This window comes from Micromonospora sp. CNZ296, assembly GCF_007827635.1.
Window position 1 is genome coordinate 55729 of sequence record NZ_VISW01000021.1, and the last position, 57633, is coordinate 113361.

General features: G+C 72.8%; 48 protein-coding genes (1 of these 48 only partly in view). 22 read left to right on the top strand and 26 right to left on the bottom strand.

What is annotated here, in order from left to right; translation table 11 throughout:
- Together FB455_RS27980 and FB455_RS27985 are read right to left on the bottom strand one after the other, a co-directional pair.
- Positions 1–33 carry the beginning of a DUF305 domain-containing protein gene (locus FB455_RS27980; RefSeq protein WP_145755347.1) on the bottom strand. It extends 600 nt beyond the left edge of the window, so only the first 33 of its 633 coding nucleotides appear in the window; the start codon lies at positions 31–33; its stop codon lies off the left edge, out of view.
- Positions 18–761 (bottom strand): lytic polysaccharide monooxygenase, encoded by a 744-nt coding sequence (locus FB455_RS27985; protein ID WP_145755348.1) that lies wholly within the window; start codon positions 759–761, stop codon positions 18–20. Before FB455_RS27985 ends, FB455_RS27980 begins: the two co-directional genes overlap by 16 nt.
- Before the next feature lie 241 nt (positions 762–1002).
- On the opposite strand from FB455_RS27985, the gene FB455_RS27990 reads away from it, so the two are divergent.
- Complete coding sequence (locus FB455_RS27990; protein ID WP_145755349.1) at positions 1003–3060, top strand: cellulose binding domain-containing protein; 2058 nt, start codon at positions 1003–1005, stop codon at positions 3058–3060.
- A gap of 7 nt (positions 3061–3067) precedes the next feature.
- Here the strand turns inward: FB455_RS27990 and FB455_RS27995 are convergent, their stop codons facing one another.
- Positions 3068–3910: a phosphatase PAP2 family protein gene (locus tag FB455_RS27995; RefSeq protein WP_030272471.1), complete on the bottom strand. Its 843-nt coding sequence runs from the start codon at positions 3908–3910 to the stop codon at positions 3068–3070.
- 74 nt (positions 3911–3984) lie between these two features.
- On the bottom strand, positions 3985–5625 hold the full coding sequence (locus FB455_RS28000) for an MDR family MFS transporter (RefSeq protein ID WP_013286163.1): 1641 nt from the start codon (positions 5623–5625) through the stop codon (positions 3985–3987).
- Positions 5626–5746: 121 nt separating this feature from the next.
- On the opposite strand from FB455_RS28000, the gene FB455_RS28005 reads away from it, so the two are divergent.
- From FB455_RS28005 to FB455_RS28025, 5 genes are all read left to right on the top strand, one after another.
- Positions 5747–6337, top strand: a complete 591-nt coding sequence (locus tag FB455_RS28005) for a TetR/AcrR family transcriptional regulator (RefSeq protein WP_030272473.1) — start codon at positions 5747–5749, stop codon at positions 6335–6337.
- A gap of 80 nt (positions 6338–6417) precedes the next feature.
- Entirely contained in the window at positions 6418–7749 is a 1332-nt protein-coding gene (locus tag FB455_RS28010) for a low temperature requirement protein A (protein WP_013286161.1), read from the top strand.
- 21 nt (positions 7750–7770) lie between these two features.
- On the top strand, positions 7771–8835 hold the full coding sequence (locus FB455_RS28015; RefSeq protein WP_030272475.1) for an SRPBCC domain-containing protein: 1065 nt from the start codon (positions 7771–7773) through the stop codon (positions 8833–8835).
- Between the two features lie 289 nt (positions 8836–9124).
- Positions 9125–10534: a non-reducing end alpha-L-arabinofuranosidase family hydrolase gene (locus tag FB455_RS28020; RefSeq protein WP_145755350.1), complete on the top strand. Its 1410-nt coding sequence runs from the start codon at positions 9125–9127 to the stop codon at positions 10532–10534.
- A gap of 28 nt (positions 10535–10562) precedes the next feature.
- Positions 10563–12287 carry a cellulose binding domain-containing protein gene (locus tag FB455_RS28025; protein ID WP_145755351.1) on the top strand — a complete coding sequence of 575 codons (1725 nt, stop codon included), beginning with the start codon at positions 10563–10565 and terminating at the stop codon, positions 12285–12287.
- A gap of 60 nt (positions 12288–12347) precedes the next feature.
- Here FB455_RS28025 and FB455_RS28030 read toward each other — a convergent pair whose 3' ends face one another.
- Positions 12348–13928 (bottom strand): pectate lyase family protein, encoded by a 1581-nt coding sequence (locus FB455_RS28030; RefSeq protein WP_145755352.1) that lies wholly within the window; start codon positions 13926–13928, stop codon positions 12348–12350.
- 332 nt (positions 13929–14260) lie between these two features.
- Here FB455_RS28030 and FB455_RS28035 point away from each other — a divergent pair, with 332 nt between their 5' ends.
- Positions 14261–15475, top strand: coding sequence for a hypothetical protein (locus FB455_RS28035; RefSeq protein WP_145755353.1), 1215 nt, complete (start codon positions 14261–14263; stop codon positions 15473–15475).
- Here FB455_RS28035 and FB455_RS28040 read toward each other — a convergent pair.
- A complete protein-coding gene (locus FB455_RS28040; RefSeq protein WP_145755354.1) occupies positions 15413–16408 on the bottom strand; it encodes a DMT family transporter in 996 nt (331 codons plus the stop codon). The two genes, FB455_RS28035 and FB455_RS28040, sit on opposite strands and share 63 nt — an antisense overlap.
- Positions 16409–16448: 40 nt before the next feature.
- On the opposite strand from FB455_RS28040, the gene FB455_RS28045 reads away from it, so the two are divergent.
- On the top strand, positions 16449–17840 hold the full coding sequence (locus tag FB455_RS28045; RefSeq protein ID WP_145755355.1) for an aminotransferase-like domain-containing protein: 1392 nt from the start codon (positions 16449–16451) through the stop codon (positions 17838–17840).
- Positions 17841–18042: 202 nt separating this feature from the next.
- Here FB455_RS28045 and FB455_RS28050 read toward each other — a convergent pair whose 3' ends face one another.
- The 7 genes from FB455_RS28050 to FB455_RS28080 form a co-directional block, all read right to left on the bottom strand.
- Positions 18043–22329, bottom strand: coding sequence for a discoidin domain-containing protein (locus FB455_RS28050; RefSeq protein ID WP_145755356.1), 4287 nt, complete (start codon positions 22327–22329; stop codon positions 18043–18045).
- A gap of 97 nt (positions 22330–22426) precedes the next feature.
- The gene (locus FB455_RS28055) at positions 22427–25321 is read right to left on the bottom strand and encodes a discoidin domain-containing protein (RefSeq protein ID WP_145755357.1); all 2895 of its coding nucleotides are present in this window, start codon (positions 25319–25321) and stop codon (positions 22427–22429) included.
- Positions 25322–25469: 148 nt separating this feature from the next.
- A complete protein-coding gene (locus FB455_RS28060; protein WP_030275160.1) occupies positions 25470–27095 on the bottom strand; it encodes a glycoside hydrolase family 13 protein in 1626 nt (541 codons plus the stop codon).
- Between the two features lie 77 nt (positions 27096–27172).
- Entirely contained in the window at positions 27173–28060 is an 888-nt protein-coding gene (locus FB455_RS28065; protein WP_030275158.1) for a carbohydrate ABC transporter permease, read from the bottom strand.
- Between the two features lie 3 nt (positions 28061–28063).
- A complete protein-coding gene (locus FB455_RS28070; protein WP_013286149.1) occupies positions 28064–29023 on the bottom strand; it encodes a carbohydrate ABC transporter permease in 960 nt (319 codons plus the stop codon).
- Between the two features lie 60 nt (positions 29024–29083).
- Positions 29084–30460: an ABC transporter substrate-binding protein gene (locus FB455_RS28075; protein ID WP_030275156.1), complete on the bottom strand. Its 1377-nt coding sequence runs from the start codon at positions 30458–30460 to the stop codon at positions 29084–29086.
- A 346-nt stretch (positions 30461–30806) separates the two neighbouring features.
- Positions 30807–31808 (bottom strand): LacI family DNA-binding transcriptional regulator, encoded by a 1002-nt coding sequence (locus FB455_RS28080; protein ID WP_013286147.1) that lies wholly within the window; start codon positions 31806–31808, stop codon positions 30807–30809.
- A gap of 201 nt (positions 31809–32009) precedes the next feature.
- Between FB455_RS28080 and FB455_RS28085 the strand changes: the two genes are divergently transcribed.
- Positions 32010–34010 carry a glycosyl hydrolase family 28-related protein gene (locus FB455_RS28085; RefSeq protein WP_030275154.1) on the top strand — a complete coding sequence of 667 codons (2001 nt, stop codon included), beginning with the start codon at positions 32010–32012 and terminating at the stop codon, positions 34008–34010.
- Between the two features lie 51 nt (positions 34011–34061).
- On the opposite strand, the gene FB455_RS28090 is transcribed toward FB455_RS28085, so the two are convergent.
- The 4 genes from FB455_RS28090 to FB455_RS28105 all read right to left on the bottom strand — a co-directional run bounded on the left by FB455_RS28090 (position 34062) and on the right by FB455_RS28105 (position 37593).
- Entirely contained in the window at positions 34062–34871 is an 810-nt protein-coding gene (locus FB455_RS28090; RefSeq protein WP_013286145.1) for a SigB/SigF/SigG family RNA polymerase sigma factor, read from the bottom strand.
- 141 nt (positions 34872–35012) lie between these two features.
- Complete coding sequence (locus FB455_RS28095; RefSeq protein WP_013286144.1) at positions 35013–35576, bottom strand: GerMN domain-containing protein; 564 nt, start codon at positions 35574–35576, stop codon at positions 35013–35015.
- Positions 35573–36922 (bottom strand): sensor histidine kinase, encoded by a 1350-nt coding sequence (locus FB455_RS28100; protein ID WP_030273968.1) that lies wholly within the window; start codon positions 36920–36922, stop codon positions 35573–35575. Before FB455_RS28100 ends, FB455_RS28095 begins: the two co-directional genes overlap by 4 nt.
- Complete coding sequence (locus FB455_RS28105) at positions 36919–37593, bottom strand: response regulator transcription factor (protein WP_013286142.1); 675 nt, start codon at positions 37591–37593, stop codon at positions 36919–36921. The genes FB455_RS28100 and FB455_RS28105 overlap by 4 nt, the downstream gene beginning before the upstream one ends.
- 149 nt (positions 37594–37742) lie before the next feature.
- Here FB455_RS28105 and FB455_RS28110 point away from each other — a divergent pair, with 149 nt between their 5' ends.
- From FB455_RS28110 to FB455_RS28130, 5 genes are all read left to right on the top strand, one after another.
- Complete coding sequence (locus FB455_RS28110; protein WP_013476930.1) at positions 37743–38108, top strand: STAS domain-containing protein; 366 nt, start codon at positions 37743–37745, stop codon at positions 38106–38108.
- 9 nt (positions 38109–38117) lie between these two features.
- Positions 38118–38432 carry a GlsB/YeaQ/YmgE family stress response membrane protein gene (locus FB455_RS28115; protein WP_013286140.1) on the top strand — a complete coding sequence of 105 codons (315 nt, stop codon included), beginning with the start codon at positions 38118–38120 and terminating at the stop codon, positions 38430–38432.
- Positions 38429–38995, top strand: coding sequence for an STAS domain-containing protein (locus FB455_RS28120; RefSeq protein WP_071095191.1), 567 nt, complete (start codon positions 38429–38431; stop codon positions 38993–38995). The genes FB455_RS28115 and FB455_RS28120 overlap by 4 nt, the downstream gene beginning before the upstream one ends.
- Positions 38989–39279 carry a BON domain-containing protein gene (locus tag FB455_RS28125; RefSeq protein WP_013476931.1) on the top strand — a complete coding sequence of 97 codons (291 nt, stop codon included), beginning with the start codon at positions 38989–38991 and terminating at the stop codon, positions 39277–39279. Before FB455_RS28120 ends, FB455_RS28125 begins: the two co-directional genes overlap by 7 nt.
- 139 nt (positions 39280–39418) lie before the next feature.
- A complete protein-coding gene (locus FB455_RS28130; protein WP_143025387.1) occupies positions 39419–40885 on the top strand; it encodes a cellulase family glycosylhydrolase in 1467 nt (488 codons plus the stop codon).
- A 44-nt stretch (positions 40886–40929) separates the two neighbouring features.
- On the opposite strand, the gene FB455_RS28135 is transcribed toward FB455_RS28130, so the two are convergent.
- Positions 40930–41820, bottom strand: coding sequence for an AurF N-oxygenase family protein (locus FB455_RS28135; RefSeq protein ID WP_013286136.1), 891 nt, complete (start codon positions 41818–41820; stop codon positions 40930–40932).
- Between the two features lie 48 nt (positions 41821–41868).
- Here FB455_RS28135 and FB455_RS28140 point away from each other — a divergent pair, with 48 nt between their 5' ends.
- The 4 genes from FB455_RS28140 (at position 41869) to FB455_RS28155 (ending at position 44356) form a co-directional block, all read left to right on the top strand.
- The gene (locus tag FB455_RS28140; RefSeq protein ID WP_013286135.1) at positions 41869–42585 is read left to right on the top strand and encodes a TetR family transcriptional regulator; all 717 of its coding nucleotides are present in this window, start codon (positions 41869–41871) and stop codon (positions 42583–42585) included.
- Positions 42582–42851, top strand: a complete 270-nt coding sequence (locus FB455_RS28145; protein ID WP_013286134.1) for a DUF4873 domain-containing protein — start codon at positions 42582–42584, stop codon at positions 42849–42851. The genes FB455_RS28140 and FB455_RS28145 overlap by 4 nt, the downstream gene beginning before the upstream one ends.
- Before the next feature lie 21 nt (positions 42852–42872).
- A complete protein-coding gene (locus tag FB455_RS28150; RefSeq protein WP_013286133.1) occupies positions 42873–43511 on the top strand; it encodes a YdcF family protein in 639 nt (212 codons plus the stop codon).
- A gap of 83 nt (positions 43512–43594) precedes the next feature.
- Positions 43595–44356 (top strand): glycosyltransferase family 2 protein, encoded by a 762-nt coding sequence (locus FB455_RS28155; protein ID WP_071095194.1) that lies wholly within the window; start codon positions 43595–43597, stop codon positions 44354–44356.
- 24 nt (positions 44357–44380) lie between these two features.
- On the opposite strand, the gene FB455_RS28160 is transcribed toward FB455_RS28155, so the two are convergent.
- From FB455_RS28160 to FB455_RS28170, 3 genes are all read right to left on the bottom strand, one after another.
- Positions 44381–44503, bottom strand: coding sequence for a 50S ribosomal protein L36 (locus FB455_RS28160; RefSeq protein ID WP_013286131.1), 123 nt, complete (start codon positions 44501–44503; stop codon positions 44381–44383).
- Positions 44504–44631: 128 nt separating this feature from the next.
- On the bottom strand, positions 44632–45999 hold the full coding sequence (locus FB455_RS28165; RefSeq protein WP_071095196.1) for an extracellular catalytic domain type 1 short-chain-length polyhydroxyalkanoate depolymerase: 1368 nt from the start codon (positions 45997–45999) through the stop codon (positions 44632–44634).
- A gap of 128 nt (positions 46000–46127) precedes the next feature.
- A complete protein-coding gene (locus FB455_RS28170) occupies positions 46128–47213 on the bottom strand; it encodes a DUF4037 domain-containing protein (RefSeq protein WP_145755358.1) in 1086 nt (361 codons plus the stop codon).
- Between the two features lie 99 nt (positions 47214–47312).
- On the opposite strand from FB455_RS28170, the gene FB455_RS28175 reads away from it, so the two are divergent.
- A complete protein-coding gene (locus FB455_RS28175; protein WP_013286128.1) occupies positions 47313–48236 on the top strand; it encodes a 5'-3' exonuclease in 924 nt (307 codons plus the stop codon).
- An 8-nt stretch (positions 48237–48244) separates the two neighbouring features.
- Here the strand turns inward: FB455_RS28175 and FB455_RS28180 are convergent, their stop codons facing one another.
- Complete coding sequence (locus FB455_RS28180; RefSeq protein WP_013476939.1) at positions 48245–49135, bottom strand: MHYT domain-containing protein; 891 nt, start codon at positions 49133–49135, stop codon at positions 48245–48247.
- A gap of 165 nt (positions 49136–49300) precedes the next feature.
- Positions 49301–52081 (bottom strand): DEAD/DEAH box helicase, encoded by a 2781-nt coding sequence (locus FB455_RS28185; RefSeq protein WP_030273983.1) that lies wholly within the window; start codon positions 52079–52081, stop codon positions 49301–49303.
- Between the two features lie 85 nt (positions 52082–52166).
- Between FB455_RS28185 and FB455_RS28190 the strand changes: the two genes are divergently transcribed.
- Both FB455_RS28190 and FB455_RS28195 read left to right on the top strand, forming a co-directional pair.
- The gene (locus FB455_RS28190) at positions 52167–52931 is read left to right on the top strand and encodes an HAD family hydrolase (protein WP_030273984.1); all 765 of its coding nucleotides are present in this window, start codon (positions 52167–52169) and stop codon (positions 52929–52931) included.
- A 57-nt stretch (positions 52932–52988) separates the two neighbouring features.
- Positions 52989–53951 (top strand): EamA family transporter, encoded by a 963-nt coding sequence (locus FB455_RS28195; protein WP_036311534.1) that lies wholly within the window; start codon positions 52989–52991, stop codon positions 53949–53951.
- Here FB455_RS28195 and FB455_RS28200 read toward each other — a convergent pair.
- The 3 genes from FB455_RS28200 to FB455_RS28210 form a co-directional block, all read right to left on the bottom strand.
- Positions 53914–54840 carry a diacylglycerol kinase family protein gene (locus FB455_RS28200; RefSeq protein WP_036311536.1) on the bottom strand — a complete coding sequence of 309 codons (927 nt, stop codon included), beginning with the start codon at positions 54838–54840 and terminating at the stop codon, positions 53914–53916. The two genes, FB455_RS28195 and FB455_RS28200, sit on opposite strands and share 38 nt — an antisense overlap.
- A 107-nt stretch (positions 54841–54947) precedes the next feature.
- Positions 54948–55598 (bottom strand): fasciclin domain-containing protein, encoded by a 651-nt coding sequence (locus tag FB455_RS28205; RefSeq protein WP_030273987.1) that lies wholly within the window; start codon positions 55596–55598, stop codon positions 54948–54950.
- A gap of 119 nt (positions 55599–55717) precedes the next feature.
- Positions 55718–56416, bottom strand: coding sequence for a hypothetical protein (locus FB455_RS28210; RefSeq protein ID WP_013286121.1), 699 nt, complete (start codon positions 56414–56416; stop codon positions 55718–55720).
- Positions 56417–56603: 187 nt separating this feature from the next.
- Here FB455_RS28210 and FB455_RS28215 point away from each other — a divergent pair, with 187 nt between their 5' ends.
- The gene (locus FB455_RS28215) at positions 56604–57488 is read left to right on the top strand and encodes an ABC transporter substrate-binding protein (RefSeq protein ID WP_036311557.1); all 885 of its coding nucleotides are present in this window, start codon (positions 56604–56606) and stop codon (positions 57486–57488) included.
- Positions 57489–57633 lie beyond the last annotated feature (145 nt).

Here is a 57633-nt window from a genome sequence, read left to right on the forward strand (position 1 = left end):
CGCGCGGGTACGCGGGCTCAGATCTGCTGCCACAGCGCCGGTACGTTCGGCGGTTCCCAGCCGGCGATGGCGGTGTGCGCCTGGCGGCAGCGGTAGCTACGGCCGTCGTAGGTGACCGTGTCACCGACCTGGTACGCCCGCCCGGCGGTCCACGTGCCGCCCGGTGCCGGGGTGCTGGTCCGGGTGGGCGAGGGCGCGGGCGTGGTGGGCGCAGCGGTCGGGGTGGGCGGCGGGGTCGGGTTGCCGCCTCCGCCGCCGATCTGGAGGTCGACGCAGGAGTAGAACGCGTTGGCGGTGTCGGAGATGTTCCAGATGGCGAGCAGCTTCTGCCGGCCGGAGAAGCCGCCGAGGTTGACGGTGTGCGACACGGTCGCGCCGGGCTGGCGGCCGCCGCCGTCGACCACGGCGACCCGGGTGCCGCCGATCCAGTACTCCCAGTTGGCGGTGGCGTGCCGGGCGGTGTTGACCCAGGTGAACGTGACGGTGCTGCCGACCGAGGTGGCCGGCCAGTTGCGGCTGTCGTCGTTGAGCACCGCGAACTGGGCGATGCCGGCGTGGCAGCTGCGCAGGCCCTTGGGGCCCTCGACGCTCTGCGGCTCGTACTTGATCTGACCGCAGTCGGGCACCCGGTTCTGCGCGCAGAGCGCCTGCCTGCTGGGCGGCGAGGAGACGTAGCCGTGGGCCTGCGCGGGCGCGGCGAGCGCCAGCGTCCCGGTGACGGCACCGGCGGTGAGCAGCGGGAGGGTGATTCTTCGGCGCATGGTGGCAACTCCTTCGGGGGGAACGGAAGGTGCCCCGAACATAAATTAAACATTGTTAACAGTAAAGACTCCTGTCTATAAATTAAGCCCTGCACTCCCCCGCGCCGGGCGTATGATCCTCATCGATGGCTCGCCGCGCGGAGCCGATCGTCGTTCGTGGGCACCCGTCGCCGTCACGGCTCCGGGAGGACGACGCAGACCGGGCATCGCCTCGTCGTCCCACTCCGAAGGACACCCCCGCATGAGGAGAACCACCGCGTTCGCGGCCAGCCTGCTGCTGCTCGCCACCGCGCTCAGCACCGTCGGCGGGCCGGTCGCCGCCGCCGACCCCACCGACCCGGTCACCGTCACCGTCAACACCCGCGCCGGGCTGGCCACCGTCCCGGCCACCGCGCTCGGCGTCAACCACGCCATCTGGGACTCGCAGCTCGGCAGCGCCGAGACGTCCGACCTGCTCAAGGCCGCGGGCGTGAAGATGCTGCGCTACCCCGGCGGCTCGTACGCCGACATCTACCACTGGGAGACGCACACCGCGCCCGGCGGCTACGTCGCACCGAACACCGACTTCGACACGTTCATGGCCGGCGCCCGCCGCGTCGGTGCCGAGCCGATGATCATCGCGAACTACGGCACCGGCACGCCCGCCGAGGCGGCGGCGTGGGTCCGCTACGCCAACGTCACCAAGGGCTACGGCGCCAAGTGGTGGACCGTCGGCAACGAGAACTACGGCAACGGCCACTACGGCTCGGCCTGGGAGGCCGACGACCACCCGGACAAGAGCGCCTCCCAGTACGCGCGGCTGGTGGTCGAGTACGCCGACGCGATGAAGGCGGTCGACCCGAGCATCAAGGTCGGCGCGGTGCTCACCATGCCCGGCAACTGGCCGGACGGCATCACCGCCGGATCGGATCCGGGGCCGTGGAACCAGACCGTGCTGTCCATCGCCGGCCCGAAGATCGACTTCGTGGACGTGCACTGGTACCCGGGCGGCAGCGCCGCCGACTCACTGGCCCGCACCAACCACCTGCCCGACGCGGTCTGGCTGCTGCGCCAGCAGATCGCCCGGTACGCCGGCCCCGGCGCGGACCGGATCGAGATCAGCTTCACCGAGCTGAACGTGGACGCCGGCCGCACCACCGCGCCGGGCGCGCTGTTCCTGGCCGACGCCTACAGCGGCCTGCTGGAGCAGGGCGTGTTCACGGTGCAGTGGTGGAACGTGCACAACGGCATCGGCACCGTCTCCGAGGTGGCCGGGCAGACCGACTACGGCGACTTCGGGCTGCTCTCCAGCGGCAACTGCACCAGCGACGGCGAGGTGTGCCAGCCGGCGTTCAACACCCCGTTCGCGCCGTACCACGCGTTGTCGATGATGAACCTGTTCGTCCGGCCCGGTGACCAGCTCGTCCGCGCCGGGACCGACCAGCCGCTGGTCGCCGCGCACGCGGTCCGCCGGCCGGACGGCAGCGTCGCGGTCCTGCTGCTCAACAAGGACCCGGAGAACGCCCACCCGGTGACGCTCGACTACGCCGGGTTCACCCCGGCCGACGAGGCGCCGACGGTGCACACGCTCGCCAACGGCGCGACCGGGATCAGCACCGGCCGCTCGGGCGGCGCGACAGCGCGTACGCTGCCGCCGTACTCGCTGACCACGCTCGTGCTGCGACCGGCCGGCAGCTCGGCCGGGCGGCCCGGCGCCCCGGGCCGGCCGACGGCGAGCGCGGTGACCGACCGCGCGGCGACCATCTCCTGGCCGGCGGCCACGCCCGGCGGATCCCCGATCGCCAAGTACGAGGTGCACCGCCAGTACGGCGCGGTGAGCGAGCAGCTCGGCGAGACCGCCGGCACGTCGCTCACGGTGGGCAACCTCGAACCGGGCGCCCGCTACACGGTCAACGTGCTGGCACGGGACACCGCCGGGCGGGTCTCGTGGTCGTCACCGCCGCTGACGTTCGCCACCGGCAGCCCCGCCGAGAGCTCCTGCGCGGTGCGGTTCGACGACGACAACGACTGGGGCAACGGGTACGTGGCGAACGTCGAGGTCATCAACACGGGTGCGAAGGCCGTCGACGGCTGGACGCTCACCTGGACCTGGCCGACCGCCTGGCAGCAGGTGAGCAGCGGGTGGAGCGCCACCTGGGACCAGCAGGGCCGCGACGTCCGGGTGACGCCCACCGCCGACAACCGGCGGCTCGCCGCCGACGGCGGGAGCACGACTGTGGGCTTCGTCGGCGCGTACAGCGGACCGAACGTGCCGGTGGGTGCGTTCCGCCTCAACGGCACGGTCTGCACGCTGCGCTGAGCGGCGGTCAGCCCCGGCCGGGTGGCCGCAGCCGCACGTCGGCCGCCGCCGGGACCTTCGGGTTCCGGCGGCGGCCGGCCCGGCGCGGCGCCGGCACCACGTGCGGGCGCAGCGGTCCGGGCGGGAGCGTGGGCAGGTCCGGTGCGGGTGTCGGCAGCACGGCCAGGATCACCACGAGAAGCACCACCGCGACGACGCCGTCGAGCCAGTAGTGGTTGCCGGTGACCACCACCACGAGCGCGGTCACCAGCGGATGAAGCAGCCAGAGCCGGCGGCGGCGTCCGGTGGTGACCGCCATCAGCGCCACCGCGATCGCCAGCGCCCAGCCCACGTGCAGCGACGGCATGGCCGCGTACTGGTTGCTCAGCTGGTCGGTGTCGGGAGGTCCGTAGACGCTCGGCCCGAACCGGGTGCCGGTGTCGACCAGCCCGGTGAGCGCGGTCAGCCGTGGCGGCGCGAGCGGGACGCAGACGTGCAGCACCAGCGCGACCGCGGTGAGCGCTGCCAGGGCCCGCCGCAGCCGCACGTAGTGGGCCGGGCGGCGCAGCCAGAGCCAGACGAGGCAGAGCACTGTGGCCGGGAAGTGCACGTAGGCGTAGTAGGAGTTCGCCACCCGCACCAGCAGATCGTGCGCCAGCAGCGGTCCCTGCACGAGCGTCTCGTCGGGCAGGCGCAGCAGCCGCTCCAGCCGCCATACCCACTCGCCGTTGGCCAGGGCCACCTCGGCGTGCCCGGCCACCACCTGCCGGCCCGCCTTGTAGGCCAGGAAGAGCACAGCGACGAGCGCCAGCTCGCGCGCGGCCCGCTGCCATGCGGCGAGGCGGGCGGGCGCGGTCCGCGTGACGTCCACGGCTCCTCCTTCGGTTCGTCCCCGCATGGACCAGGGCCGCCGCCGGGGTCGGCGACGGCCCTGGGGGTACGGGCTCAGCGGCGGGCGCGTTCCTCCCGGCCGGCCGAGTCCACGCTCACCTCGTCGAAGGCGGGCGCGCCGTCGACGGCGTCCGCTCCCACCGCCACCGAACGGCCGGTGTCCGGCAGGTCGAGGCTGGAACGCAGGGTGACCGGGCGCAGCAGCAGCGCCGCAACGATACCCACCACCGCGATGGCGGCCGAGATCAGGAAGATGTGCCCCGTTGCGTCCCCGTACGCGGCCCGCACGATCTGCCGGACCGGCTCGGGCAGCGCGTCGAGGTTGAGCGTGCTGCCACCGCCCCCGCCGGAGGTGGGGATGCCGGCCGCGGCGAGGTCGTGTGTGATCCGGTCGCTGACCCGGCGGGCGAGCACCGCGCCGAGCACGGACACGCCGATGGTGCCGCCGAGCGAGCGGAAGAACGCGACGCTGGCGCTGGCCGCGCCGATGTCCTTGAGCGCGACGGTGTTCTGCACGGCGAGCACCAGGTTCTGCATGGTCATGCCGACGCCGACGCCGACGATGAACATCGCGAGGCCGACGAAGACCAGCGAGGTCTCGTGGTCGATGGTGCCGAGCATGGCGAACCCGATGACCAGCACGACCGCCCCGAACACGATGTACGGCTTGATCTTCCCGGTCGCGGTGATCATCCGGCCGGCCACGATCGAGGAGATCAGCACACCGGCCATCATCGGGATGGTGAGCAGGCCGGCCTCGGTCGGGCTGTAGCCGCGGCCGATCTGGAAGTACTGGCCGAGGAAGACCGCGCCGCCGAACATGGCCATGCCGACCGCGAGGCTGCCGAGGATCGCCAGGGCCGTGGTGCGCTCGCGGACGATGTGCAGCGGCACCACCGGCTCGGCAGCCCGCGCCTCCACCCAGACGGCGAGCGCGAGCAGCAGCACCGAGCCGCCGACCATGGCGCCGGTCTGCCAGGAGACCCAGGCGAAGGAGTCGTCGACGAACGAGATCCAGATCAGCAGCACGCTGACGCCGGCGGCGATGAGCGTCGCGCCCAGGTAGTCGATCTTGACGTTGTCCCGGCGCACGGTGGGCAGGTTCAGGGTGATCTGCAGCAGGAACAGCGCGGCGGCCGCGACCGGTACGCCGACGAAGAAGCACCAGCGCCAGCCGAGCCAGGAGGTGTCCACGATCAGGCCGCCCAGCAGCGGGCCGCCGACGGTGGCCAGCGCCATGACGCCGCCCAGGTAGCCGTTGTAGCGGCCCCGCTCACGCGGCGGGATCATGGCCGCGATGGCGACCTGCACGAGCGCCTGGAGGCCGCCGACGCCGATGCCCTGGAACGCGCGGGCGGCGATGAGCTGCCCGGCGCTCTGCGCGAAGCCGGCCGCGACGGACCCGACCAGGAACACCACGATGGCGATCTGGATCAGCAGCTTCTTGTTGAACAGGTCGGCCAGCTTGCCCCAGATCGGGGTGGTCGCGGTGGCGGTGAGCAGGGTGGCGGTGACCACCCAGGTGTACTGCGTCTGCGAGCCGTTGAGCGCGCCGATGATCTTCGGTAGGGCGGTCGAGACCACGGTGCTGCTCAGCATGGCCACGAAGAGCACCAGCAGCAGACCGCTGAGCGCCTCCAGCGTCTTCCGCTTGCTCATGGGGGCGGCCGCAGCCGTCGTGGTGGGTGCGCTCATGCGCGCGTCCTCCAGGTGTGTCGATACGGGGTGGCCGCTTCGTTGCCTCAAGCAATCAACACTAAACCTTGCCCGGCAGGCAAGTTTGCCCATTGAGAAATGGGTCACCTACGCTTGGCCCATGGAGGAGTGCACCGGGCTGCGGGAGCGGAAGAAGGCGGCCACCCGCCTGGCGCTGCACGAGGCGGCGCTGTCCCTCGCCGTCGAGCACGGCCCCGACCGGATCACCGTCGAGGCGATCGCCGACGCCGCGAACGTCTCCCGGCGGACGTTCTCCAACTACTTCGGCGGCAAGGAGGAGGCCCTCTTTCACGGCGACACGCTGCGGTTGCGACGGCTCCTCAGGCTCGTCGCGGACCAACCGGCGGAGCTGTCGCCGTGGGCCGCGCTGACCCGGGCCGCCCTGGTCCAGGCCGAGGACGGCTACGACGATCCGGCCGAGCCCTGGCTCAGCCGGCGCCGCCGGCTGCACGGCCACCCGAGCCTGGCCGCCCACCAAGTCGGCGCGTACGCGGCCCTGGAGCGGGAGATGGCCGCGGAGCTGGCCCGCCGGCTGACCGGACCGGACGCGGCGCTGCGGGCCCGGATCGTCGCCGCGACGTTCCTCGCGTCCCTGCGGATCGCCGCCCACGAGTGGCTGGAGCACCCGGGGCGGTCGTTGCGCGACGGGCTGCGCGACGTGCTCGCCCTGGCCGCCCCGGCGGCGGGCTGAGCGCGCGGCTTCCCCGTCGGACCGGTGGAATGGCCGGCGAAAGCGGCACCCGGCCTGACCTGGGCTGACACACTCGCCCGGTGGGTGGCGACCGGTGGCGCAAAGGGCTCGGGCCCGCGACCGGCGTCGCCCCCGCCACCCGGGTCGACCGGTTCGAGATCTTCTTCGACCTCGTCTTCGTGGTGTCCTTCTTCATCATCACGCGCGCCACCGCCGCGAACGTGACCCCGCGGCAACTGCTGCACGCGCTGCTGGTGCTCGCCGTGCTCTGGTGGTGCTGGGTGGTGCACAGCGCGGTCGCCGCCCGGCTGCGCCTCGGCGAGGGCTTCGTGCCGATCCTCATGGTGGTCGGCATGATCGCGCTGTTCACGTTCGCGCTCGCGCTGCCGCAGACCTTCGGCGACCTGGACAAGGGCAGCGCCGGCCCGATCCTGGTCACGATCAGCTACGTGGTGATCCGGTTCGTGCACACCGCCCTGTACTGGTACGCCACGCGCGACGACCCGCCGGCCCGGCGCAAGCTGCGGCTGTTCCTTCCGGAGGCGGTGATCTCGGCCGGCCTGCTGCTGGTGGCGGCGCTGCTGCCGCCGCGTGTGTCCCCGGAGGTCGGCCCGTGGCTGCGCGACGGGCTGTGGATCGCGGTGGTGGCCATCCAGTACAGCAGTGGCCTGCTGGCCGGCACCGACGGCTGGAAGATCACCTCGGCCGAGCACTGGACCGAGCGGTACGACCTCATCCTGATCATCGCGCTCGGCGAGTCGGTCATCTCGGTCGGCGTCGGCGGCAACCTGCTCGGCCAGCCCGTGACCTGGCCGGCGATCCCGGCGGCGATCTTCGGCATCCTGTTCACCGCGGCGCTCTGGTGGGCGCACTTCGACATGATCGGCCCGGCCGCCCGGATCGCGCTGCACGCCGCCCACGGCCCCGCGCGGGTGGCGCTGGCCCGCGATGCGTACGCCTATCTCTACCTGCCCATGATCGCCGGGGTGATCCTGTTCGCGATCGGCGCCGAGGAACTGGTCCGCATCGTCACCGACCCGGCGGGCGGCCCGATGGAGCGCGGCCACGGGCCGGCCGTGCCGCTGCTCTTCGGTGGCGTGCTCCTCTACCTCGCCGCCAACATGGCGTTCCAGTGGCGCGCGCTGCGGACGCTGTCCTGGTCCCGGGTCGGCACCGTGGTGCTGCTCGCCGTGGCGCTGCCGGTCGGCCGGCACCTGCCGGCGCTCGGTGCGCTGGGTCTGCTCACCGCCATCTGCGTGGCACTGGTGGCGGTCGAGCTGGTGATCTTCGCCGATTCCCGGGTCGCGTTGCGCCGGCTGATACACGAGGAGAAGGCCAGCGCCGAGGAGAGCGAGGCCGCCTGGCGGGCTCGCTGGCGCGACGACGGCGACAGTGCCCCGCACCGACCTTGACACAGGCCCTAGAGTCTCCGCGTGATCGAGATCGTCACCGAGGTCGACCTGTTCCACCCGCCCGCCCGGACCTGGCGGGCGCTCACGGAACGCGCGCTGCTGGCCAAGTGGTTCGCCGACAGCGCGCCCGGGTCCGAGAGGTGGATCCTCGCCACCGCCGCGCTGCCCGGCTACGACGGCGACACCGAGGTGGAGACCGTCGAGCTGCGCGCGCCGGACCGGCTGGTGGTCCGCTGCCGGGAGACCGGCCGGGCCACCCGGCTCGCCTGCGACCTGACCCCCACCGCGCACGGCACCCGGCTGTCCGTGCGGGAGGTGCTCGAAGAGGGCGACTGGGACGCCGACGCCCGCGCCGAGCAGCACGAGCAGGCGGTCACCGGACGGCTGCCCGCGATCCTCGACTGGCTGGCGTTCCAGAACGTCGACCTGCGTCGCGCCGAGGGCGGCCTGACCGCCGAACTGCCTGTGGTCCGGCTGCTCGGCGACGAGAAGCGCCGCCCCGGGCGGCGCCGGGTGCTGCTGGCAGCCGGCACGGTGACGCTGATCGCCGCCGCGGCCGGGGCCACGGTGTGGGCCACCGCCGACGAGCCGCCCGCGCCGGCCGCGCCGACGCCCACGACCTCGCTGGTGATGCCGTCCAGCGCCACGCCGTCGGCCCGGCCCACGACCGCGCGGCCCACGCCCAGTGCCAGCCGCCGCAGCGCGTCGCCCTCGCCGACGCCGTCACCCACCCCCAGCCGTACGCCGAGCGCGACGCCCTCGACGGTGGCGGCGGCACCGCTGACCGCCACCTACGAGACGGTCACCGACCGGGTCTTCGGCTACCGGGGCGAGGTGGTGCTGCGCAATCCCGGCCCGTCACCGCGTCCGGGCTGGACGGTCACCGTGACGCTGCACGACGGCGCCACAGTGGGCAGCGTGAGCGGGGCCGAGGCCACCCAGGACGGCACCGTGGTCACGTTCACCGGTGGGGCGTTGCCGGGCGGCGAGTCAGCCACCATCCGGTTCGACGTCCGCGACCCGGACCCCCAGCACGACTCCCCCGCGGCGTGCACCGCCGACAACACCCCCTGCACCCCCGCCTGACCCCTCCCTCTCCCCCTCCCGTCCGCGCCCTTGAAGCGCGTCGATCATGAGGTTAGACCGCGGGTTTGTCCGCATTGAGGGCGGTCAACTTCATGATCGACTCAGGCTGACCCGGACGGACAGTGCGCAGGCGCGCGTGGATGGGCGCGGGGGCTGATTCGGTGGGTGCGGAAATGAGTTGTTGAGTGCGTGGGAGCGCTCCCGTAACATCCCTGACGCGGCTGTTAACGCTCACAACACAATCGCCACCGCCAATGCCAGAGCCGCTGCCCCCGCAGGAGGTCAATTCATGTCCAGATCCAGGTCAGTCAATGCCATATGGGCATCGGCCGGCGCCGCGCTGCTGGCGTCGGCGTCGGTCGCCGTAGCGCTGCCCGCCGGAGCCGCCGCCGCGGGCTGCTCGGTCAACTACGCGATCTCGTCGCAGTGGCAGGGCGGCTTCGGCGCCAACGTCACCATCACGAACCTGGGCGACCCGGTGTCGAGCTGGACGCTGACGTGGTCGTTCGGCGCCGGGCAGACGGTGACCCAGTCGTGGAACACCGAGCTGACCCAGAGCGGAGCCGCTGTGACCGCCCGCAACGTCAGCTACAACGGGTCGATCCCGACCAACGGCAACACGTCATTCGGCTTCAACGGCTCCTGGGGCAGCAGCAACCCGGTGCCGACCAGCTTCGCGCTCAACGGGGTGACCTGCACCGGCGGCACCACGCCGACGAGCGGCCCGACCGGCTCGCCCACCACGGCCCCACCGACCACGGCACCGCCCACGACCCCGCCGCCGGGCGGGACGTGCAACCTGCCGTCGTCGTACCGGTGGTCCTCGACCGGTGCTCTGGCGCAGCCGCGCTCGGGCTGGGTGTCGTTGAAGGACTTCACAGTCGTGCCCTACAACGGCCGGCACCTGGTCTACGCCACCACCCATGACACCGGAACGCGGTGGGGGTCGATGAACTTCGGGTTGTTCTCGAACTGGTCGGAGATGGCCTCCGCGTCGCAGAACGCGATGTCGTCGGGGACTGTGGCACCGACCCTGTTCTACTTCGCGCCGCGCAACATCTGGGTGCTGGCCTACCAGTGGGGACCGACCGCGTTCTCCTACCGCACCTCGACCAACCCGACCAACCCGAACGGGTGGTCGTCGGCGCAGCCGCTGTTCACCGGCAGCATCTCCGGTTCCGGCACCGGCCCGATCGACCAGACCCTGATCGCCGACGACCAGAACATGTACCTGTTCTTCGCCGGTGACAACGGCAAGATCTACCGCTCCAGCATGCCCCTGGGCAACTTCCCCGGCAGCTTCGGCTCCACCTACACCACCATCATGTCGGACTCGACGAACAACCTGTTCGAAGCCGTGCAGGTCTACAAGCTGCAAGGGCAGACCCGCTACCTGATGATCGTCGAGGCGATCGGCTCCCAGGGCCGCTACTTCCGCTCCTTCACCGCCACCAGCCTCAACGGATCCTGGACCCCGCAGGCCGCCACCGAGTCCAACCCGTTCGCCGGCAAGGCCAACAGCGGCGCCACCTGGACCAACGACATCAGCCACGGCGAACTCATCCGCACCACCGCCGACCAGACCTTCACCGTCGACCCCTGCAACCTCCAACTGCTCTACCAAGGCCGCTCCCCCAACTCCGGCGGCGACTACGGCCTCCTGCCCTACCGACCCGGACTACTCACCCTCCAGCGCTGAGCCGGCCGATCGAGAAGAGAGAGGTCCGATGAGAAGGCACAAGACGACCCGTACCGCGGTGTTCTCGGCCGGGGCCGTCCTGCTGGCGTCGACAGCGGTGGCCGCGGCGCTGCCGGCCGGGGCGGCAGCCGCCGGCTGCGCGGTCACCTACGCCGTGTCGTCGCAGTGGCAGGGCGGCTTCGGCGCGAACGTCACGGTCACCAACCTCGGTGACCCGGTCAACGGCTGGACGCTCACCTGGTCCTACGCCGCCGGCCAGACAGTCACCCAGGCGTGGAACGCCACAGTGACCCAGAGCGGAGCGGCGGTCAGCGCCCGCAACGTCGACTACAACGGGTCCATCCCCACCAACGGCAACACGTCGTTCGGCTTCAACGGGGCCTGGACCAGCAGCAACCCCGCTCCGACCAGCTTCGCGCTCAACGGGGTGACCTGCACCGGTGGCACGACGACACCGACCACGTCGCCGTCCACCTCCCCGACGAGTTCGCCGACCACCTCGCCCAGCAGCCCGCCGCCCACCGGGGCGGCGGACATCACCGTCAACACCGCCAGCCGCTACCAGACCATCGACGGGTTCGGCGCCGCGGTGTCGATCTGGGGCGGCGCCTGGTCGACGGCGGAGACGCAGACGCTCGTCGGGCTCGGTCCCAACCAGCTCGGCCTGTCCATCGTGCGTACCGGCATCTCGCCGGTGTCCGGCGAGTGGGGCACCCAGGTCAGCGCGCTGCGGACGGCGAAGTCGTACGGGTCGAACGTGAAGATCATGGCGTCGCCGTGGACCGCCCCGGCGGCCTGGAAGACGAACAACAGCCGGATCAACGGCGGCAAGCTGCGCACCGACTACTACGACGACTACGCCGGCCACCTCAACAGCTACGTCCAGTACATGCGCAACCAGGGCGTGACGATCGACGTCACGTCAGTGCAGAACGAGCCGGACTGGCACCCGGACTACGACTCGATGGACTGGAGCGGCACCGAACTCCAGACCTTCGTGCGGGAGCAGGGCGCCAAGGTGCAGAACACCAAGCTGATGGTCGCCGAGGCGGTGAACCTGAACTACGGCTACACCGACCCGACGCTCAACGACGCGGCGGCCCGCAACAACATCGGCTACATCGGCGGTCACCTGTACGGCACCGAGGCGTCCGGCCGGCTGAAGCCGTACACGCTGGCGCAGCAGTACAACAAGCCGGTGTGGATGACCGAGTGGAACCTGCACGAGGCCGACGGCAGCGGCTCGAACATCTGGGGCAACCCGGCCAACGCCACGGTCTGGAACGAGACGCTCGACGACATCATGCGCACCGTGCACAAGTCGATGGAGTCGAACTGGAGCGCGTACGTCTGGTGGTACGGCAAGCGCTACTACTCGTTCATCGGTGACGGGGAGTCCGCGTACGGCACCGTGGCGGGGGCGCCGCTCAAGCGGGGGTACGCGTTCTCGCAGTACGCGAAGTACGTGCGGCCCGGCTACCAGCGGGTCGCCCTGACCAAGAGCTCGAAGGCGTCGCCGCTGGAGGTGACCGCCTACTCCGGCGACGGGAAGGTCACGCTGGTGATCCTCAACCGGTCCACGAGCGCGGTGAACAACGCGGTCATCCAGGCGCCGCAGAACGTGAGCCGGGCGGAGTACGTGGCCACGTCGCAGAATGCCAGCGCGGCGAGCCAGCCGGTGGGCGTGAACGGCAACCAGGTGACGGTGAACGTCGGCGCGCGGAGCATCTCCACGGTCGTGCTCACCCTCTGACCGGGGACACGCACGAGGGCGGGGGCGGCCGGATCGGCCGCCCCCGCTCGTGTGTGACTGCTAACTGGCGTACGTCTCGAACTCGCCCACTCTCGGCGTACCGCCGGAGCTGTTGATCTTGAAGTTGATCTTCTTCAGCGAGGTCGCGCCGAACGTGATCTGGCCGGCCCCGCTGCCGGAGGCGAGCACCGCGCCGGTGTCGTTGTTGACGAGCTGCCACGACCCGATCGAACCCGAAGTGCCCGACGGCTCGCGGATGACCACGCGGGACACGGTGGTGGCCGAGCCCCACTTGATCGAGACGGTGCCGGTCGACCCGGACGGCGACCAGTACGTGCTCAGGTTGCCGTCGCGCACGTTGCCGTAGCTGGTGCCGTCGGCCTTGCTGGACCCGTCCGCGCCGGCGCCGGAGACGAGGCTCAGGTTGGTCCCGCCGGACGGCGGCGGGGTGGTCGTCCCCGGCGGCGGCGTGGTGGGTGCGGGCGTGGTCGGCCCCGGCGTGGTCGGCCCCGGCGTGGTCGGCGCCGGAGACTGCGGCGTGCAGTTGCCGTCGGACACCCGCAGGCCGGTGTTGGCGCCCGCCGTCTGCCGCACGATGTCCGGCACGCAGCTCGCCGCGTCGAGCCGGTACGAGTACGGGACGCTCACGGTGGTCGTCGAGGTCACGTTCGGACCCGCCGGGTAGTTGTCGCTGCCGGGCGAGGACCAGGTCACGTTGTCGAAGATGTTGCCGCTGACCTGCCAGGTGCCGCGCTCGCTGGTGTAGAACGTGCCGAGCACGTCCTTGGAGTTGCGGAAGTAGTTGTTGTCCACCTTGGCCCGCGCGCCGGCCCGGGAGTTGATGCCCGACTCGTGCAACCCGTTGTAGTGGTTGTTGAACATGTGGGCGATGCCGCCGCGCAGCAGCGGCGTACGGGAGTCGATGTTCTCGTACAGGTTGTGCTCGAACGTGATGTAGCCGTTGCCGCGGTCGCTCTCACTGGACCCGATGAGGCCGCCGCGGCCGGAGTTGCGCAGGATGCTGTACGACAGCGTCACGTACTGGGTGTCGTCCTTCATGTCGAACAGGCCGTCGTAGCCCTCGGACTCCCCGCCGGACGCCTCCAGCGTGACGTGGTCGACCCACACGTTGCGGACGCTGCTCTCCATGCCGATCGCGTCGCCGCCGTTGGAGGTGGGCGAGCCGGACTTCTTGACGTTCCGCACCGTCACGTTGCGGATGATGATGTTGCGGGAGTCGCGGATGTGGATGCCGAGCTGGTCGAAGACGGCGCCGCTGCCCACGCCGATGATGGTGACGTTGCTGATCTGCTTCAGCTCGATCACGCCGTCGGCGGTGTTGCAGCTCGATCCGGAGACCTTGCTGGTGTTGCCGTGGTTGATGGTCCCGGTCACCTCGATGATGATCGGGGTGCTGCTGCTGGCCCGGCCGCACAGCGCGGCGTGGATGGCGGTGCCGGTGGTGGCGCGTACGGTCTGCCCGCCCGCGCCGCCGGTGGTGCCGCCGTTCTGGGTGGCGTAGCCGGTGGCGCTGCCGGCCGCCGCCGACGCCTGCGGGGACGGCAGCACCACGGCGACGGCGATTCCCACGACCGCCGTGGCCAGTGCCGCGTGGAGTCGCAGCGCGACTGGTCTTCTCATGTCGCCTCATTCCTTTTTCGAGCATGCGGGAATTGCCGCCGAGCAGCGGCAGTCACCGAATGGGAATAATGAGGAGCCGCGACGCGATCAGACGCGTCGCCGGCGAATGTCGTTCATCTGCGATGCCCGGATCGCACATGAAACATCGATGTAACGCAATCGTATGAAAGCGCTTTCCAGGAAGGCAAGAGCTGGCGTTTGCAGGTTTTTTGCACTGTTCGGGGCGTCCGGGCGCGCGGGGCGGCGTCTTGACGGGGTGCGTGATCGGTGGTTGCCTGCACGTCACCCAGAGATCGAAGTTTGTCTACTTCATGCCCTCACGAGGAGCGCCCATGCACCACCCCCGCACGAGCCGCCCGCTGGCGGCGGTCGCCGGCGCGATCGCCGCCGTCCTGGCCGTCTCGCCGGCGCCCGCCGCTCCCCTGGCGGAACCGGCTGTCACCGGCAACACGTGGAACGCCGACCTCACGGTCGTCGACTCCGACGACGTCAACGTCCGCTGGTCCGGCGCCGGACTGCGCCTCGCCGGCGCGGCGAGCCGACCGGCCGCCCAGCGCCGGCAGGCGGCCGAGGGCATGCTCGTCACCGCGCCCCACCCGCTCGCCGTGCCGGCCAACCGGGTCCGGGCCGACATCGCCGCGACAACCGGCCGGGGCGGCGCCGTCGAGGTGGCGGCGCGCGGCTGGCGGTCGGGCGCGTGGACCGAGTGGCGGTCCGTGTCCGGCGAGGCCGTCTTCGACCAGCCCGTCACCCGGATGCAGATCCGGGTGGCGCTCACCGCCGAACGGCCGTCCGCCACGCCCACCCTGCGCACGGTACGGCTCGTCGCCGACTCGGTCGCCGCCGTCACGGCCGCCACCCCGGGCCTCACCTACCGGGTGTACGCCACCCGCGAGGGCCTGGTCGGCGGCACCACCGCCAACGGGCACGTGATCGTCTCGCGGGACCACTTCGTCGCGCTGCCCTCGGCCCGCGGCCTCGCGCCGAAGAACACCGGCGACTACACCGTGCGGGTCTGCACCACCACCCGCAGCCGCTGCGAGTACGCGCCGGTCTGGGACATCGGACCGTGGAACACCAGGGACGACTACTGGAACCCCAGCAGCACCCGGGAGATGTGGAAGGACCTGCCGCAGGGCCGGCCCGAGGCCCAGGCCGCGTACCAGAGCGGCTACAACGGCGGCCGGGACCAGTTCGGGCGCACGGTGGGCAGCCCGGCCGGCATCGACCTCGCCGACGGCACGTTCTGGGACGGTCTGCTGCTGACCGACAACGCCTGGGTCGACGTCGCCTACCTCTGGACCGGCACCGGCACCCGGGGCCGGATCGGCAGCGGCCCGCTCAACATCCGCTCCGGCCCCGGCACGAGCAACCCCGTCGTCGGCCTGGCCGCCACCTACGCCAACGTGCCGATCGAGTGCTCGGTCGTCGGCCAGTCGGTGACCGGCCCGTACCGGACCACCACCCAGTGGAACCGCCTCGCGTCAGGACACTTCATCAGCCACGCGTACGTCTCCGGCGTGACCGGCACCATCGCGCCCTGCTGAGGACGCCCCGCCCGGGGCGGGCCGGTCCGCTGAGGACGGGCCGCCCGGGGCGCGCGCCGGTGTGCCGCCGCCCCGGGTGCGCTGGATGAGCACGACGCAGGCGAGCACCGCACCCGCCACCACCAGCGCTCCGGGCGTGACCGCCTCACCGAGCAGCACTGCCGACCAGATCAGCGTGAGCACCGGCTGGACGAGCTGGATCTGGCCGACCTTGGCGATGCCGCCCCGGGCCAGGCCGGCGTACCAGGCGAAGAAGCCGAGGAACATCGACACCACTGTGAGGTAGCCGAACCCGGCCCAGTTGGCGACGCCGCCCTGCGGAGGGTGGACGAGAGCGGCCACCGCCGTGACCGGCACGGTGACCGGGAGCGACAGCAGCAACGCCCAGCAGATCGTGCGGGCACCGCCGAGTTCGCGGGCCAGTCGGCCGCCCTCGGCGTACCCGAGGCCGCAGAGCACCACGGCGGCGAGCAGGAACACGTCGGCCGCGGACAGCGCGCCGCGCATCGAGCCGCCGGCGGCGAGGAAGGCGAGCACCAGCGCCAGACCGGCGGCGCTGGCGATCCAGAACAGCGGCGGCGGCCGTTCGCCGGCCCGCAGCACCGCGAACACGGCGGTCATGGCGGGCAGCACTGTGACGACCACCGCGCCGTGCGCCGACGTCTGCGTGGTGAGCGCCAGCGAGGTGAACAGCGGGAAGCCGACCACGACGCCGAGCGCGACGATCGACAGCCGTCGCCACTGGTCCCGGGTGGGGCGCGGCGCGCCGGTCAGCCGCAGGTAGCCCCACGCGAGCAGCGCCGCGCCGACCGCCCGTCCGAACGCGACGAACCACGGGTCGAGTGTGTGCACCGCGACGCGGGTGGCCGGCAGCGACATGCTGAAGGCCAGCACACCCAGCGCGCCGAGGGCGATCCCGGCGCCCGGCCTCACCGTTACCGTCGTGCGCGCAGTAGCGCTACTCTGTGCCGTCATGAACGATGGTAGCGCTATCGACCGTGTGGTCCGGCATCTGGGTGCGCTGGCCGCTGACGCCGCCCCCGGCACGCGGCTGCCGTCGGTACGGGAGCTGACCGCGCACCATCACGTCTCCCCCGTGACAGTCGCCGAGGCGACCCGGCGGCTCGTCGCGGACGGGCTGGTGGAGACCCGGCCGGGTCGCGGCGCGTACGTGGCCGCCCGGCGCGCCGACCCGCCGCGGGCGGACCTGTCGTGGCAGACCGTCGCGCTGGGCTCGCGGCGGGGCGGTGAGGAGGAGATGCAGGCGCTGCTGGCGTTACCGCCGTCGGGCGCGATCCCGCTGACCGGAGGCTACCTGGACCCGGACCTCCAGCCGGCTACCGCGCTCGGTGCGGCGCTCGCCCGCGCGGCCCGGCAGCCCGCCGCCTGGCAGCGCGGCCCGGTCGAGGGGCGCCTCGACCTGCGCGCCTGGTTCGCCCGCGAGGCGGGTGGCGGCCTGCGCGCCGAGGACATGGTGATCTGCCCGGGCGGTCAGGCGGCGCTCTCCTCGACGCTGCGGGCGCTCACCACGCCCGGCGACACGGTGCTGGTCGAGTCCCCCACCTACCTGGGCGCGCTCGCCGCCGCGCGCGCCGCCGGGCTGCGGGTGGTGCCCGTCCCCGCCGACACCGACGGGGTACGCCCCGACCAGCTCGCCGCCGCGTTCGCCCGCACCGGCGCCCGCCTGTTCTACTGCCAGCCGCTGTACGCCAACCCGCACGGCGCGACGCTCTCCCCCGCCCGGCGCGCCCAGGTCGCCGACGCGGTCCGCGAGGCCGGGGCGTTCCTGGTCGAGGACGACTACGCCCGCGACCTCACCATCGACGGCGACGCCCCGCCGCCGCTGGCCGCGGACGACCCGGACGGGCACGTCGTCTACCTGCGCTCGCTGACCAAGTCCACAGCGCCCGGCCTGCGGATCGCCGCGATCGGCGCGCGCGGGCCGGCCGGGGCACGGCTGCGCGCCGCCCGCCTGCTCGACGACCTCTTCGTGGCCGGGCCGCTGCAACAGGCCGCGCTGGAGTTCCTCACCGCGCCGGCCTGGGACCGGCACCGCCGCAGCCTGCGCGTCCAGCTGCGGGCCCGCCGGGAGGCGCTGCTCGCCGCGCTGGACCGGCACCTGCCGTCGCTGACACCGCGCGACGTCCCGCGCGGTGGACTGCACCTGTGGGTACGGCTGCCCGACAACACCGACGACGTAGCGGTGACCACTGCGGCCGCGGCAGCGGGGGTAACCGTCTTCCCCGGCCGTCCCTGGTACGCCGCCGAACCCCCCGCCCCCCACCTGCGCCTGACGTACGCCGCCGCCCCACCCGAGCAGATGGACGAGGCCATCCGCCGCCTCTCCACAGCCCTCCCCCACTGACCGCGGCAGCTGACGCCGCCACTCGACCCCGCCCCCGCGCGCCCCACCCCACCCCGCCCCACACCCGCGATCTTGCAGTTTGGTGCCCCTCATAGCAGGAGTAATCCGGCATCACGGGGGCCGAAAGTGCAAGATCGCGGGGCGGAAGGGGCGGGGCGGGGCGAGGGCGGGGGCGGGGCGAGGGCGGGGGCGGGGGCGGGGGTCAGTTGCGGGTGATGGTGAAGGTTGTTGTGGTGTTCTTGATGTCCTGGGCGTTGTCGGTCAGGCGGAGGTTGGTGAAGGTCGCCGCGCCGACCGCGGGGCCCTGACCCGCCTCGGGCATCTCGTTGACCCAGATGCCGAAGCCGGACTTCGCGTCGAACGCGTCACCGCTGCGCCGCGCCCCCGAGATCGACACGTTCGTCAGCACCGTGTCGGTGATCGGGTTCTCCGGCTGACTGCCGTTGTACTTGGTCTGGAACATGATCCCCGAGTACGTCGGATCGACGATGTCCACGTCGCTCACCCGGATGCCGCGGAACTCCTTCGACGCGGAGAACAACCACATCGCCGGGAACGTCTGCGCGCCCCAGAAGTGCCCGCCGGACCGGATCAGCGAGATGTTCTCGAACCGGGTGGGCGGGCTGGCGCCGAACCCGACGAACGGATAGCCGAAGTCCAGCGAGCTGATCGTGATGCCCGAGTACGTGAGCTGGTCGGCGATGTACAGGTTGCGGAACACGTTGTCGTAGCCGCCGTACACGGCCAGCCCCGCCGCCCGCCAGGTGAGCGTGGCGGTCAGGTTCTCGAACACGTTGCCGTGGTTGCCGCCTGACGCGCCCTGGTCGGTGGCGGAGAACAGCGCGAACGCGTCGTCGCCGTTGGAGCGGCCCTCCGAGTTGGTGACCAGGTTGTTGGTGCTGCCGTTCGTCATGTTCACCGCGTCGGCGAAGGTGTTGCGGAACCGGCTGTCCCGGATGGTCAACCCGTCCACGCTCACCCCCCAGTACGCGCAGACCGTGTGCTCCACCCAGACGCTGTCCAGCGTCAGGTCGTCCACGTCCTTCAGTTCGCCCCACACCTTGCCGGGCCCGTCGATCCGGTTCGTGTAGTTGCCGAAGAACGCCAGGTGGGCGAACGTCGACCCGCTCGCCGAGGACTCGACCCGGAAACCGGCGTCGGTGTTCTGCTGGTTGCGCGGCGTCTGGAACCGGGTGAACCACATGCCGGCGCCGACGACCTTCACCGCCTTGCCGTACACCTGGAACTTCTGCGCCGTCTCGTACGTGCCGGCGGGCAGGTAGACGCCGACCAGGGTGCCGGTGGTGTCCATCCGGACCGCGTCGAGCGCGTTCTGCACATCGGCGTGGCTGAACCCGGTCGGCACCTTGTAGCGGGCCGGGTCGGGGTTCGCGCGCGGCGACACCAGTTCGGTGTCGACGAAGTCGATCGCGTACGTGGTGGTGTTCGCCGGGTCCTTCTGGAGCCGGATCCGGCTGCCGGCCGGGACCGTGGTGTCGAGCAGCACGTTCGCCTCGTCGTACAGGTGCCGGGGCGCGCCGGCGCTCGGCGAGTCGCTCGGCCCGGCCTCGGCACCGTAGAGCCAGATGTGCTTGGAGGTGAGGCTCATCGGCTTGTGCAGCACGCCGTTGACGTAGATGTTGATGGTCGAGTCGATCCCGCCGCCGCCCGGCGCGTCCGGGATGGAGAAGCGGGCGACCAGGGCGTTCGCCGCCGAGCGGGTGGTCCACTCGACGTACGCGCCGGTGGTGTTCAGTGTGACCGCGCGGCGGCCGGACGCCTCCCCGGCGAGGTCGCCGATGGTGCGGTTCGGCCCGATCACCTGCGCGCCGCCGCCGGTCGCGCCGTCCTCGGCCTCGTACGCGTCGTACGGCAGGTTGGCCCCGCGGCCGACGAACAGCGACCGGTCGCTGGTGTTGTTCTGCCGCTTCACCGGCAGCTCGTTGGCGTCGTCGGCGAGGACCACCCGCACCGTGTACCGGCCGTTGGCGGCGGTCCAGGTGCCGAGCGACACCGGTCCGGCGGTGGCACCGGCGGCGATCGTGCCGCTGTACGAGCCGGTGAGCGTGCGGACCACCGCGCCGGACTGGTCGCGCACCGTCAGCGTGATGCCGTGCGCGCCGCTCGCCGACGCGATGGTGCCCTGGTTGCGCAGCGTCACCGCGAAGGAGACGCTCGCGCCGGCGCTCGGCGTGCCGGGTGACCAGGTGACGGCGGAGGCGACCAGGTCGGAGCTGGCGACCGGGCTCACCGTCAGCGGGGTCGGGCTGATGTACGAGTTGTTCGCCTCGTTCTGCTCGATCACCGCGTTCGACTCGTCGACTTTCGCGGTGAGCGGGTAGCTGCCGGCGTCGCGTACGCCGATGCTCGCCGAGACGGTGCTCGACGCGCCCGCGGCGAGCGCGCCGACGGCGGCGGTGCCGACCTTCGTCGTACCCAGGTAGAGGGTGACGGTGGTGGCGGCGGAGGCCGCGGTGCCGGCGTTGCGCACGGTGGCGGACAGCGTGATCGTGTCGGTCTCCACCGGCGCGGACGGCGACGCGGTGACGGCCGTGACGGTGAGGTCCGGGTTGGGCGCCGGAACGCCGATGACCTGGAGTTCGGCGACCTGCCCGTTGGAGGAGCCGGAGTTCGCGGTGAACTGGAGCCGGACGTCGGCGGCGGTCGCGGAGACCGGGACGGTCACCGTGTTGGCGCTGTTCGGGTTGAAGGAGTACGTCGCGGAGCCGGCCAGGCTGGTGAACCCGGACGCGGACTGTTCCCGGCCGAGCACCTGGAACGTCTGGGTGCGCGCGCCCCACGCCGGGTCCGGGTTCAGCTTCACCACGACGGCGCTGATGCTCGCGTTGGCACCGAGCGCGACGGTGAGCGTGCTCGGGTACGCGCCGGGCGCGCCCTCCCAGTACGTGGTGACGTCGTTGTCGACGGCGTTGGTGGCGGCGAACACGTGCACCATCGACGACGCGGTGGCGGGCTTGCCGACCGCCAGGTTGGTGCCGCCGGTGCCGCTGCCGGTGCGGGTGACGGTGTTGCTGTTCGCCGACACGTTCCCGGCGGCGTCGCGGGCCCGCACGTGGTACGAGACGGTGGCGCTGTCCGGCTGGCTGTCGGTCCAGGTCAGCGTGGATCCGCTCACTGTGGTGCGCAGCGTGCCGTTGGCGTACACCTCGTAGCCGGTGACGCCCACGTTGTCCGTGGACGCGGTCCAGGTCAGCCGGATCTGCCCGCTCGCCGGCTGGGTGTAGGCGAGGCTGCCGGGCGCTGTGGGCGCGACCGTGTCACCGGTGTTGCCGGTCCGGGTCACCGTGTTGCTGTTCGCCGACACGTTCCCTGCCGCGTCGCGCGCCCGCACGTAGTAGGAGACGGTGGTCCCGGCGGGCTGCGTGTCGGTGTACGTCAGCGTGGACCCGCCGACGCTCGTACGCAGCACGCCGTTGGCGTACACGTCGTAGCCGGTGACGCCGACGTTGTCGGTGGACGCGGCCCAGGTCAGCCGCACCTGGTCGGTGGCGGGCTCGGTGAACGCGAGGTTGCCCGGCGCGCTCGGCGCCTGGGTGTCGCCGCTGGCCGGGCCGTAGATCTCCAGCTCGGCGAGCTGCCCGGCGGGCCAGGCGCTGTTGGCGGTGAACAGCAGCCGCACGTACCGGGTGGACGCGGTGGGCACTGTGACAGTCACCGTGTTGCCGCCGCCCGGGTCGAACGCGTACGACGCGGACCCGACGAGCGTGCCGAACGTGGAGCCGTTCGTGCTGCCCTGCACGGTTATCGTCTGGGTGCGCGCGCCCCAGCCGGACGGCAGCCGCAGCACCAGCCGGTTGACGCCGGTGGCGGCGCCCAGGTCGGCCTGGATCCACTGCGGGAACGCGTTGTTCGGGCTCTCCCAGTAGGTGGCCGCGTTGCCGTCGTTGGCGTTGCCCGCGCCGTACACGTCGGCGTGGCCGCTCTCGGTCATGGTCCGGCCGAGCGCCAGGTTGGTCGAGGAGGTGGCCGCGCCGTACACCTCCAGCTCGGCGAGCTGCGCCGCGGCCCAGCCGGTGTTCGCGGTGATCACGACCCGCAGGTAGCGGGCGTCGGTGGCGGTGAAGCCGAGCGTCACGGTGTTGCCGGCGGCCGGGCTGAACGTGCGGGCGGCGGACGCGACGACAGTGGTGAAGCCGCTGCCGTCGGCGCTTGCCTGCACGGACAGTGTCTGGGTGCGCGCCTCCCAGGCGGCCGGGAGCTTCAGCACGACCTGGTCGACGGCGCGGCTGGTTCCCAGGTCGACCTGCGCCCACTGGGGCAGCGCGCCGCTGCTCTCCCAGTAGCTGCCCTGGTTGCCGTCGGTCAGATTGGCCGCGACGTAGGGGCCGTTGACGCTGCTGGCGGTGGCGGTGCGCCCGGCGGCGAGGTTCGGGCCGCCGGCGGCGAGTGCCGGTGGGGCGGGGGCCGCGGTGACGACCAGGCCGACCGCGGCGAGCACCGCGACGATTCCGGTACGGAGTCTGGACATGGTGGACGGACACCTTCTTCCCGGGGGAGGTGGAGAGGCGTTCGGGGGTGGGGTGCGGTGGCGCGGCGGGGGCCGGGCCGGTCCCCGCCGCGCCGGGTCAGGAGGCGTACACCTCGAACTCGGACAGCTGGCCGGCCGGCCAGCCGGTGTTGCCGGTGAAGGTCAGCCGCACGAAGCGGCGGTCACCGGCGGGCAGCGCGATCGACACGCTGTTGCCGCCCGCCGGGTCGAACGTGTAGCCGGCCGCCGCCTTGAGCGTCGAGAACGACGAGCCGTCGGTGGAGCCGAGCACGGAGACGGTCTGGGTACGGGTCTGCCAGGCCGACGACGGGGGCAGCTTCAGCACCACCGGGGCGACCGGCCGGGCGCTGCCCAGGTCGACTGTCACCGACTGAGGGAAGGCGTTGTTGGCGCTCTCCCAGTAGGTGTTCGCGTTGCCGTCGACGATGTTGGCGGCGCCGTACACGTCGGCGTGGCTGGTCTCCGCCACCGGCCGGCCCGCCGCAAGGTTCCCGGCCGGCGGCGCGGTGGTGGGCGGCGGCGTCGTGGCAGGCGGCGGTGTGGTGGTGCCGCCGCCGTACACCTCCAGTTCGGCGAGCTGGCCCGCCGGCCAGCCGGTGTTGCCGGTGACTGTGACCCGGACGAACCGGCGGTCGCCGGACGGCAGCGCGATCGGCACGGTGTTGCCGGCGGCCGGGTCGAACACGCGGCCCGCCGACGCGGCGAGCGTGGTGTACGAGGAGCCGTCGGTGGAGCCGAGCACGGACAGCGTCTGGGTGCGCCGTTCCCAGCCGGGCGGGAGCTTCAGCACCACCCGGTCGACTGTGCGCGACGCGCCGAGGTCGACGGTGAGCGACTGCGGGAACGCGTTGTTGGCGCTCTCCCAGTAGCTGGCCGGGTTGCCGTCGACGGCGTTGCCGGCGGCGTACGTCTGGGTGGTGCTGGTGGCGGTCGCCGGCCGGCCCAGCGCCAGGTTCCCGCCGGCCGGCGGCGGCGTGGTCGGCGGCGCGGTGGTCGGCGCTGCCGTCGTCGGCGCTGCCGTGGTCGGCGCGGGGCTGGTGGGCGGCGGGCTGGACGGGCCGTTGCCCCACTGCGGCTGCGGCCACGGCCCGCAGTACGGGGTGGGCGTGTACCAGCCGGAGTTGCCGGTGCCCTGGGTGATCTGGAAGCCGCTGCCGACGCAGTTGTGGATCGGGTTGGACTGGGCGATGCCGGTGGCGCGGACGTTGGTGAACCGGACCTGGCTGGGCGCCTGCACCTGGAGCGCGTACGTGCCCGCGCCGTCGATGCGCACGTTGTCGAACGAGATGCCGCTGGTCTGCCCCTCGATCCAGTGCAGCGCCGCGTACGAGCTGTCCAGGATGTCGGTGTCGGTGACGTTGATCGTGGCGCCCTGGATCGGCTCGTTGAGCGCGGAGAACCAGATCGCGCCCACACCGAACTGCCAGTTGTAGTCGGAGTTGCCGTTGCGGATCAGCGTGTTGCGGGCCACCGTGATGGTGCCGGCCACGGCGGTCGGCCCGGTGACGCCCGGATAGCGGTTCGCCACGTGGATGCCGCCGCCGTTGGTGACCGAGTCGGCTGTGACGTTGTCGGCGATGGTGATGTCCCGCCCGCCGTACGTGACCAGGTGGTTGGCCAGGATCGTCACGCCGATGGTGTTGCGGGTGAAGGAGTTGCCGACGTTCGGCACGCTCTGCGCCCACATGGCCAGCGCGTCGTCACCGGTGTTGCGGACGAACGTGTTGGTGACTGTGGAGTTGGTGACGCCCCAGTGGAAGTTCACCCCGTCGGCGGTCTGGTCGAGGATCCGGCTGTTGCGGATGGTGAAGTTGTCCATCGGCCCGTCCATCCAGGCGCCGACCTTGGTGTGCTGCAACCACAGGTTGTCCACCACGGAGTTCGTCATCGCGCCGCCGATGGCGTTGACCTGGTCCTCGTCGACGCGTTCCCGGATGTCGCCGATGACGGCGAAGTCCCGCAGCGTGACGTTGCGGCTGGGCCCGCCGGCCTCGTGCGGGCGGATCTCGCCGGAGTAGCCGCCGCCCGGCACGTACTTGCCGTAGATGCCGGCGGCGCGTTTGCGGTCGGTGGGGTGCCGGCCGCCGAGCACCGAGTACCAGGGGCCGGCGCCACGCAGCGTCACGCCGTCGACCACCACGTGGTCCCAGAGCGTGAACGTGCCGGCCGGGATCCACACCGTCCGGCCCTGTGCCTTGCCGGCGTCCACGGCGGCCTGGAACTTCGCCGTCGAGTCGGTGGCGCCGGTCGGGTCGGCGCCGAAGTCGGTCACCACGTCCAGCACGCCGGACGGCTTGGTGATCTGCGCGCCGACCAGCTCGAAGTCGGCCAGGTCGATGGTGAACGTGGGTGACTGGGCGGTCGAGGAGACCTGGAGGCGGATCTTCGTGCCGGCCGGGTACGTGGTGCCGAACATGGTCCGGGTCTCGTCGTAGAAGTGGTGCGGGTTGGTGTCGCCCGGGTTGTTGTTGAACGGGTAGCCGCCGTAGTACCAGCCGTACCGGGAGGTGACCGGCACCGCCTTGACCAGCGCGCCGTTGGCGCGCAGGTCGATGGTGGCGTCGCGGCCGGTGCCGGCGGCGTTGTCCGGCAGGCTGTACCGGAACGTGACCGCGTTGGCCGGGGCGGTGAGCGTGAACTCGACGTACTCGCCGACGGCGTCGAGCGTGACCGCCTCCCGGCCGGACGCCTCGGACGGCAGCGTGCCGTAGCGCCGGTCGGGGCCGATCTTCGTGCCGGTGTGGGCGGCCTGCTCGGCCTCCTGCTCCCGGAACGGCACCGTGGCGCCGCGTCCGGTGATGTCGAACGGGGACAGTCCGGCGGCACGCGCCGGGGTGGCGGTCGTGGTGAGCGCCACGACGACGAGTGTCGAGGCGGCGAGCGCGGCGGCGGCGAGGGCGGCCACGCCGGTGCTGCGGCGGCGGTGCGCAGTGCGGTGCTCGGTGCGGTGCTCGGTGCGGTGCTCGGCCATGCGGGGTGTGCTCCCTTTCGTCGGTGGCCAGATCCCCCGTGCGGCGTTGCCTCTCCTTCCTCCTCCCCAGGTGTGTCGCGTGGTGGCGGCCGGGACGGGCCGCCGGTGTCGCGGCGCCGGCGGCGGGACGGGACCGCCGGCGCCGCGGTCAGGCCGATCGGGTACGCAGCCAGACCGCGGTGTCCGGTGGCAGCCGGTCGTCGTCGAGTGGGCCGCTGGCGAGCAGCAGCCGGTCGTGCGCGGGCAGCGGCACCGCTGCGTCGCCGAGGTTGACCAGGCAGGTGAAGCCGGGTTCGCGGGCGAACGCGAGCACGCCGTCCGGTGCGGGCAGCCAGGTGAGCGTGCCGTCGCCGAGCGCGGGTTCGGCGCGGCGCAGCGTCAGCGCGGCCCGGTACAGCTCCAGCATCGAGTGCGGATCGCCGGTCTGGGCGCGGACCGTGCGGTCCTTCCAGTCCGCCGGTTGCGGCAGCCACGGCGCGGCTGCGGCGCCGTCGGGGCTGAACCCGAACGGCGGGGTGTCGCCCTGCCAGGGCAGCGGCACCCGGCAGCCGTCGCGGCCGGGGTCGACCCGTCCGGACCGCTCCCACATCGGGTCCTGCCGCAACTCGTACGGGATGTCCTCGACCTCCCAGAGCCCCAGCTCCTCGCCCTGGTAGACGTAGGCGGCGCCGGGTAGTGCGAGCGACAGCAGCGCGGCGGCACGGGCCCGGCGGGTGCCCAGTTCCAGGTCGGTGGGGATGCCCTCGCGCTTGGCGGCGAAGCTGAACCGGGTGTCGGCGCGGCCGTACCGGGTGACGTGACGGGTGACGTCGTGGTTGGACAGCACCCAGGTGGCCGGCGCGCCGACCGGGGCGTGCGCGGCGAGCGTGCCGTCGATGCTCTCCCGCAGTGACGTGGCGTCCCAGGCGCAGCCGAGGAAGTCGAAGTTGAACGCGGTGTGCAGCTCGTCCGGGCGCAGGTAGTTCGCGAACCGCTGCCGGTCGGGCAACCACACCTCGCCGACCAGGGCCCGCCCGCCCGGGTACGAGTCGGCGATGCGCCGCCAGGCGCGGTACACGTCGTGCACGCCGTCCTGGTCGCGGAACGGGTGCGGTCGGTCCGGGTGCACCTCGGGCAGCGTGCCGTCCTTGACCAGCAGCCCGGCCGAGTCGATGCGGATGCCGTCCACGCCCCTGTCGAACCAGAAGCGCAGGATGTCCTCGAACTCGGCGCGGACCCGGGGGTGGTCCCAGTTGAAGTCGGGTTGCTGCGGGGCGAACAGGTGCAGGTACCAGTCGCCGGGGGTGCCGTCCGGGTCGGTGGTGCGGGTCCAGGTGGGGCCGCCGAACTCGCCGGTCCAGTCGGTGGGCGGCAGGTCGCCACCCGGTCCCCGGCCGGCGCGGAACCAGAACAGGTCCCGCTCGGGCGCGCCCGGCCCGCCGGCGAGCGCGGCCCGGAACCAGGGGTGCGCGTCGGAGCAGTGGTTGGGCACCACGTCGACGATGCTGCGGATGCCGAGCGCGTGCGCCTCCGCGATCAGCGCCTCCACCTCGGCGAGGGTGCCGAAGACCGGGTCGATGTCGCGGTAGTCGGACACGTCGTAGCCGGCGTCGGCCATCGGCGACGGGTACCAGGGGCTGAACCAGATGGCGTCGACGCCGAGCGCGGCGAGGTGATCCAGGCGGGACCGGATGCCGGCGACGTCGCCGATCCCGTCGCCGTCGCCGTCGGCGAAGCTGCGCGGATAGACCTGGTAGATCACCGCGGAGCGCCACCACGGGCTGTTGTCGGCCATGGACACGGGCACCTGCTTTCTGCGGGTCGGTTCTGCTGCGGCGGGCTCGCGGCCCGGGTGCGGGCGGTGGCGCGGGGTCAGCCCTTGAGGCCGCCTGTGGTCAGGCCGGACATGATGTTGCGCTGGAAGATCAGGAACAGCACGACTGTGGGGATCGCGGCGATCACCGACGCGGCGATGACCACGTTCATCGGGGTGCCGCCGGCGAAGGCGTAGATGCCGACGCTGACGGTCCGCGTCTCCGGCGACGGCATGACCAGCTTCGGCCAGAGGAAGTCCTTCCAGACCGCCGTCACCGCGAAGATCGCCACGACGCCGAGGATCGGGCGGGACATCGGCAGGACGATCGACCAGAGCGTGCGCAGCGGGGTGGCGCCGTCCATCACGGCGGCTGCCATCAGGTCCTCCGGGATCGAGTCGAAGAACCGTTTCAGCAGGAAGATGTTGAACGCGTTCGCCACCAGCGGCAGCCAGATCGCGAACGGCGAGTCGAGCAGGTTGACGTGCACGATCGGCAGGTCGATCACCGTGACGTACTGCGGGACGATCAGCACCATCGCCGGGATCATCAGCGTCGCCAGCATCATGCCGAGGATCAGCTTGCCCAGCACCGGGCGCAGCTTCGACAACGCGTACGCCGCCGCGGTGTCGAAGACGAGCTGGAACACCACCGCGCCGGTGGCGTAGTAGAACGTGTTGAACAGCAGCTTCGCGAGATCCAGGTTGTTCCAGGCGTCGACGTAGTTGCCCGGCTGCGGGTCGCGCGGGAACAGCGACGGCGGCGTCTGGGCGATCTCCTGGCCGGACTTCAGCGCGCCGGTGACCATCCAGTACAGCGGGCCGAGGAACACCAGCGTGAACCCGGCCACGACCACGGAGAGCACGACCCAGTAGAGGACGCGGCCGCGACCGCGCCGCAGCTGGGCGTGGGAGATGAGGGTACGGGTGGTGGGGTCGGCGGCCATGTCCTAGTCCTGTCTCGCGGTCAGTCGCAGGTAGACGGCGGAGAACCCGGCCAGCACCACCAGCATGATCACGCCGAGCGCGGCGGCGCCGTTGAGGTCGTTCTGGAAGAACCCGTGCTGGTAGATCAGGTACGCCACGGAGGTCGCCGAGTCCTGCGTACCGGCGCCGTTGGCGAGGATCAGCGGCTCGATGAACAGCTGCATGGTGGCGACGATCTGGAGCATCGCCAGCAGCGCGAGGATCAGCCGGGTCTGCGGGACCGTCACGTGCAGGATTCGCCGCCACACCCCGGCGCCGTCGATCTCGGCGGCCTCGTACAGCTCGCCGGGGATGTTCTGCAGCGCGGCCAGGTAGATCAGCACGGCGCCGCCCATGTTCATCCAGGTCGACGCGATCACCATGGCCGGCATCGTCATCGTGGGCGACTGCATCCACTCCGACGTGGGCAGTCCCAGCGCGGTGAGGATCGCGTTGAACAGCCCCGCCTCGCTCGGGTCGTACGCGTAGAACTTGAACAGGAACAGCGCGGACGCCGGCGGCAGCATCACCGGCAGGTAGACGAGCACCCGCAGGTAGCCCTTGGCGTGGCGCAGCTCGTTGAGCAGGATCGCCACGAAGAACGGCACCAGGTAGCCGAGGACGAGCGCCAGGCCGGTGAAGACGAACGTGTTCTTCCAGGCGGTCCAGAAGCTCGGATCGGCGATGATCCGGCTGTAGTTGTCCCAGCCCACCCAGGTGGTCTCACCGCGGCGGGTGCGCTGGAAGCTCATCACGACGCCGCGGACCATCGGGTACCAGGAGAAGACGGCGAAGCAGACGACAGCGCCGATGAGGAACGCGTGCCCGGTGAGGTTGTCCCGGACCTTGCGGCCGAGTCCGGCGCGGCGTCCGGCGGTACGCGACGGCGTCGGCGCGGCGGGGCCGGGACGGCGGGTGGCACCGGGGGCGGTGGTGAGCGCCAAGGCGACTCCTGCGGTGCTCGGGGAGGTGGGGCCGGTGCGCCGGCCCCACCTCCGGTCGGGTCAGCTCTGCGCGGCCAGAAGCTGGTTGACCTTGTCCTCGGCGGTCTTGAGCAGCGCGTCGATGTTCGCGTTCGGGTTGGTCAGCACCCCGGACATCGCGGCGTCGAGCACCGCGTAGACGGCCTGGGCGTTGCGCGGCTCCCCCTTGATCGGCACCGGGTTGGCCTCGAAGACCGCGAAGTTGGTGGTGTCCACGTTCGCGTTGGCCTTGCGCAGCTCCAGTTCCTGCTTCTGCGCGTCGCTGCCGTTCGTGAACAGCAGCGGCTGGGGCAGGCCGACCGGGTAGTTCTGCGGCTTGGCGCGCACGTAGTCGAACTGGCCCTTGCCAGGGGTCAGCTTCTGGTAGGCGAGCCACTTCAGACCGGCCTTGACCTGCTCCGGGCTCAGGCCCTTCTTGAAGAAGTAACCCTCGCCGCCGCCGAGCGTGGCCTTGGCCGGCCCGTCCTGGCCGGGCAGCGGACCCATCGCCCAGTCCTGGTACTTGCCCTGGAACTGGCTCACGATCGCCTGGGTCGCGTCCGGCGCGCCGATGAACATGCCGACCTTGCCGGCGCCGGCGTTGGTGAGCAGGTCACCCCACTGGAGCAGCTGCCGGCTGCCCATGCTGTTGTCGCCGTACCGCATGTCCTTGAGGTTCTGCAGGACCTGCTTGCCCATCGCGTTGTTGAAGTCGGCCTTCTTGCCGTCGGCGCTGAGCACCTGGCCGCCCTGGGAGTAGAGCAGCGAGGTGAAGTGCCAGCCGCCGGTGTTGCCGGCGCTGTACTCGGCGTACCCGGCGATGCCGTCGCCGAGCGCGGAGATCTTCTTGGCCGCGGCCCGCACCTCGGGCCAGGTCTTCGGCGGGTTGTTCACGTCGAGCCCGGCCCGCTGGAACAGCGCCTTGTTGTAGATCAGGCCCATCGAGTAGTTCTTCACCGGTACGGCGTAGAGCTTGCCGCCGTCGGTGAAGACCTCCTTCAGCGCCGGGTCGACGCTGTCCCAGGTGGGGATGGTGTCCTTGGTGGCGTACTGGCCGATGTCCATCGCCTGACCGGAGTCCAGCACCTGCTGGAGGTCGGTCATGTAGCCGTAGAACACGTCGGTGACGGTGCCGCCGGCGAGGCGGGCGGTGAAGTCCGGCGGGTTGTTGCACTGCTCGCCGACGCTGACGCTCTTGACGACGATGTCCGGGTTCTGCCGCTGGAACTCGGCGACGTCGTCGTTCCAGTTCTTCAGCAGTTCCTTCTGCGCGCCGACCGGCTGGCAGTCGACGGTGATGGTGACCTTGCCGCCGGCGTCGCTGCTGTCGTCGCTCTTGGTGGAGCACGCCGCAAGGCTGAGCCCGAGGCCGGCCGCGAGCGCGAGCGCCGCGACCTTCCGATACTGCGGTACGGACATCTGTCCATCCCTTCGGGAACGGGTGTATCCATGGCCTTCACTGATGTGCGGTGACCGCGCGGCTGCCCTCAGGTGGTGGAACGGCAACCGGCGCGCGCCCTGCCTCCGGAAACCGCGCCCCGGGTCAGGTGTGAGTGGAGTCACTGTAGCGACGCGAACCGAACCCAGCAAGATGCGAACGCGAGAATGCAAGAACTCGACTGCGGCGCGGCCCGTCGGTCGGTCTTGGAGTTGTGGCACCTCAGATAATGGAAGTAGGCCGCATTCCGGGCGCGCCATTACTCCAAGATCGACGGACGTGGCGAGGCGCCGCGCGGCAGGGCGAGGCGGCGGAAGCCGCCGGGGGTCAGCGGCGAGGGGCGGGGGCGGTGGAGCCGCGTACTACCAGCTCGGGCTCGAACAGCAGCTCGTCGTGCAGCACGCCGGCGCCCTCGATCTGGGTCACCAGGAGGTCCACAGCGGCCTGGCCCATCGTCTCGATCGGCTGCCGCACAGTGGTCAGCGGCGGATCGGTGCAGGTCATGAACGCCGAGTCGTCGAAGCCGACCACCGAGACGTCGGCCGGTACGGCGCAGCCCAGGCGGCGGGCGGCCCGGATGGTGCCCAGCGCCAGCACGTCGCTGGCGCAGACGATCCCTGTCGCACCGCGCTCGATCAGCTTCGTGGCCGCGACCCGCGCCCCCTCCATGGAGAAGCTGGACCGCTCCACCAGGGACCGGTCCTCGCCCCAGCCGGCGGCCCGGACCATGGCGTCGAGCTTGCGGCGCGAGGGCACGTGGTCGGCCGGGCCGAGCACCATGCCGATCCGCTCGTGGCCGAGGGAGCGCAGGTGCCCGTACGCCTGCTCGACGGCGACCGCGTCGTCCGTGGACACCCGTGGGAAGCCCAGCTCCTCGACGCCGGCGTTGACGAGCACCACGGGCAGGCCGCGGTCGGTCAGGCGCCGGTAGTGCTCGTGCGAGGCGTCGGCGAGGGCGTACGAGCCACCGGCGAAGATGACGCCGCTGACCTGGTGGTCGAGCAGCATCTCCACGTATCCGGACTCCGGCACGCCGCCGATGGTGCGGGCGCAGAGCGCCGGGGTGAAGCCGCGCTGGGCGAGGGAGCCGGTGACCACCTCGGCCAGGGCCGGGAAGATCGGGTTCTGCAACTCCGGCAGGACCAGGCCGACCAGGCGGGCACGCTCGCCGCGCAGTTTCGTCGGGCGCTCGTATCCGAGCACGTCGAGGGCGGTCAGCACGGCGGTCCGGGTCGCCTCGGACACGCCGCCGCGGCCGTTGAGCACCCGGCTCACGGTCGCCTCGCTGACGCCCGCCTTGCGGGCCACCTCGGTCAGGCGCTTCGTCACGGCGGCAATCGTACGTCGGATTCTTGCAAGAAATGAACAGCTGAAGTGGTCGGTTCTTGCCGCGTGCGGAGGCAGGCGGTCCGAAAGATGCGAGCAGATTGATGCTTGAAAGGCAACAGAGCACCGGAATAACATGAGGAACCTTGTCGATGGCCTGCGCCGCCGAGGCCACCCGTCCCCCCCGAGAAAGTGGGTGCTCCGATGTCGCGGAGCGTGCCGAGGATCCTCGCGGCGGCGCTCGTCGCCGCCGCCCTGCTCGTACCGCCCGGTGCCGCCACTGCGGGCCCGCCGCGCGGACCGGCTCCCGTGGTGACCCGCGCCGGGCTGGACCCCGCGCTCGTGGCCGGTCGCGGTGCGACTGTGGACTACGTCGAACAGGAGGCGGAACACGGCCGGACCACCGGCGCCGTGATCGGGCCGGACCGGTCGGCGTACACACTCGCCGGTGAGGCGTCCGGCCGCCGGGCCGTACGCCTGCTGCCCGGCCAGTACGTCGAACTCACGCTCCCCCGGGCCACGAACGCGCTGACCGTGCGCTACAGCATCCCGGACGCGCCGGGCGGCGGCGGGATCACCGCGCCGCTGCGGGTGTCAGTCGGGCACGCGCCCGCCCGCACCATGACGTTGACCTCGCAGTACGCCTGGCTCTACAACCAGTACCCGTTCACAAACGATCCCGGCGCCGACCTGCTGCACCCGGACTGGTGGATCACCGAGTGCTCCTGCGTCCCGGCCGCCACCACGCCCGCGCCGGTGATCAGCAAGCCGTTCCGGCCGCACCACTTCTACGACGAGCAGCGCCTGCTGCTCGGCCGTACCCATCGGGCCGGCGAGGTGGTCCGGCTGACCGCGCCGCGCGGCACGGCCGCCGCGTGGACGGTGATCGACCTGGTGGACGCGCATCTGGTCGCCCCGCCCCGCGTGGTCCCCCGCGCGGTGAACGCGCTGTCCTTCGGCGCCGACCCGACCGGCCGCCGGGAGTCCGCCGACGCGTTCGACCGCGCGATCGCGTACGCCCGCCGGGTGGACCGCCCGCTCTACCTGCCGCCGGGCACCTACCAGGTCAACCGGCACATAATCGTCGACGACGTGACGATCGCCGGGGCCGGGAGCTGGTACACGATCGTGCGTGGGCGCGAGGTCGCCCTGGACACCCCGGCGCCCGACGGCTCCCGCCACACGGGCGTCGGCTTCTACGGCCGCGACGCCGCCGACGGCGGCAGCAGCGACGTGCACCTGTCCGGTTTCGCGATCGAGGGCGACGTGCGGGAGCGGATCGACACCGACCAGGTGAACGCCGTCGGCGGGGCGCTGAACCACAGCACCATCGACGGCCTCTACCTGCACCACACGAAGGTCGGCATGTGGTTCGACGGGCCGATGACCGGCCTGCGGGTCACGAACACGGTGATCGCCGACCAGATCGCCGACGGGCTGAACTTCCACACCGGCGTCACGCACTCGTCGGTGACGAACTCGGTGGTCCGCAACAGCGGCGACGACGCGCTGGCGATGTGGTCGGAGGGTACGGCGAACGCGTCGAACACGTTCGCCTACAACACGGTGCAGTCGCCGGTGCTCGCCAACGGCATCGCGCTGTACGGCGGCGCCGACCTGACCGTCGCGCACAACCTGATCGCCGACCCGGTACGCGAGGGCAGCGCGATCCAGGTGGGCTCCCGGTTCGGGGCCGAGCCGTTCACCGGCCGACTGCGGATCACCGGCAACACCACTGTGCGGGCCGGCACGTACGACCTGAACTGGAACATCGGCCTCGGCGCGATCTGGTTCTACGCGCTGGACCGCAGCATCGACGCCGCGGACATCCAGGTGACCGGCGACGCGTACCTGGACAGCACCTACAACGCGATCATGCTGGTCAGCGACTGGCCGGTGAAGGACAGCGTCCGCATCGACAACGTCCGCTTCCGCGACATCCGGGTCGACGGCACCGGCACGTCGGTGGTCAGCGCGCGTACGGCGGGCGGGGCGAGCTTCGCGAACGTCGACGCCCGCAACGTGGGCGCGGTCGGCGTCAACAACTGCGGGTCGTTCCACTTCACACCCGCCGGGTCGGAGTTCGCCCTGACCGATCTGGGTGGCAACGACGGCGGGTGGCTGGCCCCGTGGCTGCTGCCGAACACCATCACCTGCGACGACCGGCCGCCGGTGGTGCCGCCGCCCCCGCCCTCGCGCTGGTGACACGACGCGACCCCCGCCGGACGGGCCGGCGGGGGTCGCGTCAAGGGTCGATCAGGCCTCGGTGAGCTGGCCGCGCAGCTTGGTCAGGGCGCGGGCGAGCAGCCGGGACACGTGCATCTGGGAGACACCGACCCGGGCGGCGATCTCGCTCTGGGTCAGGTTGCCGTAGAAGCGCAGCGTGAGGATCTTCTGCTCCCGCTCGTCGAGCGTGGCGAGCGCCGGGCCGAGCGAGGCGCGCAGGTCGGCCAGCTCGTACTCGTTGTCCTCGGTGCCGAGCGTGTCGCCCAGCTCGGTGGCGCTGTCGCCGTCGCCGATCGGGGTGGACAGCGAGACCGCGTTGTACGCGCGGGCGCCCTCCAGGCCCTCCAGCACCTCTTCCTCGGTGACGTCGAGGTGGGCGGCGATGTCGGCGACGGTCGGGGCCCGGTTGAGCGTCTGGGTCAGCGTGCTGTTGGCCTCGGAGATGCGCAGCCGCAGCTCCTGGAGGCGCCGGGGAACCCGGATGTTCCAGGTGCGGTCGCGGAAGTGCCGCTTGATCTCGCCGAGGATGGTCGGGATGGCGAAGCCGGCGAAGTCGACGCCGCGCGAGGCGTCGAACCGGTCGACTGCCTTGATCAGGCCGAGCGCCGCGGTCTGGGCCAGGTCACCGGCCGGCTCGCCGCGACCGCTGTAGCGGGCGGCCAGGTGGTTCGCCAGCGGCAGCCACGCCTCGATGACCTGGTTGCGCAGGGCGGCCCGCTGCGGGTGGTCGGCCGGCAGTGCGGCGAGCGCCGCGATCAGCTCGCTGGCGCGGGTCTCCTCGCCCGTCTGCGGCGCGCGGTGCACCTCGGTGGCGGTCGATCCCATGGTCATCGTGGTCATGCTGCCCTTCCTGTCCTCGGAGAACGGGTGGCCTCCCACACCGGTCGTGCCAGCCACACTAGACCAAAGGTCACCACCAAATCAACCGAACGGACGATGGAGATTTCGGTTCATATACGGACAGAGCGGCGATGAAGGGTGTCAGCGAGGTAACAGCGGCCGGTAGTCGGCGGCGGTGAGCGGCAGCGCGGAGAGGCTCCCGTCCGCGCGTGGCACCTCCAGCGGCTGGCCGTCCCGGCGGAACGCCACGCTGAACACGTCGGGCCGCTGAGTGAGGCTGCACACGATCTGCCCGAAGGCCAGCACCTCGTCGTTGCGGCCGGTCTCCTCCCCGGCCTGGCGTACGTCGACCGTGGCGAGCGTGCCGGCCAGCGTCGCCCCGGCCACCGCGACCGTGCCGGGCAGCGCCGTGGCCAGCCCCTGACGGCGCTCGCCGCCGTCCGGACCGGCCAGCAGGTGCTGGAGGTGCGCATCCACCTCCGGCAGCCCGTCCACCCGGCGCTTGACCACGACCAGCCCGTCGTCCCGGACGAAGCAGAACGGCTCGTCCACCCGCCCGTCGCCGTCGGCGGTCGAGGACACCGTGGGGGTCGGGAACGCGCCCGGTGGCGTCTGCACCAGGCGGGGCTCGTCGTCCACCGGCACCCCGCAGCCGGCCAGCAGCACGGCCGCGAGCAGGGCGGGCAGGAGCCGCCGGCGGCTCATCGCAGCGCTCCGGGCAGCTCGACCCGGAACCGGGCGCCGGGCTCGCGGTCCAGCACCGCGGCCGTACCGCCGTGCGCGGCGGCGTGCTGCGCCACAAGCGCGAGCCCGAGACCGGTGCCGTCGGTGCCGGCCCGGTCGTGCGCCGCCCGCCCCCGCACGAACCGGTCGAAGATGATCTCGCGGTCACCGGGCGGTACGCCCGGACCGTCGTCGTCGACCTCCAGCACGCCCACGCCGTCGCTCCCGCCGAGGCGTACGGCGACCGGCCCGCCGCCGTACCGCTCGGCGTTCTCCACCAGGTTCAGCAGCGTCTGGGCGAACCGGCGCCGGTCGACCCACCACAGGCGCGGGGCGTCGCCCTCGACCGTCACCAGGCTCTCCGGCAGCGACCGCTCCCGGCAGACGGTCCGGGCCAGCTCCAGCACGTCGACCGTCTCGCGGTGCGCCGGCTGCTCGGTGCGGGCAAGCTGGATGAGATCGTCGACCAGGCGCTGGAACCGGGTCACCTCGTCGGCGACCAGGCCCGCCGCGGTCGCGGTGCGTTCGTCCTGGTGCTCCCGGCGGCGGTGGAGCACGCTCGCGGCGGCGGCCAGGGTCTGCAACGGCGAACGCAGCTCGTGGCTCACGTCGGCGGCGAAGCGCCGGTCCCGCTCGATGCGGTGCACCAGCTTGTCGACCATCTCGTTGAACGAGCTGGACAGGCGGGTGAGGTCGGGATCGGTGGTCGGGTCGAGCCGGGTGGCGAAGTCGCCGGCCGCGATCCGTTCCGCCGCGTCGGCGACCGCGGTGAGCGGCCGCAGGCTGTGCCGGGTGGCGTACCAGCCGAGCGCCGCGCCCGCCCCGGCGACCATGATCGCCACGGCGATCAGTGCCAGGCCCACCACCTGGAACGTCTCCTCGACCTCCCGCAGCGAGGTCAGCTCGTAGTAGCCGAGCGCGCCGGGCAACGGCACGCCGACAAGCAGCACGGGCTGCCCGTCGAGCCGGATCCGCTGCACGGCGGGCTTGCCGTCGGCCACCACGCGCTGCAACTCCACCGGCACCGAGCTGGCGCCCACGTCCGCGGTACGGGCGTACCAGCCGTCGGGCAGGTGCAGCAGCGGGCGACGCGCGCTGCCGGTGTCGAGCGAGCGCAGCACGGCCACCACGTCCGGGGTGCCGGTGTCCAGGCCGGAGCGGACCACGGCGGCGTCGTAGTAGGCGGCCCGTACCGCGGTGCGCTCCCGCTCGTCGAGCAGCGAGCGCCGGGTCAGGTCGTACGAGAAGAGGGCCATCAGCGCGGAGAGCAGCAACGCCCCGACGGCGAACGCCGCGGTGACCCGGGCGCGCAGGCCGGGCCGGGTCATCGCTGGAGCTTGTAGCCGAGGCCGCGCAGCGTGACCAGGTGGCGCGGGTTGGCCGGGTCGGATTCGATCTTCTGCCGCAGCCGGCCCACGTGCACGTCGACGAGCCGCTCGTCGCCGGTCTCGTAGCCCCAGACCCGGCTGAGCAGCTGCTGGCGCGACAGCACCCGCCCGGCGTGCTCGGCCAGCTCGCAGAGCAGCCGGAACTCGGTGCGGGTGACAGGCACCGGCTGTCCCGAGCGCCGCACCTCGCCGGCCTCCGCGCTGATCTCCAGGTCGCCGAAGAACTGGGCGGGCACCGGCCCGGCCACCGTGCGTACGCGCCGGCGCAGCGCCCGCAGCCGGGCGGACAGCTCCTTGATCGCGACCGGCTTCACCACGTAGTCGTCGGCGCCGGCCTCCAGCGCGGCGACGATGTCGTGGGTGTCGTCGCGGGCGCTGATCACCACGACCGGCACGTCGTCGTCGCGGCGCAGCTGACGGATGCAGTCGAATCCGTTCATGCCGGGCAGCATCAGGTCGACGAGCACGTAGTCCGCCGGCTTCTCCCGCTGCCGGCGCAGGCCGTCCTCGGCGGTCGGCGCGCCGTACGCCTCGTAGCCCTCCTCCTCCAGGGCGAGCTGCAGCGCGAGCCGGATGCGGTCGTCGTCCTCGATCACCAGTACGGCCGTCATATGGGCATCATGACCGGCCCGGCACGGGTCGCCCAATCGCGTGGGCCGTTCGTGGTTTTTGTCATCGAACCGTCATACAACCGTCCGGTGACCTCCAAGATCCCTGCGCAGAGTGGGGTCTGACCCGATCCCACCACGGAAGCGACCAGATGCCTGCCAGCCTGCCGTCCCCGCCGGAGTCCGCCGTGCCGCACGTGCGCGTGGACATCACCGACGAGCTGGACCTCGCCGGGCTGCCCGAGGTCGCCCACGTGCTGGACCGCATCCTCGCGCTACGGCCCCGCGAGCTGACGATCGACCTCGCCGGGTGCCGGCATGTGGACGCCGCCGCCGTCGCGCTGCTGCTGGACGTGCACCGCCGGCTGGCGCGGCAGGGCGGCCTGCTCACGCTGAGCAATCCACATCCGCGGATCCGGCGCATCCTGGAGAACTCCGGGCTCGGCGCCGTACCCGTCGTCGACACGCCCCGTCCGGCCGCGCGCGGCCGGGCCCGGGTCGCGTCCGCATCACGCTGAGGAGGAGTGGTGACCGGCAGCACGCTCGTCGGAGCGCTCGTGGTGGGTCTGGCCGTCGGCGGGCTGGGACGCCTCGTCCTGCCGGGGCGCAAGGCCGTCCCGGTGTGGCTGACACTCGCGCTCGGCGTGGCGTCCGCGCTGCTCGGCGCGATCGTGGTCGGGCTGGTGGACCACCGCACCGACGGATCGCCCGTGCTGCCGCTGATGGTGCAGACCGGCTTCGCCGCCGTGGCGGTCGTGCTGGCGGTGGTCGCCGCGGGCCGGCCGGAGGCGGAGGGGCAGACGCCGCCCGGTACGGGCGGCCGGCGGAAGGAGGAGGTGTGACCGTCGTTCCCGCGGACCACCTCATGATGCTCATCTGCGACGCCTGCGGCGACAGCGTCACCGGCACCGGAGCCACGCTGCCCGACGCCGAGGTGGTGTGGACGCTCGTGTTCGAGCACGACTGGGTCGGCTCGCCGTTCGCGTCCGGACCGCATCACTGCCCCCGGTGCAGCGCCCGGGCGGCCATCGCCGACGACGGTCTGGGCCTGGACGAGCTGGAACAGGTCGCCGGCACCCCGGCCGCCCACGAACTCGACCCGGCCACGGCGGTCCGCCGCGCTCTCGACGAGCGTTCCCTCCGCGACGACATGGAGCTGGTCGACCTGTCCGGCCTGGAGGTGATCGACTCCGCCGGGCTCAGCCTGCTGGTGCGCGCGCACCAGGACGCCCGGCGCGACGGCCGCCGGCTGTGCCTGCTGTCCCCGTCGCGGTTCGTGCTCACCGTGCTGCACACCATGCGGCTCGACGGCGTCTTCACAGTCGTCGACGGCCGCGTCCCGGCGCCGGGCCCCGCAACCCGGCAACCGGTCCTGACCGAACAGAAGGAGCCCTCCCCGTGGTGATGCCCTGGCCGTACCCCGAGTTCCCGTACACCGGCGGCGGACCGGAGCCCGACGACGCGGACACCCGGCTCGCGTCGCTCGTCGCGCAGCGGCTCAGCGCCGACTGGACCACCCGCCGGCAGCAGATCACAGTGACCGTGCAGAACCGCGTGGTCATCCTCGCCGGCCTGGTGGCCGACCCGGAGACGCGCCTGGTCGCCGCCGAGCTGGCCTGGGACGTGCCGGGTGTGTTCGACGTCTGCAACGCGCTGCGGCTCTACGGCGGGCGGCGCGGCGGCCGCTGAGCGGCGACTGTTGCACGCATCGGCATCCACCTCTACGCTCGGCCGTGGGAGCGCTCCCCCAGGCCGCCGCGTCGGGCTTTCCGGGCAGGTTCACGACGGGCACCGTCCGTTCACCATCCAGACGATGGGACCTTCCCGCATGTTCTCGATTCCCCGCCCGTCCCGGCGGCACCTGCTCGTCGGCGGCGCGGTCGGCGCGCTCGCCCTGGCGACGACGGCCGTCCTGCCCTCGCCGGACGCGATGGCGGCGACCGGCTGCGCCGTCACCTACACCACCAACTCCTGGCAAGGCGGCTTCACCGCGACAGTGGCGGTACGCAACCTCGGCGACCCGGTGAGCAACTGGACGCTGGGCTTCACCTTCCCCGACGGCGGCCAGCGCGTGGTCCAGGGCTGGTCGGCCACCTGGCAGCAGAGCGGCTCGGCGGTCACCGCGCGCAGCCTGGACTACAACGGCGCGCTCGGCACCGGCGCGAGCACCACGATCGGCTTCAACGGCTCGTGGACCGGGTCGAACCCGAGCCCCACGTCGTTCACGCTCAACGGCACGGTCTGCACCGGCGGCACGAGCACCCCGCCGCCCAGCACGCCCCCGCCGAGCACCCCGCCGCCGCCGACCACTCCCCCGCCCACCACCCCGCCACCCACCACCCCGCCGCCGACCGGCACCACGCCGGTGGCGATCAACGGCCAGCTCCAGGTGTGCGGCGTCAACCTCTGCAACCAGTACGGGCGGCCGATCCAGCTGCGCGGCATGAGCACGCACGGGTTGCAGTGGTTCGCCAACTGCTACACCGACGCCTCGCTCGACGTGCTCGCGAACGAGTGGCGGTCCGACCTGCTGCGCATCTCCATGTACGTGCAGGAGCAGGGCTACGAGACCAACCCGGCCGGCTTCACCAACCAGGTGAACACGCTCGTGGACAAGGCCGAGGCCCGGGGCATGTACGCGCTCATCGACTTCCACACGCTGACGCCCGGTGACCCGATGTACAACCTGGACCGGGCCAAGACGTTCTTCGCCAACGTGTCCGCGCGCAACGCCGCGAAGAAGAACGTGATCTACGAGATCACCAACGAGCCCAACGGGGTGAGCTGGTCGACCATCCGCAACTACGCCGAGCAGGTCATCCCGGTGATCCGGGCCAACGACCCGGACGCGGTGGTCATCGTCGGCACCCGGGGCTGGTCCTCGCTGGGTGTCTCCGAGGGCGGCAACTCCGACGAGATCGTGAACAACCCGGTGCGGGCGCAGAACATCATGTACACGTTCCACTTCTACGCCGCGTCGCACAAGGACAACTACCGCAACGAGGTGCAGCGGGCGGCGAGCCGGCTCCCGCTGTTCGTCACCGAGTTCGGCACTGTCACCTACACCGGTGACGGCGCTGTCGACACCGCCAGCAGCAACGCCTGGCTCGACCTGCTCGACCGGTTGAAGATCAGCTACGCGAACTGGACGCTCTCCGACGCGCCCGAGGGCTCGGCGGCGCTCCGGCCGGGCACCTGCGCGTCCGGCTCGTTCGGCGGGACGTCGGTGCTCACCGAGTCCGGCGCGTTCATGCGCGAGCGCATCCGTACCGCCGACAACTTCCCCACCTTGTGACCGGGCGGCCGGCGGCGATCCTTTCCCCTTCGGGTCGCCGCCGGTCAGCCCTCCACCAGCCCGGCCCGGCGCCACAGCACCAGGCCCGGCCCGGCGACCAGGCCCAGTTCGGTCAGGTGGTCGGCGATCCGCTGCGCGGACCAGCGCAGCGTGGCCCGCCAGTGCGGGTTGGCCCGCGCCGCGGCCCGGCCGGCCGCCGGGTCGATCCCGACCGCCGCGTACGCCCGCGGGTGCACCAGGCGCCGCGTGATCGAGTACGCGGCCCGGCCGATCACCAGCCGCGCGTACGCGAGCGCGACCGGCCCGGCGGCCTCGACCTGCCGGGTCAGCTCGTCGCGGGCGAAGCGCACGTGCCGGGCCTCCTCCACCACGTGGATGCGCGACACCATCCGGATCAGCGGCTGCAACGACTCGTCGGCCATGATCTCGCGCTGGAACGAGTCGAGGATCTCCTCGGCGATCAGGATGGCCGCGTACATCTGCGGGCCGGTCGCCGTGGACTTGAGCCAGCGCCCGAGCAGGTGGTCGAACGGCTCGGCCCGGTAGACCGGCGCGCCGGCGGCCTCGATGAGCCGGCCGAACATGATGGAGTGCCGGCACTCGTCGGCGACCTCGGTGAGCGCGTACTGGGCGTGCCGGCTGGTCGGGTCGGCGTCGTAGTAGTGCCGGATCAGCATCTGCATGAGGATCGTCTCGAACCAGATCCCGGCGCTGGCCGCGCTGGCGACCTCGTGCTTGGTCAGCTCGACCCGCTGGTCCTCGGTCATGGCGTCCCACAGTGGAGTGCCGTAGAGGCTGCTGCGCGTGGGCGGCAGCCAGTACGCGCCGGGCACCGGTGGCGCCGACCAGTCGATGTCGACCACCGGGTCGTAGCTGGTGCGTACCGAGGCGGAGAGCAGGCGGTCGGCGACCGCCTCGCGCGGGAACCCGGCCATGACCCCTCCATATTGACGTAACTTCGAGTAACTGTTACGAGTGGTAGCATGCGACGGACCACCACCGATGTCAATGGCCCCGACGCTCCTCCGGAGCCGGCCGCACCCCGTTCCGGCGGGCGGCGCGACCGCTGGGCCGACCACCGCGAACAGCGGCGGCAGGAACTGATCGCCGCCGCCGTGCAGGCACTGCTGCAGCACGGCCCGAGCGTCGACATGGACCAGGTCGCCGCCACCGCCGGGGTCAGCAAGCCGGTGCTCTACCGCTACTTCGCCGACAAGGCGCAACTCTGGCTGGCGGTCAGCGAGGTGGTCGCGGAGCGCGTGGTCGCCGCGATCGCCCCAGCCGTGGAGCAGGTACGCGAGGAACGCGCGCTGGTCGAGGCGACCATCGACGCGTACCTGAGCGTGGTGGAGTACGAGCCGTCGCTGTACCGGTTCCTCGTGCACGAGTCCGGGCATCCCGGCATCCAGCAGGTGGTGACAGGCACCAGCCGCCAGGTCGCGACCGGGCTGGCCCGGGTCATCGGCGACCGGCTGCGCGCGCTCGGCCTCGACGCCGGCCCGGCCGAGCCGTGGGCGTACGGGCTGGTCGGGTTCGTGCAGGCGGTCGGCGACTGGTGGACCACGCACGGGCAGCCGATCCACCGGGCCGCGCTCACCGAATACCTGACCACGCTGCTGTGGAGCGGCATCGAGGGGGTCCGCCGGGGCGCGGACCTGCCACCGGAGCTGACCCGCGCGCACGAACGGATCGACAGGTGACCTGGGAGGGCACGGCCCAGATCGCCGGCACCACGGTCCGGTTGCACGGCGGCGGGCGGTTCGAGCCGGTCGACGGCCGCTACCACTGGGCCGGACGGGTCGAGCCGGAACCGCGCCTGGTCCGGCTGCTGCGCTCCGGCCGCCGCGACGTGGAGGTCCGGATCGGCGAACGGGTCGCCCGGGCCCGGCTGGCCGAGGTGGACCCGTGGGGCGGCGTCCGCATCACCGGTGTCGGCACGCCACCCTGGCCGCCGGACGACGAGTGATCCGCGCCGTACCGTGAAGGGATGACGTCTCCCGCCACCGTGCTGCTGGTCTTCGGCCGTGGGGTGGTGGCCGGGGACGACGGCTACCGGCTCACCGCGGAGAGCGTGGCGCGCACCGAGGCTGCGGTGGCCTACGTCCGCGCGCACGCCGAGGCGTTCCGCCGCGCGCCGGACGCCCGGGTGGTGTTCACCGGCGGCTGGCCGCACGGCCCGGCCGGCGCGCCCGGCCCGCCCGCCGGATACCGGGAGGCGGAGCTGATGCGGGCGCTGGCGCGCGAGGCGGGGCTCGACGCGTACGCCTCGTCGGCGGCCGAGACCCGCTCCCGCACCACTGTGCAGAACCTGGCGCACACCGTCCAGGACGGGCTGCTCGACGCGGCGGAGTTCACCGCGCAGCGCCCGCTCGGGCTGGTCTCCCACCCGTGGCACCTGCCCCGCGTCCGGCTGCTCGCCGCGCGCGTGCTCGGCCTGTCCGGCCCGGCGCTGGCCGACGTGCCGGTGACCGCGCCCGACCCGGTGCCCGTCCGGCGGGAGCGGGCCGCCCGGGCGTTCAGCCGGATCGGCTTCCTCGGTGTGCGTACCCCGGAGGCGTCGCTGCGCCGCGAGCGCGCGCTGGCCCGCGCCGCCGACCGGATCGGACGCCTCACGCCCCGGCGGTGATTCACCGGGGCGGGCCCGGGGTACGAGCGTCCTCGATCGACCCGGCGGGCCGTGCCGGCGGGCGAGTCCACCCGGGAGGTTCCGTGATCGTGCTCGTGCCGGTGTACCGACCGGGTGACCGTCTGCCGCCGCTGGTCGGCGACCTGCGGGACGCACTGCCCGGGGCGGACGTGCTCGTCGTCGACGACGGCAGCGGCCCGGCCGCCGCCGGGGTGCTGGACGCGGCCCGCGCCCGGGGCGCGACCGTGCTGCGCCGCCGGGTCAACCGGGGCAAGGGCGTGGTGCTGCGCACCGGCTTCCGGTACGCCTCGACGCACCACCCGGGACGCGACGTGATCTGTGTGGACGCCGACGGCCAGCACTGTGTGCCCGACGTGTGCGCCGTGACGGACCGGATGCGCGCCACCGGAGCGCCGACGCTCGGCGTACGCGGGTTCGACGGCGAGGTCCCGGCGCGCAGCCGGTTCGGCAACGCGGCGACCCGGGTGGCGTTCCGCCTGGCGACCGGCCGGGACGTGCGCGACACCCAGACCGGGCTGCGCGCCTACCCGTCCGCGCTGCTCGGCTGGCTCACCACGATCCCCGGTGACCGCTTCGAGTACGAGATGACGGTGCTGCTGCGGCTGGTCCGCGCCGGGCTGCCGGTCGAGCAGGTGGAGATCGCCACCCGCTACCACGGCGACAACTCGGGCTCGCACTTCTCCGCGCTCGCCGACTCGGTACGGATCTACCGGCCGCTGGCCGCCTCCGCGCTCGCCCGCCTGACCGGGCGCGCCGAGGTGGGCGACGTGCCGGCCGCCGCCGTCACGACGTCGCGTCCCACACCTGCGTCTCGAACTCCCTGAGCGGGTCGCGCGGCGACGACGGGCTCAGCCCTGCCGGGCCTTCTGCCGCCGGTCGGCCTTGTTGAGGACGAACAGCCTGCCCCGGCGCCGGACCACTATCGAGTCGGCCTTGCGCTTGAGCCCGCGCAGGGAGCTTCGGACCTTCATATCCGCTCCTTCGGTTCCCGCCGGTGTCCGTCCGGCACGGGTACCCGCCGGGGCGGCGCCCATGCCCGGCGGGGTGGCGGCGTCACCGTGTCCGGGACGCCGCCACCCGCCGTGCGAGCGGGGACGGATCAGGCGGTCGTGCAGGTGCTCCCGTTGAGCGCGAACGAGGCGGGCCTACCGGTGTTGCCGGTGTGGGTCGCCTGGAAGCCGATGTCCACCGAACCGCCCGGTGGGATCGACGCGTTGTAGGACACGTTGCGGGCCGTCACCGCTCCGCTGGACGGGCTGTACGTGGCGTTCCAGCCTCCGGTGATCGTCTGACCGCCCGGCAGCGTGAACGCGAGGTTCCAGCCGTTGATCGCCGTGGTGGACGTGTTGGTGATGGTCACCGCGGCGGTCAGGCCGTTGTTCCAGGCGTTCACCACGTACCCGACCCGGCAGGCCCCCGACGGCGGCGGCGTGGTCGGCGGCGCCGTGGTCGGCGGAGGCGTCGTGGGCGGGGGCGTGGTGGGCGGGGGCGTGGTGGGCGGGGGCGTGGTCGGCGGCGCGGTGGTCGGCGGCGGCGTGGTGGAGTCCAGGCCGAAGAAGCGGATCGCCTGCGCCGCGTCCACCGGCAGGTTGTGCGAGACGCCCTGCATGCTGATCGCCTCGACGGTCGCGGTGCCGCCGGTGCCGCCGTAGCGGGTACGGGTGTAGCCGGCCTGCGGACTGTCCGTGTACGCGGGCGTCTGGCCCAGCCCGTTCACGTTCGTCCACTGGTCGATCTGCTCGCCGAAGTTCGGGTAGCGCAGCGTCTCGTCGTTGGTGCCGTGCCAGATCTGCATCCGCGGACGCGGGCCGGTGTAACCCGGGTACGCGTTGCGCACCAGGTCACCCCACTGCTGCGGGGTCTTCAGCACCTGGCCGTTGGCGCACTCGCTGTTCCACTCCGAGCCGTTGGTGGTGGCGAAGCAGCCGAACGGCACACCGGCGAACGCGGCGCCGGCCCGGAACACGTCCGGGTAGTCGCCGAGCAGCACGTTCGTCATCATCGCGCCGGACGAGGTGCCGGTGGTGAAGATCCGCTGCGAGTCGACCGGGTAGCGCTGCCGCACGTGGTCCACCATCGACTTGATGCCCACCGGGTCGCTGCCGCCGTCGCGGCGCAGCGCCTGCGGCGAGGAGACGTCGAAGCACTTGCTGCTGCGGGTCACCGACGGGTAGACCACGATGTAGCCGTACCGGTCGGCGAGCGACGCGAACTGGGTGCCGGAGTACATGGCCGGGCCGCTGCCGGTGCAGTAGTGGTTCACCACGAGCAGCCCGGGACGGGCCGCGACGGTGTCCGGGACGTACAGGTACATGCGCAGGTTGCTCGGGTTGGCGCCGAAGTTCGTCACCTCGGTCAGCGCGGCGGCCGAGGCCGGCCCCGGGACGGCGAGCGCCGCCCCGACGGCGAGCCCGGCGGCGGCCAGCGCCGCGCCGAGCAGCCGGAGTCCGCTCCTTTTGGACAGCATGCTGTTCTCCTCGGTGGTGGGAACGCCGCGTGTCGCGGCGTTCTCGCCGGCGAGGCGCCTGCGACGGGCGGCCCGGACCCTCGGAGACGAGATAGACAGTCGCGGATCGATGCGACTCGAATCGGAGTCTAGGCCCCCACCGGCGGGCCGACAACCACGGCGGCCACCCGGCGGGCGCGGTCGGCGTGGGTGAGCACGTCCACGCTGTCCACGTACTGGTCCACAGCGCCCACCGGCGGGCGGTCGCGCAGCTCCGGGTCGGTGATGGCGGCACGCAGCGTCTCGACGAACCGGCAGGCGTGCAGCACCAGGAACGGCCGATCGTGGAACGGCCGGGCGGCCGGGTCCACCGGCGGCGCCGGCGCCGCGTCGTTGGTCCAGCCGGCCACCGTCTCCAGCGCCCGGACCAGGCCGGGCTCGCGGGCCGCCCAGTCACCCGGGCCGAGCGCGGCGGCGAGCCCGTCCACCACCGGCGCCGCGTCCGGCAGCGTCGCGAAGACCGTGCCGAGCCATTTCGCGTACGGGGGCCAGCGGCGGTGCAGCAGCAGGCCGAGGCGCATCAGATCCCGGGCCAGACCGGCGACCACGACCCGGCTGCCCAGGTCGTCGCCGACCTCGGCGCACCGGCCGGCCAGGTGCTCGGCCTGCGCGACCCGCTGCCACCCGGAGGCGAGCACGTACCGCCACACGTCGTCCGGATACCAGGCGAGCCGGGCCCGGACGCCGGTGAGCGCGCCGTCGAGCCCGTCGTGGAACACCGCTCCCCCGGTCAGCTCGGCCAGCCGCTGCGTCGGCGTCGCCAGCCAGTCCGCCGCCGTCAGTCCGGCGCGCGGGTCGGCGCCGAGCCGCTCCCGCAGCCATCCCCCGAGTTCGTCCACCGTGACGCCGTGCCGGTCGCCGTCGGCGCGGACCGTGCCGAGGCGCGCCGCCGGGCCGCCCGCGTACCGGGTCGGCCAGCCGAGGAACCGCGCCGGCAACTCCGCGTCCAGCACCGCCCGTACCGGCGCGACGTCGTGCGCGTTCCCCACGAAGACCTGGGTACGCGGACCCCAGTCGTGGTCGGTGGAACGGGGCGTGTCGAGGCCGAGTAGCTCGGAGCCGCCGTCGAGCAGCCCGGCGGAGTACGGCAGGCCGGGCAGCCGCCGCGCCAGCAGCGGACCCACCACCTCGTCGTGGAACCGGCGGGCCAGGATCAGGCCGGGTACGAAGCTCACCCCGCCAGTCTGCGCATCGGACGCCCGTCGCGCGCCCCGGTTTCCGGTCCGGCGGTCGCCTCCCCCATCCCGTCACAGGGCTGTGGAAGGCTTGTCGCCGTGGCACACCGACAGCCGATCCTCCTGATCGACTCCCCCAGCCTCTACTTCCGCGCCTACTTCGGCATCCCCGAGTCCGCCGCGAAGACCGGCGACGGCCAGCCGGTGAACGCCGTGCGCGGCTTCCTCGACATGCTCGCCCAGCTCGTGCGCACCCGCCGGCCCGACCGCATGATCTGCGCGTTCGACCACGACTGGCGGCCGGCGTGGCGGGTGGAGCTGCTGCCGTCGTACAAGGCGCACCGGGTCGCGCCCGAGGGCGGCGAGGTCGTGCCGGACACGTTGTCCCCGCAGGTGCCGATGATCCTGGAGGTGCTGGACGCGCTCGGCATCCCGGCCGTGGGGGCCACCGGCTACGAGGCCGACGACGTGCTCGGCACGCTCGCGGTGACCCAGCCGGGCCCGGTCGAGGTGGTCTCCGGCGACCGCGATCTGTTCCAGCTCGTCGACGACGCGCACCCGGTGCGCCTGCTCTACGTCGGCCGGGGCGTGGCCAAGCTGGACGACTGCGACGACGCGGCGGTCCGCACCCGCTACGGCGTGCCGGCCGACCGGTACGCCGACTTCGCGGCGCTGCGCGGCGACCCCAGCGACGGGCTGCCCGGCGTTGCCGGCGTCGGCGAGAAGACGGCCGCCCGGCTGATCGACCGCTACGGCGGGCTGGACGGCATCCTGGCCGCGCTGGACGACCCCCGTTCCGGTTTCGCGCCGGGGCTGCGGGCCAAGCTCGACGCCGCCCGCGACTACCTGGCCGTGGCGCCGAAGGTGGTCCGGGTCGCCACCGACGTGCCGCTGCCCGAGCTGGACCCGGCACTGCCGACGTCTCCCGCCGACCCGGACCGGCTGCTGGAGCTGGCGCAGCGCTGGAACCTGGCCGGCTCGTGCCGCCGCCTGGTCGACGCGCTGGCGGGCGACCGATCGTGATCAGTTGATCACGAGGGGCGGTCGGTGCTCCGGCGGGTCGGGAACTGGGCGCCGGGCTGCGCCAGCGTCGAGCGGGCGCGCAGGCCGACCGGGTCCGGCGCGGGCTCGGCGGCGGCGGCCGCGTACGGCGCCTCGTCGAGCCGCGAGCTGACGTACGCGGCCCCGGCCCGGTCGTCGTCCGACGGCGCGGCGAGCAGCGCGTAGACGAGCCCGACCACGCCGAAGACCACTGCCAGCACGATCGGCACCAGCAGACCGCTCACCTCGGTGCCGGATGCCGGGCCGCGGCTCTCGTGCAGGTGCACCGACAGCGCGCTCATGCCGGTGAAGTGCATGCCGTTGACCGCGATGCCCATGACGAGCGCCGAGGCGGCGATGGCGAGCGCGCGCCGGACGGTCATCGCCAGCCAGAGCGCCACGGTGGCGGCCACGATCGCGATGACCACCGACAGCGTCACCCGCAGCGGGTCGTAGCCGAGTGAGCCGTCCAGGCGCATGGCGGCCATGCCGGTGTAGTGCATGGCGGCCACCCCGGCGCCGGTGAAGAACCCGCCGGCGAGCAGCCGGGGCGCGGCGAGCCGGCCGGTGCCCACGATCGCCAGCCCGATGCCGACCGACGCCACCGCGATCGCCGTGCTGGCGGCCGTCAGCGGCACGTCGTAGCGGATCCGGGTGCCGCCGACGGCGAAGCCGAGCATCGCCATGAAGTGCATGGCCCAGATGGCCGTGCCGCCCAGCGCCCACGCGGCGAGCAGGCCCCACCAGGCGCGCTGACCGGCACTGGTGGCGGTCCGGATCCGCCCGGCGCAGACCAGCCCGAGCGCCGAGCCGAGCACGGACAACGCGTAGCTGAGCGCAGGTGTGATCCACCCGTACTCAAAGTGATTGATCTCGCCCACGACGCCCTTCCCTCACCATCGGCCGAGCGCGACCCACGGCGCCCCGGGCAATGATGGGATAGGCCCTGACCAGGGCGCACATCGGCCCCCCGACAATTCGTGGGGTGGCAGCGCCGTGACGCAGCGGTGCGTCGGTTTCCGGAAACCGATGACCGAAAGTGACCGTTAGGCGGAGGCGTGGTAGGCCAGCACGCCCCGGTTGACCGCCGCGATGGCCTGCCGGGCGGTGCCGCGCAGCTCGGCCGAGGCGCCACCCGAGTCGGCGACCTGCCCGAGCAGGTCGACCACCTGGCGCGCCCAGCGGACGAAGTCGCCCGCCGGCATCTCCCCATCGATCTGATGGCCGCTGGCCAGCACCTTCGCCAGCGCCTCGCCGCGCGCCCACCGGTAGATCGGCCAGGCGAAGCCGAGATCCGGCTCCCGGGTCACGGCCAGGCCGCGCGCCGCCTCGTCCGCCTCGATGTCGCCCCACAGCTTGAGCGTCTCGTCGACCGCGTCGGCCACCGCGCCGCGCGGCAGCGACGCCCGCTCGTCGACGTCCCGCCGGGCCTCGAAGACCACCACCGACACGGCGGCGGCCAGCTCGGCCGGGGACAGGCCGTCCCACACCCGGCGGCGCAGGCACTCGGCCACCAGCAGGTCCGCCTCGGTCCAGATCCGGGCCAGCATCCGCCCGGCGTCGGTGACCTCGCCGTCGGCGGCCAGGTAGCCGCGCGCCGTCAGCAACGCGACGATCCGGTCGAAGGTACGGGCCAGCGAGCCGGTCCGCCCGGACACCCGCTGACGCAGCTCCTCGGTGTCGCGTTCCAGCCGGCGCCGCCGCTCCGCCCAGCGGGCGTGCTCCTCCCGGTCCGGGCAGGCGTGACACGGGTGCGCGCGCAGCTCCACGCGGAGCTGGCTGAGCCGGTGGTCCTCGCCCACCGCCTGACGGGACCGGCCGCCCCGGCGGCCGCCGTGCCGGTCCAGGCCGGTGCCGCTGACCGCGGCGGCCAGATCCCGCCGGGCCGCGGGCGAGCGGTGGTTGAAGTGCTTCGGCACCCGGATGCGGGTGAGCACCTCGGCCGGGGTGGTGAAATCACCGGGGGTGACCCGCCCGGCCCAGCGGTCCTGGGTGAGGACCAGCGGCCGGGGCTCGCCGAACCCGCCGGTGGCCGGGTCCAGCACCACCGCCAGGCCGGCCCGCCGCCCGGACGGCACCCGGATCACGTCACCGACCCGCAGCCGCTCCAGCGAGGCGACGGCCGCCGCCTTGCGCTGGGTCTGCCCCTGACGGGCGATGGCCCGTTCCCGGTCGGCGATGGCCACCCGCAGCGCGAAGTACTCGTCGAAGTCGCCGTGGTGGCAGGCGGCCTCCACGCCGTACGCGTCGATGGTCTCGGTGTTGCGCTGCACCTGCCGGGCCAGGCCGACCACCGACCGGTCGGCCTGGAACTGCGCGAACGAGGACTCCAGGAGCTCCCGGGCCGGCGCCGCGCCGACGCTGCCGACCAGGTTGACGGCCATGTTGTACGACGGCCGGAAGCTGGAACGCAGCGGGTAGGTGCGGGTGGAGGCGAGCCCGGCGACGTGCCGGGGGTCGGTCTCCGGCGACCAGACGACCACCGCGTGGCCCTCCACGTCGATGCCCCGGCGACCGGCCCGGCCGGTGAGCTGGGTGTACTCGCCGGGGGTGAGGTCGACGTGGGCCTCTCCGTTGAACTTCACCAGACGCTCCAGCACCACGCAGCGGGCCGGCATGTTGATGCCCAGCGCGAGCGTCTCGGTGGCGAAGACGGCCTTGACCAGCCCGCGGACGAACAGCTCCTCGACGACCTCCTTGAACGCCGGGAGCATGCCGGCGTGGTGCGCGGCCAGGCCGCGCTCCAGGCCGTCGAGCCACTCCCAGTAGCCGAGCACCGACAGGTCCTCGCCGGGGATGGCGGTGACCCGCGACTCGACCACCCGGCGGATCTCGGCGCGTTCGTCAGGGGAGGTCAGGCGCAGCCCGGCGGCGAGGCACTGCTGCACGGCGGCGTCGCAGCCGGCCCGGCTGAAGATGAACAGGATGGCCGGGAGCAGCCCCTCCCGGTCGAGCCGGTCGACGATGTCCGGGCGCATCGGGCCCCGCCAGCGAGGGCCGCGCCGCCCGCCCCCGGGGCCGGCACTGCGGCCCTCGCCCAGCTCCAGGCGGCGCACCGTGTCGCGGGTGTAGCGCAGCAGCTCGGGGTGCACGTCGTGCTTGCGGGCCGCGTCGGCGTCGTGGAACAGGTCGAACATCCGCTTGCCGACGAGCATGTGCTGCCACAGCGGCACCGGCCGGTGCTCGGAGACCACCACGGCGGTCTCTCCGCGTACGGTGACCAGCCAGTCGGCGAACTCCTCGGCGTTGGAGACGGTGGCCGACAGCGACACGAGCGTGACCGACTCGGGCAGGTGGATGATCACCTCTTCCCAGACCCCGCCGCGGAACCGGTCGGCCAGGTAGTGGACCTCGTCCATCACCACGTACGCCAGGCCTTCGAGGGTGGCCGAGCCGGCGTAGAGCATGTTGCGCAGCACCTCGGTGGTCATCACCACCACCGGCGCGTCGCCGTTGATCGCGTTGTCGCCGGTGAGCAGGCCGACCTGCTCGGCGCCGTAGCGGTCCACCAGGTCGTGGTACTTCTGGTTGGACAGCGCCTTGATCGGCGTGGTGTAGAAGCACTTGCGCCGGGTCGCGGGGGCGTCGCCGCCGGGCCGGCCCCGCAGCGCCAGGTGCACCGCGAACTCACCCACCACGGTCTTGCCGGCGCCGGTGGGCGCGCAGACGAGCACACCGCTGCCCCGCTCCAGCGCCTCGCACGCCTCGCGCTGGAAGTCGTCGAGATCGAACCCGAGATCCAGGGAGAATTCGTCCAGGGCCGGGAAGGCGGAGGCCTGCGCGGCCCGGCGGCGCGCCGCGGCGTACCGCTCGGCGGGGCTCGACATGGATCCAAGATTAATCGGTGCCGCCGAGGAGCACCGGTCAAGGCCATCCGGCAGGACGGTCGGAGCGGTCGGTAGGGTGCACGACGTGCCGGACCGTACCGAACTGCCCCACGTCTCGAGCGGCGCCGACGACGCCGTCCGCCCGGGCCCGTCCCGCCGGCCCGTGGAGGCGGTGCTCTTCGACTTCCACGGCACCCTCGCCCAGGTGGAGGAGCCGCTGGCCTGGGTGCTCGCCGCCGCGGCCGCCTGCGGCGTCGAGCTGGACCGCATCCGGGCCACGTCGCTGGCCGACCGGCTGCTCACCGCCGGGCGTGCCGGTGGCCCGCTGCCGGCACGGGTGCCGCCCCGGCTGGCCGAGCTGTGGGCCGACCGGGATCTCTACCCGCACGCGCACCGGGGCGCGTACACCGGGCTGGCCGAGACCGTGGACACCGGCATCGACGGGTTCGCCGACGCGCTCTACGAGCGGGTGCTGGTGCCCGAGGGCTGGGTGCCGTACCCGGACACCGCTCCGGTGCTGGGTGCCCTGCGCTCCGCCGGGGTGAAGGTGGCGGTGGTCAGCAACATCGGTTTCGACCTGCGGCCGCTGTTCGCCGCCTGGGACCTCGACGCGCTCGTCGACGCGTACGCGCTGTCGTACGAAATGGGGCGCTGCAAGCCGGACCCGGGCATCTTCCTGCGCGCCTGCGGGATGCTCGGCGTGGACCCGGAGCGCACGCTCATGGTGGGCGACACCCCGGCCGACGCGGGCGCGGTGGCGGCCGGGTGCGGGGTGCTGGTGCTGCCCTGCGCCGACGCGGGCCGCCCGAACGGACTCGGCGCGGTGCTGGACCTGGCCGGGGCCGGCTGAGCGTTCACCTGCCCAGCGGCGCGAACCCGCCGCGGCGCACCGGATACCGTCAGGGGCATGACCGGTGCCCACCCCTTGCCGCCGCGTGCGCCGGGACGGCTCGGCGGGGTCGCGCTGGTACTCGGCGGGGCGCTGTCGGTGCAGTTCGGCTCCGCGCTCGCCGCGCTGCTGTTCCCGCGTACCGGGGTGGCCGGGGCGGTGACGTTGCGGCTGACCATCGGCGCGCTGCTGATGCTCGTGGTCTGCCGCCCCCGGGTACGCGGGTACGGGCGACGCGACTGGGCGGCGGTGCTGGCGTTCGGGCTGGCCCTGGCCGGCATGAACTCGATCTTCTACCAGGCGATCGAGCGGATCCCGCTCGGTCCGGCCGTCACGCTTGAGGTGCTCGGCCCGCTGGCGCTGTCCGTGATCGCCGCGCGCCGGATGGCCGCCTGGTGCTGGGCCGCGCTGGCGCTGGCCGGGGTGGTCCTGCTCGGGCAGGGCGGGTTCGACCGGCTCGACCCGGCCGGCGCCGCGCTGGCGCTGACGGCGGGCGCCATGTGGGCGGCGTACATCGTCTGCTCGGCGCGGATCGGCGCGCGGTTCCCCGGCGCGGACGGGCTGGCCCTCGCTCTGACCGTCGCGGCGCTGCTCACGCTGCCGTTCGGGCTGGCCGACGGCGGCGGTCGCCTCGCCGACCCGGTGGTGCTGGGGCTCGGTACCGGGCTGGCGCTGCTCGCCTCGGTGCTGCCGTACAGCCTGGAGCTGGCCGCGCTGCGGCGGCTGCCGACAGCGACGTTCGCGGTGATGATGAGTCTCGGTCCGGCGATCGCCGCCGTGGCCGGCTGGCTGGTCCTCGGCCAGGCGCTGCGCCCGGTCGAGGTGCTCGCCATCGCGCTCGTGGTCGCCGCGAGCGCGGGCGCGGTCCGCGCCGCCGCGCCGCCGCCTTCTCCCGCGCCGCCGGCCGTTCCCGGCGTGCCGTCCGAGGCGGACCCGGCGGGGGTCAGCGCAGCAGCCGCAGCGCCGCCGGCACCGCGGTGACGGTCACCGGCAGGTCGAAGGAGCGTTCCCCGTCGGCGTACGTGGTGATGCCGTCGGCGGACAGCTCCACCGTCCGCGCCCGGTAGACGCGCGCCAGCGGGTGCGTGACGTGGGTGCCCTGGTAGATCTGCGGCTTGACCCGCATCAGCGTGCGCCTGTCGAACCGGCCGCCGACCACCACGTCCAGCAGGCCGTCGTGCGGGTCGGCGTCCGGGCAGATCCGCATGCCACCGCCGTAGCTGGCCGTGTTCCCCACCGCGACGAGCACCGCGTCGACCTCCTGCACCACCCCGTCGAGGACCAGCCGGTAGCGGCGCGGCCGCAGCCGGGCCAGCTCCACCACGATCGCCAGGTCGTACCGGCGCGGGCCGCGCGGCCAGCGCATCCGGTTGGCGCGTTCGTTGACGATCGCGTCGAAGCCGGCCGCGAGCACCGCGCCGAACCAGCGGTCCGCCTCGCCGGGCCGGGACAGCCGCGCCAGGTCGACCGGGCGGGTGCGGCCGGCGGCGAGCGCCGCGGTGATCACCTCGACGGCGGCCGTCGGGTCGGCCGGGAAGCCGGTCTCCACCGCGAAGTCGTTGCCGGTGCCCGCCGGGACCGGCCCGAACGCCACGGCCGTGCCGGCGACCGCCTGCATCGCCCGGTGCACGGTGCCGTCGCCGCCCACCGCGACGAGCGCCCCGGCGCCGCCGGCGACCGCGGCGTGGCACGCCGCCTCCGCCTCCTCGGGGGTACGCGCGCGCAGCAGCTCGACCGGGCGGCCGGCTCCGGCGAGGCGCTCCAGGATCCCGGGCAGCAGACCGCGGTGCCGCCCCCGGCCCGCGGTCGGGTTGGCGAGCACGGCGACGGGGCCGGACGGGACATGATCGTGCGCGGTCACGGCGAGCACCGTACGGCACGCCTCGCGCCGCCCACCAGAGCCAGGTCGCACGGCGGGTGGGCGGCACACGCCGACGGCGCCCGGCAGGGGGTGCCGGGCGCCGTGGCGGGGGTGGTTCAGGGGAGGTCGATCGGGCGCAGCACCCGGTCCACCGCGTGCGCGATCTGCTTGTTGCCCTTGTTGATGTCGTACCGCACCACCTTGGCGTTGCGGTCGCTGGTGTCGGCGTCGACCAGGCGCACCTCGCGGCCGTACCAGCAGCGCTTCACGTCCACCTCGACGGTGGCGCCGAGCGCGGTGGTCAGGTCCGCGCCGTCGGCCTTCAGCGCCGCCTTCCGGTCGATCGTCGCGCCGGGCACGACGTGGTAGAGCAGGACGTCCTCCACGGTGTCCACGCCCAGGCCGGCGACCGCGTCGAACGCGGCCTTCTCACCGGGCAGCTTCTTCGCGGCGGTGATGTCCCGCACCAGCTCGCGGAACGCGTAGTCGTTCGGCACGAACGCGGTCAGCGCGACGGTGCCGTCGGTGAGCACCTTCACCGGCGAGTCCGGCTTGGCCTGCAGCACCGTCAGGACCGCCTTCGTGAGGACGTCGAAGTCCCGCGAGTTGCGGTCGAAGCCGCTCTTGTCGGCGGTGAGCACGGCGGCCAGCGACCGCGTATCCGGCTGCTTGGCACCGGCCTGGGCGGGCACGGCGACGGCGGTGGTGGCCACCGCCGCCGCGGTGGCGCCCACGGCCAGCCGGGCGGCGAGACGAGCGATGTTCATCGGGGAGCCTTTCGTCGAAGCGACCAGGTCCGTGACTGTCGTCACGACCATTGCTTCGCCCGGACCGTCCCCGGTGGATGCACCCGGATCGACCGACTTCGGATCGACGTCCCTGTGCCTCAGCGGACCACCAGCGGCTTGCTCACCGACGGCACGCCGTCGCCCTTGACCTTCAGCGACCAGTCCCCCGCCGCGCCCAGCGTCACCACCGTCTCGGCGGTGCCGTTGGCCCCGGCCTTCATCTCGGCGACCCGCTTGCCCTCGGGGTTGAGCACGTACAGCGTCCGGGCCCCGGCGGTCTTGTTCGTCACCTTGAACGCGATCTTCTCGCCGGGCTCGGCGATCAGGGCGTCCACGCCGGTCATCGCGTCGTCGGTCAGCTCGATCGTCACCGAGCGGTCGTAGGCCACCTCGGCGGCGGCGCTGGCGAGGTTGCCGTCGTCGGAGACGGTGATCTTGGTCCGGACGCCGTCGCCCTGCCGGCCCGGCTTGCAGGCCACCTCGTACGTGCCGGTCTGCAGCGAGGCGCGCAGGTCACCGGTACGGCCCGCCGGCACGTCCGCGACCTCGGCGATCACCTTGGTGAAGGCGTCGCCCTCCCGGCCGTAGACGTAGACCCCGGTGGCCTGCCGGCCCCGGTTGGTGACGGTGAAGGTGACGGTGCCCGGGGTGAACAGCGTGGTGGTGACCTCGCAGCTGGTGTCGGTGGCTGTCACCGGCACCTGCTGGCCTTTCGGCGCGGGCTCGTCGTCACCGCAGGCGGTGAGCGCGGTGGCCGCGCAGAGGACGGTCAGGACGGCGGCGGTACGGCTCTTCATCGGGCTCTCCGGAGCGCAGGTCAGACGGGCTGACCGGAACGGGGGCGCCGACGCACCCCGGCACACCGCCCGGGGGGCTCGGCGGAGTCAGCAGAGTCTAAGCGGGTACGGCGTCCCGGCAAGGCCCGAGGGCGACCCGATCTGCCCGCGCACCGGGGCGGTCCGCGCGACCGGCATGATGGCGGGCATGCGGCTGGTCTCCCTGCTCCCCTCCGCCACCGAGATCGCGTACGCGCTCGGCCTCGGCGACGACCTGGTCGGCGTCACCTTCGAGTGCGAGGTGCCCGCCCGCCACCGGTCGGGCACCACAGTGGTCGTCGGCGGCCGGGACACCCGGGGTATGAGTCCCGGCGACATCGACGCGTACGTCCGGGCGCAGGTCGCGGCCGGTGCAGACCTCTACACGCTGCACGCCGGCGCGCTGGCCGGGCTGGACCCGGACCTGATCCTCACCCAGGACCTGTGCCGCGTCTGCGCGCTGCCGTCCGGCCGGGTCGCCGACGCCGTGGACCACCTGGGATGCCGGGCCGACGTGCTGTCGCTCGACCCGTACACGCTGGACGACGTGCTGGAGTCGATCCGCGCGGTGGGCGCGGCGGCCCGGGTGCCGGACCGCGCGGAGGCGCTGGTCGACGGCCTGCGCGCCCGGCTCGCGGCGGTCGGCGCGGCGGTGGCGGGCCGGCCCCGGCCACGGGTCGCGGTTGTCGAATGGGTGGACCCGCCGTTCGGCGCCGGGCACTGGATCCCGGACCTCGTCGACGTCGCGGGTGGCGAACCGGTGGCCACCCATCGCGGCGCCCGGTCCACGCCTACCACCTGGGAGGCCCTGCGGGCCGCCCGCCCCGAGGTGGTGCTGGTGGCGCCGTGCGGGTTCCGTCTCGACGGCGCGGCCGAGCAGGCCGCCGCGGTGGCCGGGCGTTTCCCGGACGCGCAGGTGTGGGCGCTGGACGCGGACGGGCTGATCGTGCGCGCCGGCCCGCGCCTGGTCGACGGCGCCGAGACGATAGCCGCGATCCTGCACCCCGACGCGGTCCCCCCACCCCACCCCGAAGCAGCCCGCCACATCCCCTGACCACCCACCGCCCCGACCCCGTCGCCCCAGCCCCGCCACCCCAGCCTCGTTGATCTGTGAGTGGGGTTGTCAAGGGGTTTGGTGGTGGGTGGTGATGGTGCGGTAGAGCTGTCGGGCGATGTAGCGCTTGAGGCAGCGGGTGATT

Excerpts from the sequence above, each read along its gene's own strand:
- FB455_RS27985 (WP_145755348.1), bottom strand. The coding sequence starts at position 761 with ATGCGCCGAAGAATCACCCTCCCGCTGCTCACCGCCGGTGCCGTCACC.
- FB455_RS27990 (WP_145755349.1), top strand. The coding sequence starts at position 1,003 with ATGAGGAGAACCACCGCGTTCGCGGCCAGCCTGCTGCTGCTCGCCACC.
- FB455_RS28000 (WP_013286163.1), bottom strand. The coding sequence starts at position 5,625 with ATGAGCGCACCCACCACGACGGCTGCGGCCGCCCCCATGAGCAAGCGG.
- FB455_RS28005 (WP_030272473.1), top strand. The coding sequence starts at position 5,747 with ATGGAGGAGTGCACCGGGCTGCGGGAGCGGAAGAAGGCGGCCACCCGC.
- FB455_RS28020 (WP_145755350.1), top strand. The coding sequence starts at position 9,125 with ATGTCCAGATCCAGGTCAGTCAATGCCATATGGGCATCGGCCGGCGCC.
- FB455_RS28025 (WP_145755351.1), top strand. The coding sequence starts at position 10,563 with ATGAGAAGGCACAAGACGACCCGTACCGCGGTGTTCTCGGCCGGGGCC.
- FB455_RS28030 (WP_145755352.1), bottom strand. The coding sequence starts at position 13,928 with ATGAGAAGACCAGTCGCGCTGCGACTCCACGCGGCACTGGCCACGGCG.
- FB455_RS28035 (WP_145755353.1), top strand. The coding sequence starts at position 14,261 with ATGCACCACCCCCGCACGAGCCGCCCGCTGGCGGCGGTCGCCGGCGCG.
- FB455_RS28045 (WP_145755355.1), top strand. The coding sequence starts at position 16,449 with ATGAACGATGGTAGCGCTATCGACCGTGTGGTCCGGCATCTGGGTGCG.
- FB455_RS28050 (WP_145755356.1), bottom strand. The coding sequence starts at position 22,329 with ATGTCCAGACTCCGTACCGGAATCGTCGCGGTGCTCGCCGCGGTCGGC.
- FB455_RS28055 (WP_145755357.1), bottom strand. The coding sequence starts at position 25,321 with ATGGCCGAGCACCGCACCGAGCACCGCACCGAGCACCGCACTGCGCAC.
- FB455_RS28060 (WP_030275160.1), bottom strand. The coding sequence starts at position 27,095 with ATGGCCGACAACAGCCCGTGGTGGCGCTCCGCGGTGATCTACCAGGTC.
- FB455_RS28065 (WP_030275158.1), bottom strand. The coding sequence starts at position 28,060 with ATGGCCGCCGACCCCACCACCCGTACCCTCATCTCCCACGCCCAGCTG.
- FB455_RS28075 (WP_030275156.1), bottom strand. The coding sequence starts at position 30,460 with ATGTCCGTACCGCAGTATCGGAAGGTCGCGGCGCTCGCGCTCGCGGCC.
- FB455_RS28085 (WP_030275154.1), top strand. The coding sequence starts at position 32,010 with ATGTCGCGGAGCGTGCCGAGGATCCTCGCGGCGGCGCTCGTCGCCGCC.
- FB455_RS28090 (WP_013286145.1), bottom strand. The coding sequence starts at position 34,871 with ATGACCACGATGACCATGGGATCGACCGCCACCGAGGTGCACCGCGCG.
- FB455_RS28095 (WP_013286144.1), bottom strand. The coding sequence starts at position 35,576 with ATGAGCCGCCGGCGGCTCCTGCCCGCCCTGCTCGCGGCCGTGCTGCTG.
- FB455_RS28100 (WP_030273968.1), bottom strand. The coding sequence starts at position 36,922 with ATGACCCGGCCCGGCCTGCGCGCCCGGGTCACCGCGGCGTTCGCCGTC.
- FB455_RS28105 (WP_013286142.1), bottom strand. The coding sequence starts at position 37,593 with ATGACGGCCGTACTGGTGATCGAGGACGACGACCGCATCCGGCTCGCG.
- FB455_RS28110 (WP_013476930.1), top strand. The coding sequence starts at position 37,743 with ATGCCTGCCAGCCTGCCGTCCCCGCCGGAGTCCGCCGTGCCGCACGTG.
- FB455_RS28130 (WP_143025387.1), top strand. The coding sequence starts at position 39,419 with ATGTTCTCGATTCCCCGCCCGTCCCGGCGGCACCTGCTCGTCGGCGGC.
- FB455_RS28135 (WP_013286136.1), bottom strand. The coding sequence starts at position 41,820 with ATGGCCGGGTTCCCGCGCGAGGCGGTCGCCGACCGCCTGCTCTCCGCC.
- FB455_RS28140 (WP_013286135.1), top strand. The coding sequence starts at position 41,869 with ATGCGACGGACCACCACCGATGTCAATGGCCCCGACGCTCCTCCGGAG.
- FB455_RS28150 (WP_013286133.1), top strand. The coding sequence starts at position 42,873 with ATGACGTCTCCCGCCACCGTGCTGCTGGTCTTCGGCCGTGGGGTGGTG.
- FB455_RS28160 (WP_013286131.1), bottom strand. The coding sequence starts at position 44,503 with ATGAAGGTCCGAAGCTCCCTGCGCGGGCTCAAGCGCAAGGCCGACTCG.
- FB455_RS28165 (WP_071095196.1), bottom strand. The coding sequence starts at position 45,999 with ATGCTGTCCAAAAGGAGCGGACTCCGGCTGCTCGGCGCGGCGCTGGCC.
- FB455_RS28185 (WP_030273983.1), bottom strand. The coding sequence starts at position 52,081 with ATGTCGAGCCCCGCCGAGCGGTACGCCGCGGCGCGCCGCCGGGCCGCG.
- FB455_RS28195 (WP_036311534.1), top strand. The coding sequence starts at position 52,989 with ATGACCGGTGCCCACCCCTTGCCGCCGCGTGCGCCGGGACGGCTCGGC.
- FB455_RS28205 (WP_030273987.1), bottom strand. The coding sequence starts at position 55,598 with ATGAACATCGCTCGTCTCGCCGCCCGGCTGGCCGTGGGCGCCACCGCG.
- FB455_RS28210 (WP_013286121.1), bottom strand. The coding sequence starts at position 56,416 with ATGAAGAGCCGTACCGCCGCCGTCCTGACCGTCCTCTGCGCGGCCACC.
- FB455_RS28215 (WP_036311557.1), top strand. The coding sequence starts at position 56,604 with ATGCGGCTGGTCTCCCTGCTCCCCTCCGCCACCGAGATCGCGTACGCG.